Source organism: Acinetobacter sp. 1125_18A (assembly GCF_052824985.1).
In genome coordinates, this window is the sequence record NZ_VTDG01000007.1 from 1 (window position 1) to 57,671 (window position 57,671).

The window sequence follows — 57,671 nt, forward strand, 5'->3', positions numbered from 1 at the left end:
GACTGTATTTAAACTATTGGCCTTTACAATGGCTTGTGCTTTGTGAATTGTGGCACTTAAACCTATAGGCTGACTAAAAGTATAATTTCCTGCATCCGCACCTGTTAAGTTATAGCCTGTTACGATCACAGACCTGATCCCGGCATTCTTATCTGTAAATGTTCCTATACCACTACCAGTCAATGAAACAAAATCTCCAGCAAATGGATTGACTGAAGCAGTGCCATTTAAGGTCGCATTGAACAAGCCATCATAAGTTTTATCTGCAACACTTATTCCATTAATGGTTAAAACTGCAGGCGTTATACTGGCTTTAAGATTTGTCGGCTGTAGCAAGTTGTAATTTAAAGCATCTGTTCCTGTCAGCGTATAACCCGACGCAATCACATTTTTATTATTACCCACATTTTTATCAGCAAAAAATCCAGATCCAGTACCGGAAAGCGTCACAGAGTCACCTGACAACGCTGTCACTCCTGCAGTACCCGATAATGTTGCTACTTTTGATGTATCATAGACTTTATCAGCAACGCTCAAGCCATTAATATTTAAGTCTCTTTTTGCTATTGTTAGTGAACCTGAACCACCATTTTCTTTATAAATTACATCATCACCAAACTGAGTTGTATTAGCCGCGATTGGAACACCACTAATCAGGATTGAGCCATCATTTAAACTATAAATCCCTGCATTTTTACTGGTTGTTTTATAATTCAGCCCTGAAGCCAGCGTTCCAGAAGCTATCGATCCATCATAAATTTTGTCAGAAAAATTAGCGACAATTTCTGTGACCAAGGGCTTTAGGAAATGACGTAGTAATGGCGCAGATCGTCCTTCATAAATACGCCAAACTTTTCCTGTACCACCTGCATCATCAATATCCCAACCTGCAAAAGTAGAAATTTGCTGAAGTTCTGTTGTGGTTTTTCCTACACCACCAGCACTGCTTGTTCTTCCAGAAGTACTGGTGTTCCAGAAACTATTTGTGGTTGTACCATTACCACCACCAACAAGACCACCAACATACTGCCCACCAGTTACACTTCCAGAAGAATAATTTTTGTCAACACTACCGCCATTGAACCCAACCAACCCTCCAACATACTGACTTCCAATAACAGTACCTGTTGCATAAGAGTTGTTAATTTGTCCTGATATTCCACCAACTAAACCACCAATATAATTATTTCCTGTCACCGCGCCTGTTGCAAAAGAAGAACTTACAACACCATCACTATAACCAACCAGACCGCCAATATAATTATTATTCGAATATTTTCCTTTTACAGTTACATTTGCATAAGAGTTTAAGATATTTCCTGAATTATAGTTCCAGCCCACCAATCCGCCATATTGCTCTGTATTACCTGTGACTAAGCCTGCATTGACATAAACATTATTAATCGTGCCAAGATTAATCCCCACGATCCCGCCTGTTTTTCCATAACCTGAATAACTTATATTATTCAATCCAACATTTTGTATAAGTGTATCCTGATGCGTAATCGCAAACAGTCCAATCCCCTGATACATAGACTCAATACTTAATCCACTAATCGCATGACCTAATCCATCAAACCGTCCACGAAAAGCCTGCTGTGAGAGATCCGTTGGACTCAAATTTGCATTATAAAAGCCAATTGGGTCGAATCCGGTATAACCATTCCACTGCCATGTACTGCTGGCATCTATGTCTGCACCCAACACATAATTACCACTCAGGTTCCCGTTGATCCCTTGTAAATCTTGACTTGTAGTCGAACCCTGTGCGCCCAAAGCCGTAATGACTTGATAGTTAATAGTAGCAGCCGTTCCTTTTTGGGTACTAAAATTCTGCCCAGCCTTTAAGTTTATTTTTGCACCATTGTTAATATAATAATTTGCGCTGGTATTGGCCGTGTTTTGTCCATATATCAAATTAAGTTTGCCACTATTATTGGTCGCTGTGATGTTGGCATTAATGTTGATGTCATTTTGTGCATTTAAAGTCAGGCTGTTCGCACTCCCCCAAGTCACATCAGCATTAACATTGATATCACCCTTCTGGTTACCCGTAGTGCTGGTTAGTAATATGACATTACTGGTTGCAAGAATGCTTGCTAAAGTGGTTGCGCCTATGCCGCTACTGCTTGCTGATGCATTACCCGAATTAATACTGAAATCGGTAGGGTCGATCAACCAGTTTCCGATTTTCCCGCCCTCAGAATGAGAGGACACCACCGTACTATTCTCAATCTTTACTTGAGCTGCGGAGGTTTCAATAAACCCACCATCTTGACCATTTTTCCCTTCAGCTTTAAGCAGACCACTGACATTTGTTTCACCATTTTGCATATCACCTAACAAAATGATTTCACCTTTGGCATTTTGGCTTAAGCGATTGGCTTCAATAATCCCGCTATGATTGACCACGGCTTTACTTAAACTGTCTTTGGCTTTTGCAGTTAAATATACAGCCCCATTATCGGCAAGAATTGCACCGCCATTGTCCACCAAGCCTTTTAATACCCCTTGATCAACTTGGTACTGGGTGAGTGAACCATCCTGTAAAGCAAGAGTGACTTGACTGGCAGCAGTGAGATGGGTAACTCCGTTTGGTGTCACAATAGAGCCTGTATTTTTAACATTGGGCGCAATCAGCGCAACAGTTCCACCTGATAAAGTTTGAATAGTACCGTTATTTTCTATCGTTGCTGTGCTATTGGCATTGGCTTTTAAAGTATATTTGCCATTTTGAATATCCGCATCGTTCAAACTTAAAGTTGAAGCAACCAAACCACCAACATTCACTTGAGCCGTCTTAGAAAAAACCACACCATTTGGATTGAGTAAAAACACCTGCCCATTGGCATTTAAACGCCCCATAATCTGCGATGCATTGCTATCCAAAACCCGATTAATGGCTATAGATGACTGGTTTTGTTGATTAAAATTAACCGTCGCATCTTTACCAATATTAAAAGTATTCCAGTTGGTCGAAAGATTTTGACTATTCTGATGAATATTTAAAACGTTGCCATTTTGGGAAATATTGGCTGAACCTTGAGTGATATTGGCGCCTGTAGGCAGTTCCGTATTAGAAATTGCGGCATAAATCGATAATGGCAATAAAGCTAGCCCCCAAAAAGCCAATCGGATTAAATTTATCCCAGATACTTTTTGAACAGTGCCCGTCAGCGCGTTTTTATGATCCACAGTACTTTGTGAAGTGCTATGATTTTTTGCCAATTCTGAAACAGCTTGCCAGCACCTAAGTTGTGAATTCCAAATAACTTTATAAATTTTGTTCATGACAATCCCCAAATCTAGTTTTTGATCAAATATCAATCATTAGATCAAATGGGGAAATATAGAGATATACCTGAAATTGGGTATTTTATATGTATAAGTTCACGTTTTAGATAAAAATATAAACGCTGAATAAAATTATTCAGCGTTTATTTGAAAGCCTTATGCATCAATTTTAAGCTAAACCAGCGCTATAAAATCTGGTTTCCATAAAAGCACCCGTAGGTGCTTATCTGGTTATTTTCAATCAAAAGGTCAGTAATTGTGGATCAAACAAGTCTTTGATCAGATCAGATTGCAATACAGGTATATCTTGCGCTGATAGATTTTCGGCTTTATTGAAAGCGACCAATTCAGTATTTTTAGCATCATCGACAACGGTTGTAGTACTTTGATCAATTGTTTGAGCAAGCACATCATCAATCTGATTTGCAGTTAAATCATTGACTGAAGTCTTTGCTAACAATTCATCGACTGAAATGGCCGTGCTCTCTTGAGAATTGGTATTGTCTACCTTGATGTTGTCAACGTTGGTATTCTCAAGCACATCTTGCAGTACAGTGGTTATGCTTGTACTGAGAATAGCTAAGCTGCCAGCTATAGGCGTATGATCTAAATATGAAACATTTGAATTGAGCAGCGAAAATTGATTTTCTATTGGTGTCGATTGCCCTAATACTTGAGCGCTACTTTCTGGCTCAGAATTTAAAACACCTGACCCAATCGCATCAGCACTTTTAACTGAATCAATATTCGAATTAGCTAAATCAGCATGAAAAGCCAAGGCTTCATCAAAAACTGCCATTTTTGCGGCGATTTCGACTACAGTAAATGTTCGAGCATCACTCACTAAACTGGTATTCCCTGCTTTATCCGTTTGTACAGTAGTAATACTGTGACTCCCCAGAGTTAAATCATAAGTAAAACTAAATGACCATTTACTATCTGCACCGACTGTGACCTTTCCAATTGCCTGATTATTATCATAAATAATCAAAGTCGCCCCAGCTTCTCCTGTTCCTGAAATCACAGGGCGCTTGTCATCTGTCGTCCCATTTGCAGCAACAGAACCTACAGTTGTCCCCACATCATCAACCACATCTGTGATTTTTGGACTTGCAGGCGCGGTTACATCTTTGGTACCTGTTACAGAGCTAAGCACTGACTGATTTCCAGCTGCATCTGTTGCATATACACTGCCAACTTTTGCTTCAGTCAATGCTGTTGAAAGCGTGACAGAATAATTTCCGTTTGCATCCGTTGTTGCTGTGCCTAATAATTTATTTGCACTGTCATAGACTAAAATTTTAGAGTTTGCTTCAGCGGTACCCGTGATCACAGTACCTTCAGCATTTAAATTGGCCACGGGTTTATCTGGTGCTAAAACATCTTGTCCTGCTTTAATTTCTACAGCACTCGACTTATTTCCTGCAGCATCTTCAATAATAATTTTGCCAGTCTTGCTTGTATCTAAAGCAGGAGAAATAGTGATATTGAATTTACCATTGGCGTCTACAGTACCCGTTGCAATCACCGCACCTGTTGAGCCTTGAATAATCACTTTAGCATTTGCTTCTGCTGTTCCGTGTATTGAGGTCCCCTCTTTAGACACCTCAAACTTGGGTTGATCAGGTGCGATAGTATCTTTACCCACTTCAATATTATGTTTTTCTGATTTATTTCCAGATGCATCAATTGCTTCGACTGTACCGATCTGGCCTGCGGTTAAAGCAGGAGAAATGGCAACAGAAAATTGTCCCTGCGCATTGGCTTTTGCAGTACCAATCAGTTGACCTGCTGAGTCATACACATTAATTGTGGCATTCGCTTCTGCTTTACCAGTAACAATATTTCCTTGCTCATTTAACTGCCCTTGAGGCTCATTGGGTGCAATAGTATCTTTCGTTCCAACAACCGAGGTATAGGTTGAAGCATTTCCAGCTTTGTCTTTTGCATTGATATAATAAGTATTGTTGTTTAGCAAAGCCTCTGGCAATGTCAAAGAATAATTTCCATCTTTATCGACCACTGCTGTGGCAATCACTTTCTGGTTTTTATCAATCACATAAATAGTCGCACCCGCTTCAGCGGTACCCTTAATTTCAGTCCCCTCTGCATTCAATGTTGCAGTCGGTGTTTTGGGTGCAATAATGTCAGTAACACCCTTTGATTGATTACCTCCACCATCATCAATCAATGCCAAACCTAAACCAATTGCAGAAACAAGACCGACACCTGCTTTCACTGCACTTGAAGAAAATAGATTTGAAAATGAAAACTCAGGGGTTGAATCTTCATAGGCAGAGACTTGTTGAACAGCCGCAGTATTGGCGCCTTCATAGAGTAAAGTATCGAGTTTTTGCAAACCGCTATAGTCTGTAAATTTTCCATTGGCATCAAAGTGAGCAAGTGAGAAACTTCCATCTGCTTTGGGGAACGTTAAAGAATGCGTTGTGGTTGAATTGGCTTGAAAAAAACCCTCTAAAACAATTTGCTCACCATTATTTAAACTAATAATCAGCTTATCGCCTAGTCGCTCTAGTGTTTTCACATCTTGTTGTGTGAGACCAATTTGAATAATAGCGGGTTGATCTAAACTGACCGTTTTTGCTTGAGAATCCTGTAGTAATATTTTGTCTTGTTTTGCAGCGACGACTATTCTTGTCATTTATACCTTCTATTGATTTAAAGTGTATTTTTTTAAAATTATACAGAAGGTATTTATATATACAAATGACTTAAACTGATTTCTGAATTATTTATAAAAATATAAAATTCAGATACTTAAAAATAAGTAAGATAGCGCACAAAATCTTATTTAAACAATAAATATCCAGCATTCTTGTTGTTCACATATAACTTCACTCTTTAACAAAGCGCTTGAGCAAATTGTGGGGCATCATCCAAAATTTCAAACCAAGCAGCTTTGTTATCAGTAAACGCATGTGAAACAATCTTGCCTTGAACAGGCTCATTTACAATGCCTACACGTAATCTCACGACCTCAGGTAGGTCTAAACGCGCACTAAATAATGGGGATGCACATCTTTTACAGAACGTTCGCTTTTTATTTTCAGTGGCATAATATTCTTGAAACAATGCCTGTCCTTGAACAATCTCTAAATCTTTAGTCTGAATAGGAGCAATCGCCACAAATGCTGAACCTTGGGCTTTTTGACATTGCTGACAATGACAGACAAATATTTGAGGGATTTCACTACGAATTCTCAGTTGAATACCACCACAAAGACATGAAGCTGTATACATTTTTATTCCTCTATATTGTGAGTAAACTCATTTTATCAATCAATTGTAACGCTTATAACTTATAAATAATCAAATGGATAACGTGAAAAAAGTTCAGGATGGATGCGATTCACGGTATCTTGAAATTGCTCCAACTCTACCTTAGATAATGGATTTTTATCCAAGTGTTGTTCCAGCGCTTGCAGAAGTAAAGCAAATTGTAAAAATTGAAAAAAGTTGATTTGCATCGACTGAAACTGATCGCGTTTTAAATTCTCATCTAAGTCCATACCTAAATCATGATCATAGAATAAAATATCAAAACTATTCCGATCTAAAAACCATTCATCACCTTGACCTGTACGACCAATTTTCCATAGTTGTTGGGATAAATTTTCCACATGCTCTGCGAAATACTGGTTTTCCTTTATCGTAGTTTCATAGCCAAATAAATCAATATCAGGGGTAATTTCAGTATCGCTACACTGTCCTAAAAATTCGAGATAATAAGGAACTTGAAGAAAAGGCACAATACTTTGAATGGGTTGAGTTCGCAGATTGAATAGATTAAGTATCTGTTTAAAATTGGTATGCAGTTCAAACATTATACGATCTCAAAGGTTGTTTTTTTTGTTCTAAGGTTTTTGTTCTAGGTTTTTTGTTCCAAGTCATGTGCTCGATAGGACTTTAACGACTCAATTTCAGTATAAATGCTCGCTTGCAATTGATCACGAAATACAATCATATCGTCCATGTTTTCTATCTGGTCAATAGATAACCGTGGCATAAATTTAAAATAAAAAGGGATTCGCTTTGGAATAATATGCTTCGGAATCGAAGGAATAACTTCACCTTGTCTAAGCAATGAACCTATTTTGGGATTTGATAATATTTTATTAAACCACTTTTGTTTAAGCAGCACGTTTACATCAAAAGCTAAATCAAAAACTTCATCACCACCTAAAGCCACAAAAGGAGCAATTTCATAACCAAATTCCTGAGCCAACTTTAAGAAACCAAAGCGTTGCTTCCAGATCAGTTGATAGGCTTCACCTTTACGTTTAATGACTTCTCGACCGCCGCCTGGAAAAACCAGAATCGAATAACCTTGTCGCATCGCTTCTTTGGCATATTCTTGTACACCATCAACCCCACCGACACGTTTAACCACTTCTTTCCAAATCGGAATATGAAAATGCATATGATCAGCTAAACTGACCACTGCGATTTTATGTTCTGTAAATAAATAATCAATCAGAATCGGAGAATCTAAAACACCATAGATGGTGTGATTACCGACATACATGGCTGGTTTATTCGGCACTAAATTTTCAGTACCTAAAAATGTTGGACGAAAGTAAAAGCGCTGTAAGCTGCTTATTAATCGAATCAATTTAGCGTTGTGTCGTATTTTCAAGGTTTTTTCAGTCATGCTGTATCTCTACAAATACTTTTCAACATTATTTGATCTTGGCCTTAAGCGTATGACTCCTCCTTTTTCTGGGAAGAGCTTTACACAAATAAAATAACTTAAATCCTCGACAATCTCCCCCCTTTTTTTCAAAGTAGCTGAACTGCGCTTTTCGCGGCACAAGGAGGGAGATTTTATAAAATTATGATTTAAGCAACATGCTTTTGCACAAGGATTGAACCCACAGAATAACCTGCACCAAATGAACACAGCACACCATATTCGCCATCATTCACCTGATCCGCACTACGATGTAATGCAATGATCACACCTGCTGAAGACGTATTGGCAAACTCATCTAAAATGATTGGTACCAAATCAGGATCCGCTTCTGCAACTTCTTTGCCGACAATGAGTTTTAAAATTAATTCATTCATATTGGCATTGGCTTGATGCAACCAAAAACGTTTTACGTTTTCAGGTTGAATACTGTTCTTTTCCAATTGCGTAGAAATAATTTTCGCAACCAATGGACACACTTCTTTAAATACTTTGCGGCCATCTTGACGGAATTGCTTATCATCACGAGAAGTTAATTCTGAACCATTTAAGAAACCAAAATTATTTCGGATGTTATTGGAGAATTGGGTAAACAAATGGGTATCTACGATTTCAAACCCTGTTTTGCTGTCCGTTTCTTCAATAATTGAAGCTGTTGCAACATCACCAAAAATAAAGTGACAGTCACGTGAACGATAGTCAGTATGACCCGAGGTAATTTCTACATTAACCAATAGCACACGACGTGCACCCGTTTTTACAGCATCGTAGGCTTGTTTTAAACCAAATGTAGCAGCTGAACACGCCACATTCATGTCATAGGCATAGCCCTGAATACCCAATGCCGTTTGAATTTCAATTGCAACAGCAGGATAAGCACGTTGTAAGTTTGAACAAGCCAAAATCACCACATCAATGTCTTCTGCAGTTACGCCTGCATTTTCCATCGCTTGTTTTGCTGCAATTACGCCCCACTCTGCTTGGATTGAAAGCTCTTCATCTGAACGTTCTTCTAAACGGGGACGTAAGCGATTAATGTCTAGGACACCTGATTTTTCAATGACATAACGACGCTTTACGCCTGATGCTTTTTCAATAAATTCTGCGCTTGAACCACGACGGGCAACAACTTCACCCGCTTCAATTTTTTCAGCATTTTCACTGTTAAATTGTTCCACATAAGCATTTAAACAATCCACCAATTCTTCATTGGTAATCACTTCTTCAGGATGGTACAGACCTGTACCTGTAATACGGATGCCCATGTAAAACTCCTTTTTTAAATTCACAAATATTTCAAATTATTTCTATTCTAACCGATTCCAAGCTTTTCCCATACTTTTTGTATTCTGGTTGACGAAATCGGCATCTTGGTTTTCATTGGTTGAGAAAATAATGAAATACGTAGTTCCTCAACCATGAAGTAGACTTCTTTAACACGAACATCCGACTTAAACTTAAACAGTTTATCCATCCAAGGATCTACTTCTTTAATTGCAGCATCATCACGATTTAGGTTATTCGGCAATCGATCTAAACGCAATAACAATGCTTTTAAATAACGTGGATATTCCTGCCAAATATCGGAAGATTTTGAATAAACAAAATTGGATAAGTTCATTAAATCCAGTTGATCTTCAATATCATTCATATTTTTAGCAAATACATCTTGATCCAACATCAGCAATTGCTGACGTATTTCCTGCCATTGAATATAAATTTCACTGATCAGCTTTAATGCTTCCTGACCATGACTTAAAAATGACTTTTTCACATCAGCCATGACTATCGCAAATTCTTCAGCATTAATGGGTAAATCTTGAATTGCCATTTGTAATGTTGCGTACACCAACATTTGCTCAAGTTGTGCTTTATCGCCCAAAGGTGAATATGCCAATGCCAGTGGCTTGGAAATTTGCTTTTTCAATTGACGGATCAAATCCCCCAATTGCATATGAATCAAACGAATTACGCCTTCACGATGCTGCTTAATCGCTTCACTTTGATCATTAAAAGTCTGAATCACAATACCAGAGTCATCTTTCAACTCTAACTTAGCAAAGTCTTTGCTTGGGACCAGTGCCTGATATTGTTTAACCACAACCCCGGTTACTTTCTGAGAAGCCTCAAATACAAAGCTTTCAGGGAAAGTAGTAAACTCACCTTTTAACTGTTTGACAGGACTGTGTGTTTCAGTACGACAACGTGCTTTAAGTTCGGCAAGATCACGACCTTTTTCAATCACGCGGCCTTTTTCATCAATTACTTTGATAAATGGAATTAAGTACTGATCAATACGTTCAAAAGAAAAATCTTTACTGGTAATTTGTTCACCACGTAATTGAAATGCCAAAAACTCAAAAATATGCTGATGCAAATGTTGCGCATCGACTGCTTTGATCAATTTATTGGCTGTATCTGGGATCGGCACCAAATTACGACGTTTATCTTTTGGTAAGGCTTTTAATAACGCTTCGATTAAATCCAAACGCCAGCACGGAATCCCCCAAGACCAAATATTTTCATCAACTTGCGCTAAGGCTTGTACCGGAATTTTTACTGTTGCGCCATCTTCATCATGACTTGGATCAAAACGATAGCTGGCAGCTAAACGTAATTGTCCATTATGTAAATAATCTGGAAATTGCTGTGTGGTTGGACGGTCATTCATCCATAAATCATCATCATCAACAAACAGATAACGAGGATTCTGCGGTTCTACTGTTACTCGCCAATCTTCAAAACTACGACGACTGGCAATTTCCGTAGGCACTTTTGCGGCATAAAACTGATAAATGGTTTCTTCATCGACAACCAAATCACGACGACGCAGTTTGTCTTCCACACGCTCAACTTCTTCAAGCTTTAATAGGTTGTGTTTTAAGAATGGTGGCGTTGTTCCCAAGTTTCCTGTGGTTAGTGCATCTCTTAAGAAAATTTCATGCGCAGCCAACTGATCCACTTTTTCATAATTGGTGGCGCGTTTCGGTTCAATGATCAGCCCAAATAATGAAATCTGATCATAAGCATTGACCACACCCGGTTTTTTCGCCCAATGTGGCTCAAAATAATGATGTTTTAATAAGTTAGGCGCAGCTAAAAGAATCCACTCAGGCTCAATTTTTGCCAGTGTGCGTAAATACACCTGTGAGGTTTCGACCATTTCAAATGCCATTACCCATGGGGTATTGGTTTTATGTAAGGTCGATGCAGGAAAAATTCGGGCTTTTTGCTGACGAACTGCCATAAAAATATTACGTTCGCCAGTTTTATTGGCAATAAAAGACAATAATCCTGTCAATAAAGCACGGTGTAAGTTTTCATAACTGGCTGTCTTTTCATTGAATGAAAGTTTTAAGCCCTGTGCTAAATCCAGTAATTGTTCATGAGTTTTCTTCCACTCACGTAAACGTAACCAGCTAAGAAAATGCTGTTTGGCAAAATTACGTCTTTTGCTTTCACTTAAAGTTTCACGATTTTCAGTCAGTGTATTCCACAGTTTAATATAAAATAGAAAATCTGAATCTGCTTCTTTAAATAATGCATGTTTTTGATCCGCCTGCATTTGCTTATCAGCAGGACGCTCGCGTGGGTCTTGTACTGCAAGCGCTGCAACAATAATCAAAACTTCATTCAGCACCCCAAAATGAGCACCACCGAGAATCATCCGTGCAAGGCGTGGGTCTATTGGCATTTTTGCCATTTGTAGACCGATTTTGGTTAAACTGTTGTTTTGAAGTTCGGCTTTTTTAGTAGCAGGTTGAGCAAGTTTTTTTGCTTTAGCACCATCTACTACTCCCTGTTGGGAAACCTCACTTTCACTTTGTGCAACCGCTTGAGGAAGATTATTTGAATTTTGCACTTCATGGATAGCACCTAATTCAATCAGCAACTTACGCCCATCATTGACCAAACGATGGTCTGGCGGCTCAATAAAATCAAAATCTTCTACAGCACCTAAACCCAGACTTTGCATCTGTAAAATAACTGATGCTAAATTGGTCCGTTTAATTTCGGGTTCAGTAAAATCTGGACGACTTTGAAAATCATCTTCACTGTATAAGCGAATGCAAACACCTGGTGCAATACGACCACATCGCCCTTTACGCTGATTTGCAGCAGCTTGAGAAATCGCTTCAATCGGTAAACGCTGTACCCGTGAACGATAGTTATAGCGAGAAATACGCGCAAAACCACTGTCGATCACATAACGAATATTCGGTACAGTCAACGCTGTTTCAGCGACGTTGGTTGCGATGATAATACGTCGCCCACCACCAGAGGGATTAAAGATTTTCTGCTGTTCGGCTAAAGCTAAACGTGCATATAAAGGTAAAATTTGCGTATGTTTAGGACCAAATTTTTGCAAGGTCTCTTGTAGTTCTCGAATTTCTTGTTCAGTGCTTGAAAAAATAAGAATATCCGCATGTTCAGGATGCCCCTTAGATTCAGCATCCTTAAAACATTCTTCTACAGCTTGTACCACTGCACGTGGTAAATTTTCTTCAAAATCATCAAAGTCATCATCATCACTGCCGCCGATCGTCATCTCAGAAATCGGACGATAACGCAGTTCTACTGGAAAGCTACGTCCTTCCACTTCAAAAATCGGTGCGCCATTAAAATATTCGCTAAAGCGATTCACATCTAATGTCGCTGAAGTAATAATGATTTTTAAATCAGGGCGCTTTTTTACCAGTTGCTTCAGGTAGCCCATGATGAAATCAATGTTTAATGAACGCTCATGCGCTTCATCAATAATAATCGTGTCATATTTATTTAAATAACGATCATTAGAAAGTTCAGCAAGAAGGATACCGTCCGTCATTAAGCGAACGATTGAATCATTTGATCCTTGTTCATTAAAACGCACTTTAAAACTGATGCTTTCACCCAGCTTTTCACCAACTTCTTCAGCAATACGTTGCGATACACTTCGTGCTGCCAGACGTCGAGGCTGAGTATGACCAATCATCCCAGTTAAGCCACGACCTGCAAGCATTGCGATCTGTGGCAATTGTGTGGTTTTACCAGAACCCGTTTCCCCTGCAACAATAATAATCTGATGCTTTCGAATCGCTTCAATCAGTTTATCTGCATACTGGGTAACCGGTAGATCCTGATTGAGTTTGATTGTCGGTAGACTGGCTAATCTTTTTTTGACTTGATGGTTTGATTTCTCAAACAGTTCTTGGAATTTTTCAGGATGAGCATCTTTTCCTTTTTTCAGTCGATTTAAACGATGGCGATCTCGTACCATAACCCATTGATCGACATTTAACTGATTTGGCACAGATGCATTATCCTAATACTTAAAATTGAACGGAATATTTTACGCTGTAAAGCACAGGAGAGATAGTCCAATCAAAGTGAATTCATGTTTACGTTATATATGTATTATAAAAATAATATTTTAAAGCTGCTAAAGCTCACTCAACTAAGCAACTGTCTGTGGCTGCAAATATTCATATAGACCTAAATCTATTGCTGTATGATCTACATCAACCAGGTAGCTTGAAGTGATTCTTAAGTACAAAACAGCAGCCACCCATATCATTTCCACGCTATACAACATTGAAATGTGATGTAGTTAAAATTCAATTTATCTTATATGAACAAATTCTATACATTGAAATAAATTTTATATCTTTTTTAGAAATCGCCCTTGAAATATAGCCCCAGAAGCATCATGTTTGTAACAGATTAAAAAAGGATGCTTTGTCATTCAAACATCATCTTTATTTGCTTTAGTTGATGAAATACTGACAAAACAACGATTTTTGGTGAAATGTATCTGGAGCACGCTAATTTAATTTTCCGATCTTAGCGATAAAAAAATACTATTTCCCCAATAATCTAAAATTCATTATTCTAGTTAAATATTAGATAAACACCTCAATCATGGAGATAATGATGAGCTTAATTAATACTGAAGTTAAACCTTTTAAAGCACAAGCTTTCCAAAACGGCCAATTCATCGAAGTTACAGAAGCCGATCTTAAAGGTAAATGGTCTGTAGTTTTCTTCTATCCAGCTGACTTCACTTTTGTTTGCCCAACAGAACTTGGTGACCTTGCTGACAACTATGCTGAATTCAAAAAATTAGGCGTTGAAATCTACTCTGTTTCTACAGATACACACTTCACGCACAAAGCTTGGCACGATTCTTCTGAAGAAATCAAAAAAATTGAATATGTAATGGTTGGCGACCCAACTTGGGTTCTTGCTAAAAACTTCGAAGTTTTAATCGAATCTGCTGGTCTTGCCGACCGTGGTACTTTCGTTATCGATCCTGAAGGTAAAATCCAAATCATCGAAATCAATGCTGGTGGTATTGGTCGTGATGCTTCTGAACTTCTTCGTAAAGTTAAAGCAGCTCAATATGTTCACGGTCATCCTGGCGAAGTTTGCCCAGCTAAATGGAAAGAAGGCGATGCAACTCTTGCTCCTTCAATCGACTTAGTGGGTAAAATCTAATTCTTAAATTAGATTAAACACATAAAAAAAACCACGCTTTTTAGCGTGGTTTTTTTATGGATTAGATCTTATGTATAGGTTTTTTGTGTTTGTAGATTTTTATTTAATGCGACCAAATTGCAATTTCATATCCATCTAAATCTTTAAAATGAAAACGACGTCCACCTGGAAAACTAAAAATCTCTTGTACGATGGTTGCACCCGCCTCTTTCACACACGTTAAGCTTTGTTCTAATTGGGCACTATACAAAACAATTAATGCACCACCAGAACTTTGCACATCATCAGACTGAGCAAAGCCCCCTTTTATCTCCCCAGAATCAAACTCACAATATTCAGGGCTAAAGTCGGTGAAAGTCCAGCCTAAGTTTTGATAAAACCTTTTACTTTGTTCGACATCTTTCACCATAAATTCAATATAGTTAATGGAAATTTTTTGACGAGCCGCTGACTGATCCATCGATGTTTCTCCTTAAATTTATAAAATATTGTTCTATAGAAAATAAAATATGAGTCAATTGATAATACATTTAAACCACTAAATATAGGATAACAAAAAATTATTTTTGCGTTGTTCTGCTCAAATGATCAACTTGCTTGAGTAGCTCAGGAATACGGTATTTCCCGTACATGGACTGTACATTATGTTTCGCTTGCACTAATTCTATTCTGATGGCAGAGACGTATAATGGCTTAACACTTTGTCCACGTAAAATTTCAAATTCCTTTGGCGTTCCTCTAAATTCATTTTTAGCCACCCCAATCACAGGTGTTTTATCAGCTAAGGCAGCATATAAGTGCTGTCCTAAACCTGCTGTTTGTTCAGTGCCTAAATAGACATAGCCATCAATCACAATCATATCGATGGGTTCTTTCACCAAATCCAATAACGTTAAAATACACGGCAATTCACGTTTATAAAATTGACCTGATTCATAGTCAGCAATTGGTTTGATGGTGATAAGGTAATGATTCAATACAACTGAACTCCCCCAAGACTCAAATACTACACCAGCAACTTGTGCAGAGTTATCTTTATAAGCAACGTCTATTGCAAGAATCATGATCTATCTCTTAATCACTAAAATAAAATACCAATTTTCTCATTTACTGATGATTTTTTAAGTGTTTATCTTGCCCAGAATCTGTAATGTCAAAATATGAATATCTTTAGCAAAATATAAACAGCTTTATTTACAAAACCACTATACATTTCTTCAAGTGAATAGACTAATTTCAAAAGATACAGAATATATTTTTCTGTAAAACAATCAAAAGTTTAAGGGGTTGCTTATGGGATCAATGATTACCGTGACTTCTTGGAAGTACAATGCTTCTTCACGGTATTTAAAAATTTTTTATAACAATGGTTCTGGTGAACTTTATCATCCTGTCCCAGAATTTATATACAATAATTTACTACGATGTAGTGATAAAACAGCATTCGTGCATAAATATCTAGAATACGATTTACATTTTAAGCGACTTTCAATTTTATAGTTTTTAGAACTGTGTCTTTAGAGCAAAGTCAGGGAGATTTCTCCCTGATGTAAAACTCGGTTAGTTTTTAAATGTCACCACAAACAGACCAGACCCAATCGACAAGGTTGTGGTCATAAACCTTTCATCTCGTTTAACTTCCGTGATAAAGCTCTTTACTTCAGCAGCATGTGATATCACATTATCAACAATCAGTACCCCACCATGCTCTACAAGCATCTTCTGTAAATATACCCAGTAATTTAAATAAGCATTGCGTTCAGCGTCCAGTAGAATAAAGTCATATTGCTCCTGACACTGTTCTAAGTATTTTTGCGCATCCCCTACCCAAAAATCAATCACGTCATCAACTTGTAACTCTTGAGCATGAAGTTGCGCTTGCTGAGTTCTTTTTTCATCGATCTCTAGCGTTGTCACCTTGGCACCTGTCACTTTGGCTGCATCCGCAAGCCATAATGTAGAGTAACCTGTTGATGTCCCGATCTCTAAAATTTTCTTAGACTGCTGAATTCGCACTTGCATGGCTAAAAACAATGCTGATTCAGGTTCGATATTTCGATAGCGTTTAATACGATCACACTGTGTAGCATCAAACTTAATAAAGGATTGATATAGTTCATTCAATCGTTGCAAAAATGGGTTACTTAAACTCATGTTTAGATCTTCCTTTTCACTATCATTGTTATTATTTCAATCATTTACGTCATTGCTATGACAATACATAGCTTTTGACAAGTTACATCGTTACGGTTTATTACGTGACTTTATCAGGTGGTAAAATCTATCAAGTAAAACTCAAACCTCATGTAAAAATTCAAATCTCGCTTGGACTTGACCATCTTCTAATGTGACCTGCTCACAAAACATTTCATAAGGTCGAACCCAGATTGAATAATCATCATATAAACATTGGTAAACCACAACTTTTTCACGGGTTTCACTATGCGTTGCGACATGAAAGACTTGGTATAAATTACCTTTATAATGTTTATAAATTCCAGCTTTTAACATCTACACTCAACACTCTAAATACGATATCTATGTTATACAGGATAGCCAAAGAAAAAACTCGTCCGTAGACGAGTTTTTTATGCTTTTCAATTTTTTAAATTAAGAAAAGTCTAAGCCTTTTTCAAATGCTTTTAACTCGTGGCGAGCCATTGCTAAGTTTGATTTAGAACGATCTAAAACAAGATAAAGGAACAAGTTTTCATTTGAATCAAGTGGACGAATCAAATGATACTGTTTACCTAATGTAATTAAAATATCTTCAATTACATCATCTAATTTCAGTGCTTTTGCTACTTTACGCTTAGCACGAACAACTTCAGTATTACCTGCTGCTGCTAATTCTAAGTCTAAACCTGCACCTGCAGTCGCTAAAGATAAACCACTTTCGCTATCTACTAATGCAGCACAAACGAAACCATCGATATCAGTTAATTGATCTAGTGTAATACGAGCCATGAGCATCCCCGTTTCTTTCAACATTGTTGTTCGCTTTAGTAATTCAATTTTTATTTTGCTTTACTAAAACACTTTACTATTTAGCTAAAAATATTCATTCCTAACTAACATGGATAAATTAGTATTCTTTTTTTGAATACCCATTTAATTTTATTTGATAATCAATTTTAATTAATTATTTCCCACACTCATTTTAATAGCATAAAAAATATTAACTATTCAATAGAAATTTAAAAAATAAATGACTAATTTGACTATTTAAAACTTTCAAAAAAATCCAACAAATACCAGAGAGAAAAAATCCAGTACAGATCTCTTTTTTCAAAAAAAATGCAACTTATGTTACATTTTCTACAATGGCTTATCTATATATTTCTCATAAGTAATTCTGAGGTAGATTTGAGCTCATAGAGCATCTGTCCCAATAAAATATCTTTGTTGGTCATCGCCACTAAAACCAGTGGATGCTTTGGATGAGGAATGGCTGTCAAAAGTGCTTTTCCGTTCTCAGCATCAAGGGTAATTGTTTGACATCCAACGAGATTGATTTCTGAAACAAATGCAGTCACTAGGGCCAAAATCGAACTACTCACTGCGGCAATCTTTCCAGAATTGCTAATATTTTTCTTGTTGACTAAAGCAATTTCAAACCCATCAGAAGTACACAACATGATGAACTCGACACCACTGACAGAGTTCAAAAGCTGCCTGATTTGTTTTTCAGCATATGCTACAAAATCATCAGGTACTTTTCGAGATGTGTTTAGGTCAAGCATATTCAAGAAAGCCCCATAAATTAATTTGTAAATTCAGCATTTTCAAAAGCCGAAAACACAGGTTTTTCAGACTTTCTCCAGTAACAGAATTATTTGATATACTTCACATTTTACATTCAATTCTATCTGTTTTTATTGGCTTGTAAACATGTTTTTTCACTTTTAATTTAATTTTTTGAGCACTAATATTGTGCCACAAAGCTTCAAATTGTCAGATTTTTTTCAACAAGGTCACTTTCAAATAACTAATATCATAAATTGAGTGGATCTTAAACCTTATCTTGATTTAATTTTAACAATACAGTATTAAAAAACTTACTTTTTATCATTGGTTATTTTATTGATACTGGAAGTTCAAATATAAAGTGAGTCTATTGATATTATATGAAGCTTTTATTAAAACCAGATTTGTGCACTATTATTTGATATAAGATAAATTGATCTTATAAAAACTTTACATTTTATTTTTTGATTTGGTTATTTTTTGTGTTTATATTTATTTCATCCAACTGCTGGATGCCAAAAATTAATTTAAAAAAGGTACAAGACAATGAATAAACTTCTACTCTCTCTTGGTCTGATTGCAACGATTGCACTTGTTGGTTGTAATAAAGATAAAGCGCCAGAAACAGGGGCGACTGCAGGTGAACATGCTGCAAATGCGGTTGAACAAGCAAAACATGATGCAGAACATGCAGCGCAAAATGCAGCTGATGCAACTGCTAAAGCTGCGGATAATGCAGCAAATGCAACTGCGACTGCTGTAGATCATGCCGCTGATGCAACAGCACATGCTGCCGATGCAACAGTTGATGCTGCTAAAGATGCCACTGCAACTGCAGCTGGTGCTGTTGAAAAAGGTGCTGCGGACGTTAAAGAAAAAGCGAGCCAATAGTTTTAATCTGAAAAAAGCTCCTAAATATAGGAGCTTTTTTATATTTGTCATATATTTAGATTATCAATGAATCAGCTTTCAGTTACTTGGAGTTTTGTTTATGCCACATTCTCATCACCTAGAACAGCATTTTATACAACGTACAGGCTGGTTAAGGGCAGCAGTCTTAGGTGCAAATGATGGCATTATTTCTGTGACTAGTTTAGTGATGGGAATGGCAGCAAGTGGTGCGTCTAGTCACACGCTATTGATTACCTGTATTGCGGGATTGATTTCAGGTGCAACCTCTATGGCCGCTGGTGAATATATCTCCGTTAAATCCCAATCAGATATCGAAGCAGCGGATTTAAAAGTCGAAGCTCGTGAATTAGAAAAAAACCCACACTTAGAGCTTAAAGAACTGACTCACATTTATATTCAACGCGGTTTAGATCCCGAATTGGCGCATCAAGTAGCTGTTCAACTCACAGAAAAAGATGCCTTAGAAGCGCATGCACGTGATGAAATTGGGATCAATGAAGCAACTGCAGCAAGACCATTACAGGCTGCTGGTTCTTCAGCGTTATCGTTTTCAATAGGTGCCTTATTTCCAACATTGTCGATTCTGTTTAGCCCTGAAGCATATTTAGAAAAAATTGTTTTAGTCGTTGGTATCTTATCGCTGGTCATACTCGGTGCTTTATCCAGCTATTTTGCGGGTACATCAATACTCAAGGGTAGTTTCCGTGTGGCAGTATGGGGAATTCTTGCAATGGCGTTCTCAAGCTGGATTGGTTCACTGTTTCAAGTCACTCCAATGTAATCTCCACCTGTCTAAAATAACTCACACCTTAAAGATGTATTTAAATTATATTTTTATAATAAATACCGAACATAATTTGCTTATTCCAATTGGCTTGGGCAAAGTAACTTAAAACTCAAGGAGCTTAAGTATGTCTTTATTAGAACAATTAGGGATAAAACATCCCATCTTACTTGCACCAATGGCAGGCGTTTCTACCCCACTATTGGCAGCAGAAGTATCAAATCAAGGGGCTTTAGGCGCTTTAGGGCTCGGTGCAAATACCCTAGATTCTGCACTTCAACAAATTCAAGAAATCCAGGCGTTAACACCACATCCTTTTCAATTAAATTTTTTCTGTCATGAATCAACAGCATTAAACACTGAATCTAATACGCTGTGGAGTCAACATTTAGCAGCTGAATTTAAAAAATTTGGCGCAAATCCACCCACACAATTAAAATGCATTTACCCAAGCTTTAAAGATAATGATGATTTTTTAAACCTCTGTTTAGACACTCAACCCAAAGCGGTAAGTTTTCATTTTGGTATCCCGCATCAATATCAAATTCAAAAATTAAAACAGGCCGGTATCATCACTCTGGTTTCTGCAACCAATCTAACTGAAGCGCTGGCTATTGAAGAAGCTGGGATTGATATTATTGTAGCTCAAGGTATCGAAGCAGGTGGGCATCGCGGTATTTTTAACGCTCAAATTGATGGTGCAATTAAAACCTCAGATCTAGTCACGCTTATCAAAAAACATAGCTCACTGCCTGTCGTTGCAGCAGGCGGTATTATGAATGGGCAACAAGCCAAAGCCATGTTAAATCTTGGTGCTGATGCCGTACAATTGGGAACGGCTTTTGTGCAATGTAAAACATCAAACGCCAATCCAGCATATCGCAAGGCCTTATTTGATCATCCACTCACTCAAATTACCTCAAGCATTTCAGGTCGCCCAGCACGCGGCATCATCAATCATTGGCAAGCGAGGATTGATCAGCCCGACCGCCCGCATGTAGCCGCCTACCCTTATGCCTATGATTTGGCAAAACAGCTAAATGCTTTCGCGGTGCAACATGGTGATACTGGCTTTGGTGCATTCTGGGCTGGAAGTAATGTTGGACAGATTCGTGAATTAGAGGCTCAGGATCTGGTTAATCAATTGGTTGTGGAAATGAACCATTCTTAATGCTCAACTCAGCTGTCAATAGAAGCTGAACTGCAGCAGCTTCTATTTATACTTATTATGCTTGGCTTTGTTCAACTAACATATACACTAAATCTAATTCAGGGCATGCATAACCCAATCCTGTCATTGCAGCGGTAATTTGCCCACGATGATGAGTGCCATGGTTAAAAACATGCATAAGTGTGGCAGCATAAGGCAAAGTCAGTTCTTGTCCAGAAACGCGTTTATAGGTTAAATCTGCATTTAAGGTTTTTTCATCTAACTGCTCTAGAAACTCAATCCAATTCTTAGACTTCTCTTGTAATTCATCTAGTAATAGTGTTTTTCCGGTTTGGATCATTGTATTTAATGCAATTGCAGGTGATACCCCCTGCTTAAAGCGTGAATACCAGAGATAATGCTCACCCAACAATAGATGATTCAAGGTGCCAACAATGCTTTTAAAGTAAAGACCAACATCCTTGTTAAAATCATCATCGGATACAACTTTTAAACTTTCACAAAGACGCTGGGTTGCCCAGATATTGTATTGTGCCAGTATTCTGAAAGAATCTTTATTCATGACTTAAATAAACCATCATTGTGGGTATATAAAATATAATCAGCTTGATAAAAATGCCGCTTTGACTAGAATAGCGACAAAATCAATAAAGCTAGCTTGATGCTCATGTTAAATCAAATTTTTTGCCAATCGGTGAATCATTTTCCACTTATTTGATTAAGTTTTAAATTTTTAACAACTTATTCAAAATACAAGTGAGATTTATCATGTCTGCATATCATCAAATACGTGCGCTATATGACCGCGACACGATTACAGTTTATCAAGCCTATAACCAACAAATTGCACAGTTGGCGGTACAACAACAAAAGTTTGTTTCGCCCTTTTCCTTTCACAGAATGACATGGATAAAACCTTCATTTTTATGGCTAATGGAAAGAAGTCATTGGGCAACAAAATCCAACCAAAATCATATTTTGGCAATCCGTATTCAACGTGATTTTTGGGAATATTTACTCCAGCAAAGCATCCATACAGACCCGACACTCTCTGCGCATAAAAATGGCGAACACTGGTTTGAGTCTTTTGAAAATGCCAAGGTCCATATTCAATGGGATCCTGAACGGAATTTAAAGGGAACTAAGCTTGAACAGCTTAGTATTCAAATTGGGATTAGTCGTTTTTTAATTCAAGCATTTAACAACACGGCGATTCACTCAATCCAAGATATTACCCCTCTTGTAAATAAGATGGCGCAATTTCGACGTTTAGGAAAGTATAAACACGCTGAAAAACTCTTGCCTAAACAACGTATTTATCCTTTGAACAACGCATTAAAAAAACATTTGGTGATTGGTTGATTCAGTATGGGAGTTCGCTTCCATACTCATTACACCTTATTGATTACACATCCAATAAATTTAGCGATTCAACCTGTACATCACTCATCGTATTGCCTTGTTCAAGCAAGTGATTAAAGTAAGCCTCAACAACTTTTGCTTGTGCTACAGTGCTTTCCACTTTGTACATATTTTGACGGAATTCATTACTTGAATGTAAGCCTTTGGTGTACCAAGCAATATGCTTACGTGCAATTCGGCAACCTGAGTATTCACCATAGAACTGATAAAGTTCAGACAAATGTCCCAGTAAAACTTGTTTTACTTCTTGAATATCTGGTGCTGCTAAATACTCACCTGTTTTTAAATAATGAGCAATTTCACGAAAAATCCACGGACGCCCTTGGGCTGCACGTCCAATCATGACGGCATCAGCACCAGTATAGTCCAATACATATTTGGCTTTCTCTGGACTGTCGATATCACCATTGGCAATCACAGGAATAGTGAGCATCTGTTTGACTTCTTTAATCAAACTATAACGTGCCGTATTTAAATACATATCCTCACGAGTTCGACCATGTAAAGCTAAGGCTGCAATTCCTGCTTCTTCTGCTCGTTTCGCCACACGGATAATATTCTCATGACCATTTAAGAAGCCTAACCGCGTTTTTAACGTCACAGGCACATCAACTGCTTTTACCACTGCATCTAAAATTCGGGCAACCAAATCTTCATCTTTCAGCAATGCCGAACCTGCTAATTTATTACAGACTTTTTTTGCTGGGCATCCCATATTGATATCGACAATTTGCGCACCATTTGCAACTTGATAACGTGCTGCCTCAGCCAATTGATCTGGTTCAGAGCCTGCAATTTGTGCTGAAATCGGCGCTAACTCACCATCAAAATTTGCCCGATATAGACTCTTTTTGGTCATACGTAGGGTCTGATCAGAGGTCATCATTTCACTTACCGCATGCCCAGCACCAAAGTATTTGCACAGTGTCCTAAACGGACGATCTGTGACTCCAGCCATAGGTGCAACGATTAAATTATTTGACAGTTGATAAGGACCAATATACATATATATTCATACATTTTTAGACCTTCATAGTATACTGCATCTGCCATAGTGGCTCATCATTTTCTGAGTATGTTTTCTTCGACATGAAAAAATTAGTTCGACATCACGCATTTCTTAAATCTTTCAGCGTGTTAGCTCTTTCTTTAAGCCTAGTTGCTTGTGGTAAAGGTTCATGGTTTGCCAATGAAGATGATGAACAATTAAAACAAGAGCAAATCAAAAAACTGATTCCAAATCGTGTCAGTCAACGTGACTCGTGGGCAAAAGACATCTACGATATTTCCAATGAATTAAAAATCCCAACCAACAAAGAAAATATCTGCACCATCATTGCGGTGGTTGATCAGGAATCTAACTTTGTTGCCAACCCCGTTGTGCCAGGTTTGGGTGATAAAGCGGTAAAAGAAGTCACCACACGTTTAAATGAAAAATTTGAAGATAAACTTGGAACCACAATTGGTGGCACTGTTGCTTCATATTTTGAGAATGTTTTAAAAAATCAGCCCTCGCCTGATGATAACTATTTAAAACAAATGAGTCGTGTCCGCACTGAAAAAGATTTAGACGTACTTTATCGTGAAATCTTTGATTATATGGCAAAGCATTATCATGTGAGTGCGCTGACGGGTGCGGCAAAATTTGTTGGTCAAGATATTGCTGAAAAAATGAACCCAATCACAACATTAGGTTCAATGCAGGTTCATATCAATTATGCCAAAGAGCATAAACGCACCAGTATGAACATCAATGAATTACGTGATGATCTATATACTGAATTTGGTGGTTTATACTATGGAATCCATCGTTTAATGATGTATCCAGCAGATTATGATAAACCGATTTATCGTTTTGCTGACTATAACTCTGGGATGTATTCGAGCAGAAATGCCGCTTTTCAAAAAATGATTGATAAGCTCACTGAAGCTGATCTGGCACTCGATGGTGATTTACTCTCGTATGACAAAAATGGCGACCCACGTCCAGCGATAACTGATACAGAAAAAGCTCTCACTGCTTTATTTTCAAAAAATAATATTTTAGTTACGCCTAGACAGTTACGTAGTGATTTAAAAGACGAGAAACAGCAAGACTTTGAAAAAACTCAAACTTATATCGCTGTATCTAAACTTTATAAGAATAAAACAGGTAAAGATCCAATGTATGCCATAATGCCAGAAGTTGTCATTTCTGGGCCTAAATTGAGTCGTGATTATAATACTAACTGGTACGCAAGCCGCGTAAACGGACGATATGAAACATGTATGCACCGAGCAAAACGTTTAAAAATTTAGCATTATTTGATTTTGACGGAACCTTGTGTAAAAAAGACAGTTTCACAGGGTTTATTTTCTATGCTTTATCAAAAAGACATATCGTAAAGCAAGGCATCAAAATTTTACCGTGGATTCAGGCCTATTATTTAAACATCTATCCTGCCAACTCCATGCGTATCAAATTATTTAATGCAATGTTTAAACAAGCCGATGCCAATGAAATTCAAGATATTGCAAACGAATATGCTCAACGTCTAGTTCGACAACTGGATCAAAATCTTTATCAGCAGTTATTAAAACATCAAAATAATGGCGATGATGTTGTTTTGGTTTCGGCATCTGTAGATATTTACCTCAAAATCATTTGCCAAATCTTAGATATCGACTTGATCTGTACCGGTACTGAAGTCATAGATGGCAAATTTACTGGCAACTATTCCACGCCTGATTGTAGTTGTGAACAAAAACGACTACGCATCTTAGAAAAATATGATTTAGACCAATATGACAAAATATTCGCCTATGGGAACAGTGAAGAAGATTTAGATATGCTTCATTTGGCTGACTATCAATATATGGTCGGTAAGGATCAGGTTTTACCCTATTTAGAAGATGAAAAAAAATTTGCTTAAAAGATTTAATCAATGACTTGCTAAATATATATGATCTAAATAAATTGGGTAAAATTTCTTGATAATTATTTTATAATCAAAGTATTACCATAAAATTTAAAATAAACTTAAACTTAATTTTCCTTCCTTTTATCCTTGTGAATTTTTTATTTCAAACGTACTTTTAAAGTCTACGTTAAAAAAATTATTACTTCATTGGAATATTGTGATATAAAACTCACTTTAGACAAATAAAGATAAAACAATCAAACTACATACATTAAATTAAGACTTAAAAACAAACTAACGAAAAGGAATTTTACTTTGACAATTAATGGACTTCATATAATTTTGACCACGCTCTCTATTTTAACAACATCATCAGTAATGGCTGGTCCAGCAAGCTGTGAAGATAATTTTGTTGTCAATCGCCAAAATGGCATGGTCGATTATCAAGCAACCGTTTTGCTCTCTTCGTCAAACGAGCACGATATTTCACAGCAGATCAAACAAGCAATTGAACAGTCAGGTTTCCGTATCGATAGTGAGGAAACAACTCGTTCAGGGACTGAGATTACCTTCTTACCAAACAAACAGGCTAGAGATGCTTGGCTTGCAATGACAGCTGTCGTGACCAAGACAGAGAATCAACACATGGTTGGATTACGCAGCTTAGGAGATAGCAGCTTAAAACAACAAAGTACGCCACAGATGCGTACAGCGATGTGTGGATTTCTCGCCAGTTTACCGAGTGCTAAGTCTTCAAATATGGTTGCCGCACAAACCTCATCTGGTCGTGGCGCACCTCCTGCCACTAAAAATATTGGTCGAGAAATACGACCTAAATCTGAGTTGGATGTGCGTGTAGCACAACTGGCTCTTGAACCAGGGGCAGCAACAATTATGGGTAAAGCATGTACTACAAATAGATCACATGGACAAACTTTCCGTGATTATTTACGTAACGAAGCAGTGTTTTTGTATCCAGTGACACCTTATCTTGAGGAAATTCTCAGTCTGTACGAAAAATCTCGTCCTGAAGATACAGTAATTATTTCTCCACTGATTACTCAGATGCGTATTGAAGGGCGCACCAATAGCGATGGTGAGTTTCGTTTTTCGCAACTCAAACCAGGCAAGTATCTAATCGTTGCTGAACATGCTTCTGCTGGTGCAGGCCGTTATATGAATTATGATGGTGCCAATACTTCACAGAATGGTAATACCATTACCACTACTCATTTCTATTCAGAACGTGAATTTTTTCGGAACTGGAACGATATCCTTAAAGATCGTGTCACAATTTCAAAACCAGATCAGATTGTCAAAATCAGTTTAACCCCACCCTTTCGTGCTCAGGGGCTAATTGGTGGTTTAATTAATCGTGGAAAGCAAAAAGGCACTGGCGTTATGGGCTTGTCTTGTTCGGAGTGGCAATTTAAATGAAGATGCATATCCCAATATTGTTGTTACTGAGTTGGATGATAGCAACACCTTCCCTCTATGCTTCTGATCTTGCCCCAATGCTCGGATCTTGGCAATGTACTGCTCAAGCTGAAATTGCACTGCCTATTAACGTAGGTAAGCCACTTAAAATGGTTGAGACCTATACCGTGATGACAACTGCAGATGGAATCAGTGAAGGAGATGATTCAACTATTTTTTACTTTCCCTCAGGGGAAAAGTTGATGCCCATCGAGGTGATTAGCCATTCTAAAGCGCAATATCGTTTACAAGGTGATACCTTAAAACTTCTTGTTTTAACTTGGGAGTTACGTGAAGGACGTATTGCCCCTAAAGAACGGGCAGATTTTATTACCAGTATGCTAGGCAAAAATGCACCAGCTGCAGCTCGCTCACAATTTGGAGCAAAAATAGATCGTATGGCTGAAGATTTTGCTGAAACTATTGCGAAAAGTTTTCAGGCAAGAATCGGTAAAGAAAGTTCCATGCTATTTCGGCTGACAACCACGGGTGCTGGAAAAATAGAAAAAACCTTTGGTTCAGGTGCAAATGCAGTCACACATCAATGTGTTCGTGTATCCAACTAATCATAAACTATCGATTTAATGAAAATTTAAATGCTGGATCGATTATATATGGAGTCTACAAAAACTAACCAATCGAGTAGAAATAATTTTGACCATTATTATGCTTAAGATTTTTGCTCTAACTTTAGATTTGGTTTAACTGTTGTTTTAGGAAAAATATTAAAGCATCAAAATATACATGCAAAATGTGGCTCAGGTTAGGTTAAGAAGGTGGTGAAATGATCCGAGTTTATCTAATGACTTAATGTACTCTAATTACAAAACTTTAGAATTAGAAAGTCTTTTATACAATAGCAATATTTTTATAGGATAAAAATGAAATCTTTATTTAAATTGGTGTTACTTGTTACTTCACTGATTGTAACAACTAATATCTGGGCATATGATTGCCCTGGTAATGGTCAAAATGACGGAACTGGTAGCTGTGTTTATTTTGATGGTTCGTATCCCAATCACCCAGCAGGTTCAATTTCAATGAGAGGAAGTCAATGGGATCTTTCTTCAAAAAGTAGTTCAAATGATTATTCTTATTATCCAGCAGAATTATCAAACTGGGGTGTAGTCGCCTATGGCCCTAATAATCGTTGGGCTTCGGGTCAGAATTATTTAAGTGCTGCAGATGCAGAGCGAGCAGCTGTACAAATCTGTGGGCACAAAGATTGTTGGGCTTATTCATTCCAAGGAGGTTTTGGTGCGATAGCCAAGCAAACCAATGGACGAGAATTATTTGCAGAATGGTCAAGTCAAAGCCTTCAAAAGGCGGAAGCCGCTGTTATGCAATCTTGTGAGAAGGTCTTTGGTAAAGGAAAGTGCCAAGTAGTTGTTTCAAGTGCAGCTCAACATTAAAAAATATAAGAATAATATTAGGGTCTGTTGACATTTAAGGTTCATAATTTAATCTACAAAGGGAGCCATAAAAATATACAAGCTAATGCAACCGAACTTTAATAGTTTCGTTTTAACTTGTCATATTGAGTGGCTATACTCTAAATTGCTTTGATTCAGAAAACATATTTTTAATTAACAACCTATTTTAATTTTATTCAAAATCTTGAGGACAATCATTAATTTTTTAAATCCGATCTATACAACGAAAAAGCACCATTAATCACACCCAAATAAAAACCCCGCCAAAGCGAGGTTATATTTCTTAGAAATCTTAAAACCAATCAATAAATCGACATGTGATTACGATGAATCATTTCTAAAGAACGTGCTTCACCTAACACCTGATACACCTTATCCGAAGCTAAACCTTTGACAGTTTCAGCAGAATGCGAACTAAAGTTCACCCGTCCAACCGCAACTCGATGTCCATACTGATCAACACATTCTACAACATCACCGCGATCAAAATGCCCTTCCACAGCTTTTACCCCTACAGGCAATAAACTACGATGGTTTTCTTTAATGGCTTTGACAGCACCATCATCTAAAACCAAACGCCCTGCAGTTTGAAGGTGTGCAGCTAACCACTGTTGATGTGCTGTAACACGATCATCATCGGTAATGAATAAAGTACCCAATAATTCACCCGCCATTAAACGAGCCAATACATTGTCACTTTCACCACTGGCAATCAACGTTGGACAACCTGACTTGGCAGCCAGACGAGCAGCACGAACTTTGGTCAACATACCACCACGACCAAACTTACCACCACCACCTGCCATATCAAACAAGGTTTCATCCATTGCACGAACAGTATGGAACAATTTTGCATTTGGATTAGAACGCGGGTCTGAATCAAACATCCCTTGCTGATCAGTCAAAATGATCAGTAAGTCTGCATGAACTTGCCCTGCAACCATTGCTGCAAGCGTATCATTATCACCAAAGCGAATTTCATCAGTAGACACTGTGTCATTTTCATTGATTACAGGAATCACTTTCCAATCAATTAAATTCTGCAATGCATCACATGAGTTAAGGTAACGACGGCGATCCGCAAGATCATCATGAGTTAACAAGACTTGCGCCGTTTGGATAGAATGCTTTTCCAACACGCTTGACCACGTATGAATTAGCCCCATCTGACCAATGGCAGCACAAGCTTGTAGACTGGGTAAATCGGTGGGTCGATTCTCTAGCTTCATACGAACCATCCCTTCAGCCACAGCACCTGAAGACACAAGAATAATCTCGTGCCCTGCATTGTGTAGATCTGCAATTTGTTTCGCCCAATGCGAAATTGCATCCAAATCTAAACCTTGCCCATTTGCTGTGAGTAAAGATGATCCGATTTTAACAACGATACGTTTTAAAGCCTTGAGCTGACGTTGCCCATCTACCACTTCTATCATCTTGTCCTCGGTCTTTCTTTTCTAAATGGGTATCTTTAAAGACTATAGATACCCTTAGAAATTAGCGTACGTAGTACACTTCCATTTCGCCATCATCCTCGCCATCGTCATCCTCATCATCTTCTTCCTCTGCCAAAATACCAGCAAGACGTTGTTGACGACGCATTTCACGATAAGCTTCTTTTGCAGCAATCGTTTGCTCACGTGTTTCAGCTTCAAGCTGATCACGGAATGCTTTCATTTTCGCTGCATACTCTGGATCTTCGTCTTCCAACTCACGTTGTTGCTCGATTTGATCCATGAGGTAATACACAACAGGTTTGGTACCTTCTTCAAGCAAGCCTGAAGTTTTAAATACAGGACCATCCCATTGTAATTCTTCAAGAATATGATTACACCATTCTTCTTGAGTATCATCAGTTAATTGATCAAGTTTGTTTAAAACAAGAACAATCGGTAATTGAGCCAATGTTGGTGAGAATTTTTTCAATTCTTCCACAATCGCTTTGGCATTGTAGGCAGGATCTGAACCATCAATCGGTTGTACATCGACAATATGCAAAAGAATACGTGTACGTGCCAAATGCTTAAGGAAACGAATCCCTAAACCAGCACCTTCCGCTGCACCTTCAATCAATCCAGGAATATCGGCCATAACGAATGAACGATGACGATCCGCATCAACCACACCTAAGTTCGGTACCATTGTTGTAAATGGATAATCTGCAACTTTTGGTTTAGCTGCTGATACTGCACGGATAAAGGTAGATTTACCTGCATTCGGCATCCCCAATAAACCTACATCCGCTAGAACTTTTAACTCTAAACGAATTTCACGGTATTCACCTTTGATACCATGTGTACATTTACGCGGAGAACGGTTGGTCGATGATTTAAAATGAGTATTCCCCAAACCACCATCGCCGCCATGTGCAACTAAAACCTTTTGGCCATCTTCAACCAAATCACCAATAATATCGCCAGACTCTGTATCTACAATGGTTGTTCCTACTGGAACTTTCAGAATAACTGATTCACCACCACGACCAGCACAGTTTGCGCCAGCACCGTTTTTACCACGTTCAGCGCGAAATTTACGGGTATAACGATAATCTACTAAGGTACTGGTATCGTCGTCAGCTTGAATATATACGCTGCCGCCACGACCACCATCACCACCATCTGGGCCACCAAATGGTACAAATTTTTCACGGCGAAAACTGGCTACGCCATTGCCACCGTCGCCAGCCTCTACGGTAATGACTGCTTCATCAACAAAGCGCATGCTGCCAATCCTCTAAAATCTTTAAAACCCCATATTCTGCCATATTTTCAAAAATTTCTCGAATAGTATTATTGAGCTAAGCATGAATTTTCTTAAACATTTATTGTGAGAGGCTTGATAATGCATATTTTTATTCGATTTCGATTGTTTTTTATTCACATATTTTTCTATAATCAGTTCGTTGAAAATCAATAATTCAAAATTAAATCACGCTTATTTTAATGAATCTCACAATTTCTATTTATTCGCATGCGTTTTTTTGATTTTCGATCGTCCAGATTAATTTTAAGGAACACTCATATTGTCTATTGTCCAACTCAGTGCTGCGCTTGGACCCGCAGAATGTGAACTCGCTGTAAAATATACGCTTGAAGAAATACACAAAGAAGCAAAAACAAAAAAGATCCATCTCCAAACAATTGAAAGCAATGCGACTCAACATGGTTATTCATCTGTACTTCTAAGTGTCGATGAGGATGCCCGAACATGGCTCAAAACTTGGCTTGGTACAATTCAATGGACTTTTCAAAGCCCAATTCGTCCACAACATAAACGTAAAAACTGGTTTGTAGGCATCGCACTATTTGATACACCGTTGCAACTCCCCCCAGATGACACCATCACTTTTCAGGCCTGCCGTGCTTCAGGTGCTGGTGGCCAGCATGTCAACACAACCGACTCTGCTGTCCATGCAACGCATGTTGCATCTGGAATAAGTGTAAAGGTCATGTCTGAACGGAGCCAACATGCCAATAAACGTGTGGCAAAAGAATTGATTGCACTCAAATTACAACAACAGATGGAGAGCCAGCAAGCCCGTCAGAAACACGCTCAACATTTACAACACGCGTTGATCGAGCGAGGCAATGCTATACGCAGTTTTAAGAAGTAGAAATATTTTAAAAAGAGAATTACATGAAACAAGCTATATCTAAATATTGACATTAAAAAAGGAAGCCTGAGCTTCCTTGATTTACAACACAATAAAATTAAGACTTTTGCAAATCCAATTGAGGTTGATTTGATTCTTCAAGCATTTTACGATCCACTTCAGCCGGATTATTTAAAGCATCATTGAGCTTCTCAACATCCAGCTTACCAACCCACTTCGCAACCACAATTGTTGCCAAAGAGTTACCGACCAAGTTAGTCAATGCACGTGCTTCTGACATGAAACGGTCAATACCTAAAATCAAAGCCAAACCAGCGACTGGGATATTGCCTACAGCAGCCAAAGTTGCTGCCATGACAATAAAGCCTGAACCAGTTACACCTGCTGCGCCTTTTGATGAAATCAACAAGACTGCAAGCAAGGTAATTTCATGCCAAATATCCAGTTGAGTATTGGTTGCTTGTGCAATAAAGATCGCCGCCATAGTCAAATAAATAGAGGTACCATCAAGGTTAAATGAATAACCTGTTGGAATTACCAAACCAACCACAGACTTTTCACAGCCAGCAATTTCAAGCTTTTTCAGCATACGTGGTAATACAGATTCTGAAGAAGATGTACCCAATACAATCAACAATTCTTCACGGATCATACGAATCATTTTTAAAATGCTAAATCCGCAGAAACGACTGATCGAACCTAAAATAATAAAGATAAACAACAAACACGTGATATAGAAACAAAGAATTAACTGTGCAAGTTGCGCTAAGCTACCAATCCCATACTTACCAATGGTAAATGCCATCGCACCAAAGGCACCGATTGGCGCAAGTTTCATAATCATATTCACAATGTTAAAGAACACATGCGAAATTTGATCAATCAATCTTAATACTGGTTTTCCAGCATCGCCCAGTTTATGTAATGCAAAACCAAACAATAAGGCAAATAAAAGAACTTGTAGAATTTCACCTTCTGCAAATGCACCCACAACCGTATTTGGAATGATATGCAAAAAGAAATCAACGGTAGACTGTGATGCACCTGATTCCACATACTTACTGATACCTGTGGTATCTAAAGTCGCAGGATCAACATTCATACCAACGCCCGGTTTGGCGATATTGATAACAACCAAACCAATAATCAGGGCAATGGTAGACACGACTTCAAAATATAAAAGTGCAATACCACCAGTCTTACCCACTGATTTCATGCTTTCCATGCCCGCAATCCCGCTGACCACGGTACAGAAAATCACAGGGGCAATAATCATTTTAATGAGCTTAATAAAAGCATCACCTAAAGGTTTGAGTTGTTCGCCTAAACCAGGAACACTTTTCTCTACACCATTGATCAATTGAGTACCACTTGGAAAGTAGTGCCCTACAATCACACCCAAAATAATGGCAACAATCACTTGAAAATAGAGTGACTTATACAGCGGTTTCTTAGCCATGATAATTACTTCTTTCTATATTTCTGTTTGAAGAAATATCCAATGTTAATGCTACCATTTGCTGACACAGCCCAAAATCCCGATAAAAACTTCTGGGAAGTCGGTTTTTAGCAAATAAAAATCCCTTCAGAAAACGACAGTTTTCCAAAACAATGACAACGAATGACGATGTTTAAGATTTATTCTCGCTGGCACCTTGGCCAAAAGAATAAATACAGAACAGGAGATAAAAAATAAAACGCTCTTCAAGGCTATTTTAATTAATTTTTGATGATCAATCTCTATGCAAATGTTAATTTCGCCTAACATCTGTGCAATTTATGCTTAGACCTTAGTCTAATATCGTCTATATCTATACGATTCAGATCCATTTATGGCATAGTGTATTCCACTGTCTCCTCTCCCTTGATCCATTTGACATGAATACAAAACGCAATCTTTATAAAGACTTTGAACATCCTTTTGCGCAGTTTGTGCGAATTGTCGGTAAAGGGAAAAATGGTGCACGATCATTAACTTATGATGAAGCTTATCAAGCTTTTTCAATGATTTTGAAAAATGAAGTCTTAGACGTGCAACTTGGCGCATTTTTAATGTTGCTTCGGGTCAAAGAAGAGTCTGTAGATGAACTGACAGGTTTTGTCCAAGCGACCAAAGACCAATTGAATTTTCAGCCACTTGCTGTGGATTTAGATTGGTCATCTTATGCAGGTAAACGCAAACATTATCCGTGGTTTTTATTGGCAGCATTAACACTTTCAAAGCATGGCTATAAGATCGTGATGCATGGTGCATCAGGTCATACCATGAACCGTGTGTATACTGAACAAGTCTTAGAATACTTAGGTTTTCCAATTTGCCAAAATGAAGCACAAGTCAAACAGCAACTAGACACCCAAAATTTTGCCTATTTGCCTTTAAATGTAATTTCTCCGATCTTGGCAGATTTGATCAATCTTAGGAATGTGATGGGTTTACGCTCCCCGATTCACACACTGGCTCGTTTGATTAATCCATTCAATGCCAAAGCAACCTTACAGGCAATTTTCCACCCCGCTTATCGTAGTTCACACCAACAAGCTGCCTTTCAATTAGGTTATAAAAATAGTGCTGTGATTAAAGGTGAAGGTGGCGAGTTTGAGCGTAATCCTGATGCAAAAACCCTCATCTGTGGTATTCAAGATGGTGAACTTTATGAACATGAATTGCCTAAATTAACCGATAACCGCAGCCCAACAGAAGAACAGCTTGATCTCTCTATTTTTAAAGCGGTTTGGGAAGGCCAACAAGCACATGAATATGGAGAAATTGCCATCACTGAAACAATGGGCATTGCTTTATATACCATGGGTATTGTAAATAACTATCCAGAAGCCATGAGTAAAGCAAAGTATCTTTGGAACACACGTTTCTAATTTCATCTTCAAACACAAGCGTGAACGTTATTGATCACGCTTTTGGATAAAATAAAAATCAGCCCAATAGGGATAGCTCTTCCCTGAAGAATGAATATTGATAAGTTGCAACTGATCACCCATTTTGACATCAATATTATTGGGTTGATAAGGACCAGATAAATAAGCATCTTTTTGCTTTCCAATCAGACTGGAGCAATACAAATGATGGGTTTTTATCATTTTTGATGCATCGGCTGTATAAGCATTACGGATCTTGATACCAATTAACAACATGGGATAACCATCATTTTTAATTGATGTATATTGTGTGACTGGCGTTTGGAAATTTTGACTTGCGGTTACGGTAACATCTAATAAACATTGAATACTTCTTGCACCACTTGTTCGCTCAGCGAATGCACTGGTCGAAATTGCAGTGATACAGAATAAACTGAGTCGAGCAAGCTTTATTGTTTTTAGTCGCGTTATTGTTTTGAGCAGCTTGAGCATTTTAACCTCTTTATCGTTTTTAAGATTTTTATCATTCTGAATATCTTTATCACCTTATTACGCACTTCTCGTTTGAACGTATTTATCGTTTTAACATAGTTATCGTTTTAATATCATCATGATTGAAACAGTTTAAATATTATTGTTTTTTAAATTGAGTGTTTGAATCACAAAGTGAAACTACTCTGTGATTCAAGGGATCTTTTGCTCAGTTAGATAAAACGAATCGGTTTAAATTCTGGCTCAGGCACATGCGAATCACATTCCTCTCCTTCTTCTTTATGCCCTTTATCGATATAACCTGTACGTTCTTTTTCAGGTATATTCTGATGTTCCCAAGCAATCACTGCTTGCATACAGGTTTGACGTTGCTCAGCAGTCAACGCCACACCATTTGGCCATTTACCAATTTCTACCGCAGTTTTTAAACGCTCAACAATGTCAGCATCTAAAATAGAAAGCATCTGTTCAATATTCATGGTCAATCCCGCTGAAAAGAATCAAAATCTTGATTCCAGCCAAGTTTAGTACGACAAGCCATATAGAAGTCATAACCTGGTGGATGTAAAAGTATTAGTTTGAAGGGATGTTTACGAATATGCAAACTATCACCGACATTTAATGAAACGCTATGCTGACCATCGGCACTGACCATCGGCAACACACGGTTTTCACGGATCAATATCTTAATTTCACTTTGCCCACCCACCACAATCGGTCTTGATGACAACGTATGTGGGTGCATTGGAACCAAAGCAATCGCATCCATACTTGGATGTAAAATCGGTCCCCCACCAGATAAGGCATATGCCGTTGAACCTGTCGGGGTCGATACAATTAAACCATCACTGTGCTGGCGATAAACATATTGCCCATCAATGTTCAGCTCAAAATCAATCATATGTACAGATTTACCAGAATGAAGTACCACATCATTCAAAGCAATTGCATCATAAATTATTTCATTTTTACTGCGAATTTCAATTTCCAATAAGAAGCGACGATCAAGCTGAAACTCACCTTTTAAAACTTGATCTAACTTAAACAGCACTTCAGTCGGTTTAATATCTGTTAAAAAACCTAAGCGACCTCGGTTCACCCCAAGTACAGGAATATTGTATTTTACCAATGCACGTGCAGCATGTAATAAAGAACCATCACCACCCACGACAATAACCAAATCAACCACTTCACCGAGCAGATTCTTACTGACAGTTTGTGTATTGGTATAAGGTACAAGTTGTGCTGTAGCTGTATCAAAAACTGGATGCAGACCCAAACTTAATAAATGATCGTGTATAAGACAAAGCGTATCAACCACAGATGATTTATCTGGTCTTCCAATTAAACCGATATTACGAAAGGTCTTTGGTGAAATTTGCACAGATGCGGTAGCTCCACTGAAATTCTGAGATATAATAGCACTCTCAGTATATGTTTATAAAATCATTCATATACGAAAAATAACGAGAATGTTTAAAAAGCCTTTAAATTTGTGTATTTCACAGATTTATTATTGCAAAATTAAGAAAAGCTTCGCATGATTAGCGAAAATAAATTTGGGTATTATTATCTGTATATGAAGACCGAACGTGGTATAGGCTTAATTGCACTGATTTTTTGTGTATTAATTATTGCAGTATTTCTCGCATTTAGCGTCTACTTAATTCGCCTCGACAATGTTATTCGAGATAAGTTTGAAGGCAATCGCTGGGATATTCCTGCGAAAGTATTCGCTCGCCCATTAGAAATTTATGCAACTGCGCCAATTGCCCAAATAGAGTTTGAACAAGAGCTCAAATTACTCGGTTATAAAAACAGTGATAGCTATACCAAATCGGGAACCTATATTACCCAACCGAATACAATTTACGTGCATACACGTGGCTTTGACTTTGGTGACAGTGTAGATCCAGAACAAGTCCTACAGGTGACCTTTGCTGGTGATACAGTTACAGATGTAAAAGCCACCAAACCGACTAATACTGGAATCGCACGTCTAGAGCCAATGTTAATTGGTGGTATCTACCCGCAACACAATGAAGACCGTGTCCTCATCAAATTAAATAAAGTTCCTAAACCTTTGATTGAAGCATTAATCGCCACAGAGGATAGAAACTTTTATCGCCATCATGGTATTTCATTCCGTGGTACAGCACGTGCTTTACTTAGTAATGTGACTGGTGGTAAACGTCAAGGTGGTTCAACACTGACTCAACAGTTGGTTAAGAACTTTTTCTTAACCCCTGAAAAGACCTTAAAACGTAAAGTAAATGAAGCCCTGATGTCGCTGTTATTAGAGCTTCATTACAGCAAAGATGAAATTTTAGAAGCCTATTTGAATGAAGTGAATTTAGGTCAAAGTGGTAACTATTCTGTCAATGGTTATGGCTTGGCTTCACAATTCTATTTCGGTTTACCACTCAGTGAATTAAATATTTCACAACAAGCATTTTTGGTTGGTTTAGTTCAAGGCCCTACCCTATTTAACCCTTGGAAAAATCCTGAAGGCGCAAAAAAACGTCGCGATATTGTGCTGAACAATATGTTGGTGATGGGATACTTAGACCAAGCGCAATATGAAAAAGAAATTGCACGTCCGCTCAATGTGGTGCGTAAACCAACATTAGGTACAGCAAGCTTCCCAGACTTCTTAGATATTGTACGTCGTCAACTTAAAACCGAATACCAAGAATCAGATTTAACCAATCAAGGTTTAAGAATTTTTACAACACTTGATCCAATTGCACAAACTAGAGTGCAAAAGAGCTTTAGAGAAACGGTGAGCCGTTTAGCCAATGCGAACCCAGCAAGATTAAAAGACCTACAAGGCGCTGTTTTAGTTACCCGCCCTGAAAATGGCGAATTGATTGCTGCTGTTGGTTCAACCCAAGACTTTACTGGCTTTAACCGTACTGTAGATGCTAAACGTCAAGTGGGTTCTTTGCTAAAACCTGTGATTTATTTAAGTGCGTTGGAATCAGGTCGTTATAACTGGGCATCACAAATTGAAGATGCGCCAATTAGTTTACCTGTCAGTGGTAATCAAACGTGGACACCAAAGAACTATAGTGGAACAGGTCATGGCTATGTTCCAATGTCTCAAGCCTTAGCAAACTCATATAACTTGTCTGCTGTACGTTTAGGGAACGAATTCGGGATCTCTACATTTAGCAATAACTTGTCTAAATTTGGCGTAACTTCAAAGATTCCAAACTACCCGTCTATTTTCCTTGGTGCGGTTGATATGTCGCCAATGGAAGTGATGAGTATTTATGGTAACTTTGCAACAGGTGGATTTAAATATCCAACCAAAGCCATTCGTACTGTTGTAGATTCTAATGGTCGTTTATTGGAGCGTTTTGGTTTAAATGTACAACAGACTATAGACCCTTCTGCTGCCTTCTTATTGAACTTTGGCTTACAACAAGTCATGTCTGCAGGTACAGGTAAAGCGGCTTACAACACATTACCAACTGATCTCAAACTTGCGGGCAAATCTGGTACAACCAACGATACCCGTGATTCTTGGTTTGCTGGATATTCAGGCAATAATTTAGCAGTGGTGTGGTTAGGCTTAGACAACAATAAAATCACTGGGCTTACAGGTTCATCTGGTGCATTACCTGTTTGGATCAATGTCATGAAGCAATTACGCCAAAAACCAGTGAATTTACGTCAAACAGATGATATTTCATGGCAATGGATTGACTCTCGAACTGGGGAGCTTTCAGCACAAGGCTGTGAAGGCGCGCTATATATTCCATTATTACGTCACACAGTCCCTAATCGTGCGACAGAGTGCGGCATGCCATATTATCAAGTTGATCCTCAATCCACGCCTGATACGCAACAAAACACTTCACAGCCGCATTCAAGTGATAGTATAGAAAACTATATTCGCGAAAGTGAAGACAGTTTAGATCAGGACTCAAGAGGTCATGTGATCTCAAGTGGTAGTTATAACAACTAATCTAAACATGTTGGATATACGGGTAAATTGGCTTTTAAATAGGAATTTGTGATGAAACGAAATGTAAGCACAATCGCTTATATTCTAAGTTTAAGCGGAATATTAACTTTGGCTGGGTGTCAAACAACACCCCAACAAAATTCTAAACCGAGCAAATCTGTTGAAAAGCCAAAATCTGAACAGCCAGACCATCGGGTTGCTACACCAGATGGAGTAAAAATTACCCCTTATGAACGCCCTGAAATTAAACGTGAAAAAGTTCCTGTCGTGATTGCACCGCAATCCAGGCCTCAAACGCAAAAATTTGAGGATGGGGAAAATATCCCAGCATTTAAACAGCTCATCCAACAAACTCAAACTGCGTATCAAAAGGGCCAGTGGGATGAAGCTGAACGTTATGCAATCCATGCACAACGTATAGCACCACAATCAGCACAAGTGTTCTCTTATTTGGCTCAAATTGCCAATCAGAAGAAACAATATGCGAATGCTGAATCTTTAGCGCGACGTGGTTTAAGTTATGCGCAAAGTCCATCCCAAAAGAAAACCTTTTGGAATGTTATTTTGCAGGCTGCTCAGCAATTAAAAAATCAACAGACCATCGCAGAAGCGCAAAAACAGTTACAACGCTTATAACTGTTTAAGCCAATATCTCTGCTCGATTAAAAATTTCGAATCCCAGCAATCCCGTATGCATAATGCTGTTGTGCAATCACTAAATCAGCTTGGCTTAATCCCCCCAATGCAAAGACCGGTAAATCACAGGTCTTGGCATATTCAGCAAATTTTTCCCATCCAAGTGCATTGGCTTCAGGATGGGTCTGGGTTGCAAATACTGGACTTAAAATCACAGCATCAAAACCCAATGTCTGTGCTCGCTGTAAAGATACCAGATCATGACATGCTGCTATACAACGTAGACCGATTGGTAACTGCTCGATGTGTAAATCCATCAATTGATGCTGTTTATAATGTACAGCAGCTATACTTTTTTGAAGATGTTCAGGCAACTGTTGCCATAGCTCTATATTGATGATCAAGCGAGATAAGGCATTTGCAGCTAACTGCGAAATTTGTGTTACAGCAACCTGATCTGCAGTCGTTCTAAAATAAAAAAATTGCGCGTTGTCATCTAGACTTTTTTCTATGCTCAATACTGAAAGATTGTCGGAGATTTTAATTTGATGCGCCCAGTACAAGCGTTGAATAATCGCTTGATTGGCTTTAGGGAAATTCAGCGCGAATAGTTGATCACGCCCATACCATGTCCAAGGTTTCTGAATATCATGTAAATATTGTTCAGGAACCGTGGCATGAAAAAGATGAAGAAACACTTCAACATCATCATAAACATGATGAATTACATCAAAAGCATGCCATTGCTGGATGCCAATTCCCACTTCCTCAAAGATCTCTCGACGACATGCTTCAACAGGCATTTCCCCTGCTTCAATTTTGCCGCCAGGAAATTCATATTTATTGCCCTGATGCTGATCCGCATTGCGCCAACCGACCAACACTTTCCCACGATAAAGTAATAAAGCGATAGCCACATGAATACTGGGTTTAGACATAAAAATCGACACCTGAATTTTTAATGAATTGTAAGCAATTATAGAAATTTTATAAATGATAAAAATTATCGTTGACAGACCTATTCGATAATGATTATCATTTAAATCACTTAGACAGCACCCCACACGGAGTAACAATAATGAACGCACCTTTTAGCCTATTCACACGTAACACTGAAGCTCACCAATCTCTTCCGATGTTACATTCAAATAACTTATTTGCATTAGGGCGTGAAATTCGCATCATGCATGCTGGAGAAGAATATCGCTTACGTTTAACACGTAACAATCGTCTAATTTTGACCAAATAACTATAAAAACATTAAGTTAAAACAAAAAACGTGGGAACAAGCAGTATGAATCAGCGCATACTGCTTTTTAATTTTGTCAGCTGATTTTTAATGCTTATCTATAGATTTTTATACAACAACCTATCTCTGTAACTCTGTAAAACGATCTAATGAAATGCTAAACACGCAATAAAAATAACCGATTCAATCGTACAGCTTTAACGTAAATAAACACAAACGCTCAAACCGCCATATTCGGAAGCAGCAAACTGAATCTGTCCATGATGCAGATCGATCACCTTTTTACAAATTGATAAACCTAAGCCTGAACCTTGTGTTTTGGTCCCCAACGCTCGGTAAAAACGCTCACCTAAACGATCTAAGATATCTTGAGGAATACCCTCACCATCGTTTTGAATTTCAAAGCTATTGCTATTGTTTAAAGGTCCAATCTGAATATAAATATTGCCCTGTACTGGCGTATAACGAATCGCATTATCGACAAGATTGCGAATACAAATAAAAAGTAATTCTTCATTTACATAGACCTGAACATCTTCGCTTTGAATATGAATCTGAAGCTGCTTTTCGTCTATAAAAGGATCTAAACTATTTAGCACATGCTGAGTCATTTGCTCTAGACTTATCCAAGTCTTCGGTAATTCACTGGCATCCGCTGGATCTAATCGGGCCAAAAGCAAAAGATTTTCAAGAACCAGTGTTCCTCGATTCACATCATTTTGAATACTATTGAGTTGCTGATAAATCTCAGGGACCTCGGCATATTTGCGTTGTAATAACTGCAAACGCATTTGTATCGCAGAAAGTGGCGAACGTAATTCATGTGATGCATCTGCGGTAAAGCGTTGTTCAGCAATTAAAGCTTGATCCAGTCGCGCAAGCATTTGATTGAGCTGATTGACCATCGGCTCAAGTTCTTTAAATGCAGGCTGTTGCTGAATTAAGCTGAGATCATTGGCATTTTTCTCTGCAATTTCTGTCGAAAGCAGTTGAATAGATTTAAATTGTTTTTTAACTGAGAAATGTAAAATCAACCATTGCACCAACCAGAGACTCAATAAAACCAATAAATAGCTGATAAAACTTTGCAATAAGTCTTTAAAACGGACACTTAAGGGCTGTATAACATAGACGCTTAACTGAGAATCCTGATCAATCGCTCGGTAGCGACGTAACAACTTATTATCTGACCAAATAAATGCATATCCATTGTCTTCACCCTTCGCCAGAAGATTGTCATGCCCCTGTTGCAAATCAAATTCAGGTGATTGGGTCAGCATCACCTGACCATTCATCAATCGATATTGAATATCAAATTCATCACTTAACTCATCCAATTGAAAACCAGACGTCGCACTTAAATCTGAGATCAGAAGCATATCTGCAACTTCATCCATGATTTCATCTTGTACGTTCATGTTGTGATAAATCGAAAGACTGACCAGAAGTATCAGCGCAAAAATACCTGCCACAATTGAACTGAGCATTGAGGTCTTAATCAGCTTGGTTTGTAGTGATATTGCCTGGGTCATATTCATCCTATTGAAATCATTCAAAGTACTCGGTGAAATACTCAATCTTGCTCTTTATTCATACGATAGCCCAAGCCACGGATTGTTTTGATCAAATGTCCACCGATCTTCTTACGCAATTGATAGATATAAACTTCAATCGCATTACTTTCAATTTCATCCCCCCAAGCATAAAGAGATTCTTCCAATTGCTCACGTGTCACAATATGTTCAGGCTTTTGCATCAATTTATATAAAATTTGAAATTCTTTTGCGGTGAGATGAACAACTTGCTGATCCTGAAATACCGTTTTCGCTTGAGTATCTAATACTAAATTTTCATATTTTATTTCATGTAAATTTGTGACTTGGGTTTGTCTGAGTTGTGCCCGTACTCGGGCAGATAATTCTTCTAAACTAAAAGGCTTTACCAAATAATCATTTGCGCCGAGATCCAAACCTTGCACACGATCTTGAATACTATCTCTTGCGGTAAGAAAAATCACAGGAATTTCTGGAAATTGACGTTTTAACAGTTTAAGAATTTCATCGCCAGTGGCTTTGGGCAGACCACGATCTAGCAAGATGCAGTCATATTGATGCTGTTCTATGGCTAAAATTGCATGATCACCACGTTCGACCCAATCTATATTGTAGCCATCCATTTCCAACCAAGATTTAATACTTTCAGCTTGTGAACTATCATCTTCAGCGAGCAAAATTCGCATAGACCATCTCTCTTTTAGGCAGATAAAGCCTTGATCAAAATAAAATCTGCAGTTTGTTGCTATTCATACTTGTTGAACATAGGTAAAGACCACATGCATACACATGTAGTCTTAGAGAATATAACGAGAATCTGCGGTGATTTATTGTTAACAAATAAAATAATTAAAAATTCACGGTATCTACATCAATTTCTACACGTTTTGTCGGTTTATAATCGATATCGACCTCACCAAACAATGTCACTGTAGCATTTGCCGCGATCGGTTTACCTTGCCATAATTCATCATCAATATCGACAGTAATGCTACCTGTGCTATCACGGAATTGATATTTTTCATCACCGATTGCTTTGACCACGTTGCCACGAAGCTGCACTTTGGTATCGTCTTTCAGTGTTAACGCTTGTTTTACTGTGGTTAAACTTGGTGTAAGCGCTGATTGATTTACTGCTGTGTTTGCAGTGGCAAAACTTGTTAAACCAATCAAGCTTGTGGTTAAAATTGTTTTCGCAATGATGTTCATTGTTGTTTCCTCATATCGGTTCATCGTTTCGATAGAAGCATTAAAACAAACCAACATGAGGTGAATCTTAGGATTTCTTCATTTTCTATTTTAAATCAAAATTAATTTAAAGGCACAACTCTAAGGACTTCTTCCAGCGTTGTTACGCCTTCCAATACTTTACGTGCACCAGCAATTCTTAATGGTTCAATACCCTCTTTTTTTGCCTGCATTTTTAAATCATCTAAAGTCACGCCCGCACTAATTCGCTGCTTTGCTTCAAGGCTAATCGGCATAAACTCGTAAATCCCGACACGACCTTTATAACCTGTTTGACGGCATTCCTCACATCCAACTGCTTTATATACAAAACTAGGCATTTTGGTCTGATAGCCAAATGTCAAATGCTTCCACTCTTGTTCATTGATAAAGGTTTCTTGCTTACAATGTGGACAAAGCTTACGCACTAAACGCTGAGCCAATACTCCCAAAATCGTTGCAGCGGTTAAAAAAGGCTGCACGCCTAAATCATGCAAACGTGTCAGACTTGATGGTGCATCATTGGTATGCAAAGTTGAAAGCACTAAATGACCTGTTAATGCTGCCTGAATCGCCATGTTAGCAGTATCTTGGTCACGAATTTCCCCAACCATAATAATATCTGGATCTTGACGCATCAAAGCACGGATACCATCAGCAAAACCGAGCTCAATCCCTTGATTGACCTGCATCTGGTTAAAGCTTGGCTCCAACATTTCAATCGGATCTTCAATGGTACAGACATTCACTTGTTCGGTTGCCAATTGTTTTAACGACGAATAAAGCGTGGTGGTTTTACCTGAACCTGTGGGGCCAGTCACCAAAATAATGCCATGACTATGTTGAGTTAAAGCATGCCACTGTGCCAATAAATGTTCATCAAAACCCAATTGCTGAAAACTTCGTACCAAAACTTCTGGGTCGAAAATACGCATCACTAACTTTTCACCAAAAGCAGTCGGCAATGTTGAAAGACGTAGTTCGGTTTCTTGCCCTTTCGGTGTCCGTGTTTTTAAACGCCCATCCTGCGGTTTACGTTTTTCTGCAACATTCATACGACCTAAAATTTTAATCCGTGAAATAACTGCGGTTAAGGTATTGGCTGGCATATTATAAATCGTATGCAGTACCCCATCGATACGAAAACGAATTTTGCCTTTTTCCTTACGCGGTTCTAAGTGAATATCACTCGCCCCTTGCTCAAAAGCAAACTGTAAAACCCAATCGACCAGTTTCACAATATGCTGATCATTGGCATCTGGATTCTGGGTATCACCCAATTGTAAAAGTGCTTCTACACCCTTATTTTCTTTATCATAGGCACTGGATTTTTGTGAATTACTGACCGCTTTACTGACTTGATAGTACTCAGTTAAATAACGTTGTAATAACTCAGGATTTAATACTACTTTTTCAATTTTTTTGGGGCTTAAACTACGCTCTAAATTATGTACCCAATCCGTCATAAAAGGCTGTGCTGTACCAATCAGAATTTTATCGGCACTGACCTCAACTGCTAAAATTTTATTTCTTATTGCAAACTCTTGCGACATGACATTGGTCAGTGAAGTCACATCGGCCTTTAAAGGATCAATCGTAAATGAATTAAGTTCGGCTTTTTCAGCTAACCATTCTGTCAGCGTGGTCAATGTCAGTCTTTTAACTGGATTTTTAGCATCGACGAGCTTAAAGCTGGCTATCCATTGCAAAGGATGCCACTTCAACTGATCGCGTTGTCGATGCGTGGTTTGTACCAATAGTTTTTCACGTTCTGTAATACGGCCATCTTTTAATAATTGTTCTAAACACCAAGCTGTATCGATTTCAAAATTAAATTGCATTGTTATATCCCCGAAACTCAATCTACTATAACAAAATTAATTGTTGTATTTCTTGGATTTTCTAAATTCAACAATGTATTTAACGCATGGCTAAAAAATAAACTTTTGTTTTTCTAAAACTTTGCGATACATTGAAATCATTCTATTAATTCATGGTCTTATTTGGAGAGCACTATGAATTTTATATCGCTCTATCCATTTTCATTTGGCTCATATACCGATTTCCTCACCATCATTGCGGCTGCATTGGGTTGTGGTCTACTTATCGGTCTTGAACGTGAACGAAGTCAGCAACGTGAAAATCAAAATAGTTTTGCGGGTTTAAGGTCATTTGCCATTTGCGCTTTACTTGGCGCTGTTTGCTTTTTGTTTGGTCCCTATTTTGGCATTGCGGGTGCATTCATTACAGGTGGTATCGTCATTTATTCTTTAAAGAATCAAACTGATGATCCTGGTGTAACCACTGAAATTGCATTTATCCTCACTTATTTTATCGGTGGAATGTGCGTTTGGAATATTTCTTTTGCCGCAGGTTTATCGGTCATCCTCACCGTCTTGTTGATGACTAAACATTCTATGCATGGCATTGCCGGGAAATGGATTACAGAATCTGAATTTAAAGATGGAATTTTCTTACTGGCATTGTTATTAATTGCATTGCCACTGACACCAAACAAAGCTTTATGGGGTGCTGTGCTTAACCCCTATGTTATTTTAAAATTACTCACCTTAATTTTGGCGGTGCAAGCACTTGCACATATTGCCAAACGATTATTGTCATCAAAAAATGCCATGCTGTTGTCTTCGCTTGCTTCTGGTTTTGTTTCCAGTACCGCAACCATTGCCAGCTTAGGATTAGAAGTCCGAAATGGACGTGCAGATGCCAAAGCCAATGCAGGGGCAGCATTAATGTCTTGCGTGGCAACCCTACTACAACTCATGATTATTGTGATTGGTGTCAGTATTACATGGTTCAAACTCATTGTACTGCCCAGCCTAATCGCTATCGCGATCCTGACCATTTTTGCCTTATGGTTTATGCGTCATACACAACCGATTGAAAATAATCAGCTTGTAGATAGTCGTATGTTTAGTCTAAAAGAAGCAGCCATTATTGCAGTGTCTTTGACCTTGATTCAGGCGGGTGTATATGGGTTAAATCTTTTATTGGGCGATGCGGGTTTAATTGCAGGTACGCTTTTGGCCTCATTATTTGAAATTCATGGTGCTTTGGCCACGATTGTCATTCAGGGAGAACCGAGTAATCACATCTTATCTCTCGCCTTTGTTTTAGGTTTAGCAGCACATGCCATTGCGAAATCGATAAATGCATTTTTAAGTGGTGGCAGCCGCTATGCCTTGATCTTTGCTCCAATTCAAATTTTGCATATGACAATGTTTATCATCGTTTTTGTTTGGGTTCTTCAATATTAAAAGCACTTTTTTTTTGCGAGGATGAAATTGAGATCAACAAAATCATTTTAAGCTTTCGATCAATATATAATTATAAAAATTAACAGAATTTTAACTTTTCATCAAAAAAACATTGAAAAATTAAAATGTTTAAATATGATGACAGCGAGAATTTTATACTCATAAATTTTAATATTTTATAATTTGGAATAATTCATGAAAATTAAATTACTGTCTTTTACCATCATTTCTTCATTATTTTTAACCGCATGTGGAGGTGATTCAGATGCTGGGGATTATACAACAAACAACGAATCTGAATGGTTTGGATATGAAACTGGCGGTTCAACTCAAGACATTAACCTCTTTACTAAAGTAAAGTTTAGCTTTAACAATAAGCAGATGTACATCAATGGTGAATATAACGTTGATGGTTCAACACAGTTCCTTTCATCTGATCTTTTAAGTGATTATTTAGCAACAGATGGGCTCTATGACGCGCCTAAAAGTAAAACTGATTTGGGCTATCAATATGCAACATTGAAATCGAAAACAGCGACAGTTTGGACATTTACACCCTATTCATCACGTAACTATAACCAATTGGAATTAACTGAAAAATTTGAAACAGTCAACTTAACAGGCAAAGCAATTAGTCCATATATCAATGGATTTGAGCATTATGCTGGCTCAAATATTGCGCTTAGCTCAATAGTTGGCGCTTATTCTTCATATTATGTGCAAAAACTTAAAGGCAAAACATTCCCATCTGGATCAACGTGTTTAAGATCAATTTCCTCTTCAACAAATACAAACTTCGCTGATCTTTATTCAGACAATCGTCTGAATAATTACAACCCATCAAAATATTTTAAAGATGGTTATATTTCAACGACACTAGGAAAATTCAACTTAGATTTATCCCGAGACATGCAATTGAATACATCGGTTGATGCCGTAGCTAAAATCGGCTCTGACTATTACCCTGCAAACTATTACACTGCGGGTGAATATGACATACTTGCAAGCCAAATTAAGCAATATGAACGAGATTATCAAGATGCTGTTGCTGAGTTTGGTAAAAACAGTATAAATGCTCAGTTAGCAGAAGCTTATCTAAATGGCTTAAAGTCAGAATGTACGCTGTTCAACAAAACAGCAAGTGCTGCAATTGATGCTGTAAAATAAAAGATATTCTTTTATATAGCACTGACTAAATCTTATTTTTAGTCAGTGCTTAAAATAATTTACTTGTTTCATTTTGTAGCTAGAAAAACAACAAAGTTAAAAATCACAGCCTATTTTACAAAATCTACAACCGTCTATTTCACAACAGCCTAACGATATTTGCCAAATACTTTCCAGAGATTGTTATCCGCTAAAGGATCAGCATAGCTATCATTACGTGGCTTGCGCGGCTTATCACGGGCATCGACCAATTCAAAATCTTTTTCAGTGCTCAGCACTAAACCATTCACATAAAATCGTGTTCTCGTATATTCACTTTGTCCAAACTGAAAAATATAGGTTCTTAAATCAATGAATTCACGATGCGCAACCAAGGCTGCGGTATCATCACTGTTTAACCACTGCGACATATTTTTAATTTGGCTGGGTTCAAATTGCCCACATTTTTCAACCAGTGAAGCAATCCCACGAAAAGTTTTTGATTCTTTGGCACGGGTTTTATTAATTCGAATCCGATCTACATGAAAAAAGAACAAAGGTAAATTTAAATGGCTGGGTAATTGAGCCACATCTAAAGCCTCATCCTGCATAAAAGGTTGATACAAGATTTGTGCCCTTTCTAGCAACCCAAGCCACTGTTTATAGTAAGCCTCTACTGCGGATTGGGTTCCATAATAAATTGGCAAACCTTCAACATTGCTCAAGTCTACAGGCGGCCAAATATTTTGGCGTAATAATGCAATATCACTTTTCAAGCTTTGTATGGCAATCGCATCTTGCATTATCTACTCCTTGAGTATTTATTAAGCTTAGGCTATTTGAGTATGCTATAGTTATATCAATGAAACAAGTCTATGAAAAGGAATGATAATGTCCGAAAATAATGATTTTTTTGAAGAAACTGAAGAAGTTGAATCTGACGAATACTTTTATGAGCGTGCTGATGAATTTATTGCTCTCGCCAATCAATTTGCAGATCAAAATCAACAAGTTTCACACCTAACAGCACATCCTGGAAAGATCAGTGCTTCATTTATGTATGCCAATGCCCGTTATAGTATTTGGCATGCAGCTTGTGCCTACAATCAAGCACCAGATTTTAAAGCGGATCGCCAAGTCATCTTAGACTATTATGTGGAACAATTTAAACTCATGCTTGAAGATCATCTCGATGAATATCAAGAAAATTTTGACAGCTATTTTGCAAATTCAGATACAGAAGAAGTAAAGCGTTTCGTTTAACTCTTGGATTGCCTATAATAGCCCACCAATGAAATACGCTATGTGGAAAAGTCATGTCTCAAAAAATCGATGCTACTGATGTCACCGAAGAAGAAGCTTTAAATGCTGTTTTTTTTGAGCGTGCGGATGAGTTTATCAAACAAGCCAATGAGTTTTGCCGCCCAGCGAAAGGACAGCAACCTAAGCCAGAAGAACTTCGTGGACAAGTCAGCTCAGCAATGCTCTTCGCTACTGCACGTTTTAATACCTGGGTTGCTGCAAACACCTTTAAAGATGGTGATGAAATGCGTGACGCCAAAGAACAAGTCATGTCTTATATATTGCAACAATTCCAAATGATGCTTGAAGACAATTATGATGAGTATTGTGAGCAGTTTGAAAATTATCTCCGTTTCCGTAAAAACGAAGATTTTCATACCCACAAACATGATCAAGATGGCCATGATCATCAACACTGATTGAGATAAATCATCTTAGATTGATCTAAGCATTGATAAAATAGCCTCTTCAATGAGGTTATTTTTTTATAACAATCTTTCGGCAGTCATCCCTAAAACAATAAAATCAACTGATTCTCCCAATGACCTTATCCCATAAATTTACCAAGTGACAATATTCACCTTTTATAAAATTCATGTATTGTATTTTGATAATAAATAACAATTTGGACGTTATATGCAAGATTTGAATTTTCCAATCATTGACCCACATATTCACCAGTGGGATCCCTACAACACCCCTCATGCAGCAGCATTTGCGGTAAAGCTTTTGGGCAAGCGCCCATTCCTACTCGATAAAATGGTGCGTTTAGTCAAAACCAAAGATTTGATTGAAACGGTTGGACTGACGGAACACATTACCCGCCCCTATTTACCACAAGACTATAAACATGATCTTGGCTCATATACGGTCGAACAAGTGGTGCATATTGAAGCCAGTTGGGCAAAAAATAAAGGCAAAGGTGTCGTAGGTGAAACAGAATTTATTGAATCCTTACCCTTTAATGAAAACACCGTAAAGCTCGGTGGCATCGTGGCTACCGCAGACCCTTGTGATCCTAATTTCAAGAAGATTTTAAAGTTACACCAAAAAGCATCTAAACGTTTGCGCGGTATACGCCGCATGGCTGCCTTTCATGAAGATAAAGGCGTGCATAATTGGACAGATATCCCGCACCTGTATACCGAGAAAAAGTTCTTAAAAGGCTTTGAACAACTCGCGCAACATAATCTGAGTTTTGATGCTTGGGTGTATTCTCATCAAATTCCCGATGTAATTGAGCTGGCAAAAAAGTTCCCAGAAACCTCGATTGTTTTAGACCACTTTGGTACACCAGCAGGTCTGTTTGGTAAAATTGGACAAAATACAGGCTTGTCTAAAACAGCGCGTGAAAATATTTTTTATCAGTGGCAAGACGCTATTGCTGAATTATCCGCTTATCCAAATGTATATACCAAAATGTCTGGTCTATTTATGCCAGTGCTTGGTCATCAATTTTATAAGAAAAAACAACTGGCTTCTAAACAACAAATCATTGATCTTGTTGCACCACTGATTCTGCATGCTTTAGAAAGTTTTGGCACCTATCGGGTGATGTTTGCTTCCAATTTCCCAATGGATCGAGTCAATACCAGTCTGGTGAATATCATTGATGCGTTTAGTGATATTGTGATGCAATATGATGAAAATGAACTGGAAAATATCTTCCACCATAATGCCAAACAATTCTATCGTTTGTAATTTTACAAGATAAAAGAGGTGTTTACTTAAACACCTCTTCAAACTTATTTACTGATTTTACTTATACACATAATTTTTTAACTATAGAAGTTTAATTACATTGAGCAAGAAAGGCTTGAATTGCATGTCGTGCAATTTCAGCATCTTCAAATGATTTCACTCCTGAAATACCCACTGCACCAACCAACTGACCTTGATACAAAATAGGCTCACCACCTTCCAACATCCCTGAGCCGCTCTGCATGGTTAAAAATCCCATTTGACCATTTTTGATAAGGGTCTCATATGATCCTGACGGTCTACGACTTAATGCAGAGCATCTGGCTTTGTCCAAACAGAATTTCGACGTCAATGCAGAAGCGCCGTCCATACGCTTCATTGCCAATAAATTGCCCGTTTCATCAACGATAGCAATACTGACATTAAAAGCATGATCAATTGCATATTGATGTGCTTTATTCAATAAAAACTCTGCATCAGATAAGGTTAAATAGTGTTTGGTTTGCATATTTTCTTCCTGAATTATAATGTCTAAAATCACAAAAAAGCCTGTAGTCCTTTAGACTACAGGCTTTTATTCTAAATCAAACTTGATTCAAAAAGACTGTCCATTCTGCTCATTTATTCAAGCAATCGAAGCGGCCTTAAATCCCCTTAAGCTTGCATTTCAGCAAAGACTTGTTTAGCCATATCAATGGTAAACTGAATATCTTCATCACTGTGTGCAGCTGAAATAAAGCCTGCCTCAAATGCAGATGGAGCAAGGTTTACACCACGATTTAACATCCCGTGGAAGAATTTACGGAATGCTTCAATGTCGCATTTTAAAATATGGTCAAAACTACTAATTTCGGTTTGATCAGTAAAGTAAAGGCCGAACAAACCACCAGCTTGTTGAGTAAAGAATGGGATTCCAGCTTCATCCGCAGCCGCTTGTAGACCCTGTAATAATTGATCTAATTTTGCAGACAAATCAGTGTAGAAGTTCGGTTGGCGAAGGGTTTCAAACATTTTGATCCCTGCTCGCATAGCCAATGGATTACCCGACAAAGTTCCTGCTTGGTAAACCCCACCTAAAGGCGCGATACATTCCATGATTTCACGTTTTCCACCAAATGCACCGACTGGTAATCCAGCACCAATGATTTTACCCAAAGTCGTTAAATCAGGTTTTACATTATAATATGCTTGCGCACCACCGAGTGCTACACGGAAACCTGTCATCACTTCATCAATAATAAATACTGATTTGTATTGATCACATTGCTCACGAATCGTTTCTAAGAAACCTTTGATTGGTTTAACCAGATTCATATTTCCAGCAACAGGTTCAACAATTACCCCTGCAATCTCTTGACCATATTTCGCAAAACAAGCTTTAACAGCTTCAATATCATTATATGGCAAGGTCACCGTATGCTTGGCAAAATCAGCAGGTACACCCTTTGATGTTGGCTCACCCATGGTCAACATGCCTGAACCCGCTTTAACCAATAAAGAATCTGAATGTCCGTGATAGCAACCTTCAAATTTCACAATCATGTCACGACCTGTATAACCACGCGCCAAACGAATAGCCGTCATGGTTGCTTCAGTACCTGAGTTGGTCATACGAACCAATTCAATTGATGGCATGATTTCACAGATCAAATCAGCCAGTGTGGTTTCATGTACTGTCGGTGCACCAAAGCTTAAACCATCAACTGCTGCTTCTTGTACAGCTTGGATAATATCGGGGTGTGCATGACCTAAAATCATCGGCCCCCAAGAACCCACATAGTCCACATAGCGCTTGCCATCGACATCGTATAAATAAGCACCTTTGGCTTTTTCGATAAATACTGGCGTACCACCCACCCCATTAAACGCTCGTACTGGAGAATTCACTCCACCTGGAATATGTTTACTGGCTTGTTTAAACAATTGCTCTTGTTTTGGAGATAGGCTCATAAATCGACTCAATCCTGTAGAATACTAAAATTTCAAAATGATATAAAAAATCACGATACAAATTAAGATTTTGCAGTTTCTGCAAATAACTGTGCCCAAGCTGCGATACGGGCAGGAATATTTTCAACTGATAAAGCTAATATATCACTAATCACAGCGTAAAGGTCAGCACCAGCCTCAATCACAGCTTGAGAATTTTCAACTGTTAAACCGCCAATAGCACAAATAGGTAAATCAAACTTTTCAGATGCCTGCTGTAATGTTGCTAGGCCAATATTACCTGCTTCAGGTTTGGTCGATGTTGCATAAATTGCGCCAAAGGCCACATAGCTTGCCCCTTCAGCGATTGCTTTTTCAGCCAACTCAATTGAGTTTAAGCAAGTCCGCCCAATGATGACACCTTGTGGTAAACGTTGCACTGCATCTGAAATTTCACCATCAGATTGCCCAAGATGAACACCTAAACTAAATTGTTCAGCTAAATCTAAATCATCATTAATCAAAAATGGTGTCTGATACTTTTCACACAGTTGCTTGATCTGCTTCACTTCATTGGCTTGGTCAGATTGAGCTACTTTTTTACGGCGATACTGAAGAATAGCGACTTGCTTAGTGCTTAAAGCAGCTTCGAGTTTTTCTAATAATAATTGGATTGGATCGTCGTTGGTAATCAGGTAAAGACCGCGCATTCAGTATTCTCAAACAATCAAATAAATGGATTATAAGCAAGTTTTCTCAGCGAAGACGTGACAAAAACAAAAAAGCTTAGAAATCTCTAAGCTTTTTTGTTTAATTTATTACCATACTGACAAGATTAGCTCTCAATTTTATCTAGACTACGGTCTTTTAAACTTAAATTGCCACGTACAATATCGGAAAGCATACGCCAGTCAGAAATAAAACTATAAAGTGGTTGCTTAAAACTTGCTGGCTTATTTTTCTCAAATACAAAATGCCCCACCCAAGCACACGCATAGCCTGAAAGCAGTCCATAGACCACGTATTTTGCTTTACGTTGACGAATTGCTTTGCTAAAGAAATAAATACCGACACTACTTCCAGCCGCATGCAAACGGCGACTCATCATGCTACGGTGTTCAGTTAAATAAAAACGATAAAATTCTGAATAGTTTTTAATTGGTAATTCAAACTTCGGGTTTTGCTCTAATTCCGATTTAGGCTCAACATACGCGTTCATGATCAATCATCCTGTTTTATTTTTAATCAGCTTAGTTTATTTTATGCTGCAATAACAGCCAAATTCAATATCAAGTCTGTTGACAATTCATCTATATTTGCGACTTCAAGTATTGCCTAGACCATACAAGTCACGAAATAGGAAATTTTGTCATTCTAAATATTTAATTAGTAACGATATAGCGGTAAAAAATACTCAAATGGCATGCTATACAAGTCTTCTCATGACACATTTTAAGTTACAATGCCAGATTAAACATTCAAGAATGTTTAACTCTCTAATAACCATGATTAACACTTAGGACCCTCACATGCTTGAAGTTGAATTAAAGTTTCAAATTCCGGAAGCCCGCCGCAATGCACTCCTCAAAGCATTAGATCCTAAAAAATCCCAAATTATTCAATTACAAGCAAAATACTACGACACACCTGATCGTCAGATGTCCCAACACGGCGCTGCACTACGTCAACGATTAGAAGGAACGCGTTGGGTACAAACATTAAAAGCCGCCACCAAAAGCCATTTACAACGCTTTGAAGACAATATTGATTTAGGTGAACTTGCTGAAGCCCCACATTTAGATCTTGATATTTACCAGAATAAACCCGAAGCACTTGCTGTTTTAAAAAATGCATTGGGGGATAAATTTGACGAACTTCAATTACAATTTGAAACTGACATCCAACGTACCATCCGTGTGATTCAGTTTGAAGATGCTGAAATTGAAATCAGCCTCGATATTGGTGAAGTTAGAACTGAAACCTCCAAACAAGAAATTCATGAAGTAGAATTTGAGTTAAAAAGTGGCTCAATTCAATCACTTTTAGCCTTTAGTTTTGAATGGGTTAAAAAGTATCACTTATGGCTCGATGTACGTAGTAAAGCTGAGTTTGGACACTTATTGACTGTGGATCAAAAAGTCAGTCCAGCACAGCTCAGCAAAGAAACCATTTTAAATAAAAAAGACACTGCAGATAAAAATTTACGGGTGCTTATTGCCAGTCAATTACAGCATTTATTGCCCAATATTGCTGCGATTTCTGCACAGGTTGCCCAGCCTGAACATATTATTCAAGCACAGACTGCCCTACACCATTTACATTTAAGTCTTTCTCTGTTTAAAGATTGGACAGATACCAAAACGGATAAATGGTCACATCAACTTTCAGCGTTTGAGAGTCACTTTAAAAACTTACAGCATTTTGAACATATGCAACGCACATTAGGTGCTTTACTGCAAAATCCGAAAACGGCGCAAAGTTTAGATCGGGATATTTTGTATGCCAATGAAAAACTCATCAATTTGGTCAAATCAACTCAAAATGTGCAGCACTATTTAGAATTACTCATGTTCAGTTTAGGACAGTCTGCGAAAGCGCCAACCCATGACTTAAAATGGTTTGCGCAAAATACATTGCAAAATCAGTATCGACAGTTACAAGAAAGTTTAAATGAAGCCGATCTATCTGACCTTGAAAGTCTAGAAGCGCTGGCTCAGCATTTAAATGAATTAAAATTTAGCTTTCCGATCCTAACCAATATCTATGATGTTAAAAACTTGCAGAAATATGCGAAATCTTTAAATGATGCTCAACAAGCATGTGAGCAATATCAAGTGCTTGCTTCATCATCATCTTACCTACAACAAACTGACTTAGAAGCCAGTGATTGGTTTGCCTTAGGCTGGCTTACCGCAAAACAAGAAGCTTATGCAGAAAAATTGCTTGAAGCGACGGAACAGTTCTTGGTCAGCCGTAAGTTTTTAAAATAAATCAGCAACAACAAGAGATGGTTTTATTGAATAAAATCATCTCTTTAAATACTGCATAAAATTGAATATTTGTAGTCGCTTGAGTATTCACGTTGCGAATTTGTAATCATTCATTAAAAACTCAAAAAAAACAATTTATCGGATTAAAATCGAGAGAATAAGTAATAAGAATGGAACGATAAGCATGTTTGAAATTGAATTGAAATTCCAAATACCTGAAGAAAAGCAAGAAATGCTTATTAAAGCGTTTCAAAGAAAAGATACCAATATTCAGCACTTACAAGCCAAATACTATGATACGGCACAATTTATTTTGTCTGAACATTCCATTTCACTTCGTCAACGCCTTGAAGATGATCAAGAAAAGCAGCAATGGGTACAAACCCTCAAACTTCCAACAGAACAAAGGCTTAAACGTGCTGAATTTGAGGAAAATATCGAAAGCGCGGAAACAGAATTAGATCTAAAAAATTATCTCAGCAATAAGCATATTGCTAAAAATATTAAACACTTATTAGAGCAACATAAAGACGGATTAGAAGTTCAGTTTCAAACAGACATCGAAAGAAAGCTCAGCTTATTTAAATTTCAAAATAGTGAAATTGAAGTCAGTTATGATCATGGTCATATCATCGCCCATCAACAGCGTCTCGCATTACGTGAATTAGAATTTGAACTGAAACAAGGCACTGTTCAAGATCTCATTTCTTTTATCTTACCTCGGATGAAACGCTATAACTTATGGCTTGATACCCGTAGCAAAGCACAGCAAGGTTTTCAGCTTGCACAAAACGTTCCAGACAATCCCGTACAGTTGCAAACGCCACTTGTTCTTGATTCAAAGGATCACCCTGAGAATGCATTAAAAAAGATCATGAATAATTGCTTATCGCATCTACTCCCCAACACTACAGCAATTGCATCTGGAAACTTTAATTCCAAACATATTCATCAGGCACGTGTGGCAATTCGTCGCTTAAGAAGTGCTTTAAAAACCTTTTCAAATTGGTCTTTGCATATCGATCCCACTTGGCAAACACAGTTAACCGAACTATTTAGACAACTCGGTTCGGCTCGTGATTTAGATATGATTCGAGAGGAGTTATTACCTCAGCTTGAGGCTGCTGGTGCACCTAAGTTTAAACTTCCAGAACCACAAGATGTTGATTCGCAAAAATTAACCAAACTGTTTAGATCTTTTAATTTTAATTATTTGGTCCTATCCCTAATTCAATTTATTGCCCAAGAATCAAGTGAAAAATCTCAAATAGCTGTACATAAAGCAGCATTTAAAAAAGTTAGACAATTACATCGCAAAATTCAAACTGACGCAGAAAACTATTTAAATTTAGACATCGAAGCACGGCACCGTACTCGTAAAAAC

At 37.9% G+C, this 57,671-nt stretch carries 54 protein-coding genes (1 of these 54 running past the window's edge); 23 read left to right on the forward strand and 31 right to left on the reverse strand.

Going from position 1 to position 57,671, the window contains the following annotated elements; genetic code table 11:
* The 7 genes from FY049_RS13245 to FY049_RS13275 all read right to left on the reverse strand — a co-directional run.
* Positions 1-3,291, reverse strand: a 3,291-nt coding sequence (locus FY049_RS13245; protein ID WP_446083823.1) for a two-partner secretion domain-containing protein, incomplete at its 3' end; no start/stop codon positions are given.
* 244 nt (positions 3,292-3,535) lie between these two features.
* Complete coding sequence (blp2, locus tag FY049_RS13250) at positions 3,536-5,956, reverse strand: Ig-like repeat protein Blp2 (protein ID WP_446083824.1); 2,421 nt, start codon at positions 5,954-5,956, stop codon at positions 3,536-3,538.
* Positions 5,957-6,156: 200 nt separating this feature from the next.
* Positions 6,157-6,555 carry a GFA family protein gene (locus FY049_RS13255; RefSeq protein ID WP_446083825.1) on the reverse strand — a complete coding sequence of 133 codons (399 nt, stop codon included), beginning with the start codon at positions 6,553-6,555 and terminating at the stop codon, positions 6,157-6,159.
* A gap of 59 nt (positions 6,556-6,614) precedes the next feature.
* Positions 6,615-7,139: a hypothetical protein gene (locus FY049_RS13260; RefSeq protein WP_056515952.1), complete on the reverse strand. Its 525-nt coding sequence runs from the start codon at positions 7,137-7,139 to the stop codon at positions 6,615-6,617.
* A 44-nt stretch (positions 7,140-7,183) separates the two neighbouring features.
* Positions 7,184-7,966 (reverse strand): lysophospholipid acyltransferase family protein, encoded by a 783-nt coding sequence (locus FY049_RS13265; protein WP_056515955.1) that lies wholly within the window; start codon positions 7,964-7,966, stop codon positions 7,184-7,186.
* A 188-nt stretch (positions 7,967-8,154) separates the two neighbouring features.
* Positions 8,155-9,270 carry a beta-ketoacyl-ACP synthase III gene (locus FY049_RS13270; protein ID WP_004721819.1) on the reverse strand — a complete coding sequence of 372 codons (1,116 nt, stop codon included), beginning with the start codon at positions 9,268-9,270 and terminating at the stop codon, positions 8,155-8,157.
* Between the two features lie 47 nt (positions 9,271-9,317).
* Positions 9,318-13,298: a DUF3418 domain-containing protein gene (locus FY049_RS13275; protein ID WP_446083826.1), complete on the reverse strand. Its 3,981-nt coding sequence runs from the start codon at positions 13,296-13,298 to the stop codon at positions 9,318-9,320.
* A 620-nt stretch (positions 13,299-13,918) separates the two neighbouring features.
* Here FY049_RS13275 and ahpC point away from each other — a divergent pair.
* A complete protein-coding gene (gene ahpC, locus FY049_RS13280) occupies positions 13,919-14,482 on the forward strand; it encodes an alkyl hydroperoxide reductase subunit C (protein WP_004721823.1) in 564 nt (187 codons plus the stop codon).
* A gap of 103 nt (positions 14,483-14,585) precedes the next feature.
* On the opposite strand, the gene FY049_RS13285 is transcribed toward ahpC, so the two are convergent.
* Together FY049_RS13285 and FY049_RS13290 are read right to left on the reverse strand one after the other, a co-directional pair.
* Positions 14,586-14,942, reverse strand: coding sequence for a VOC family protein (locus FY049_RS13285; protein ID WP_262781680.1), 357 nt, complete (start codon positions 14,940-14,942; stop codon positions 14,586-14,588).
* 100 nt (positions 14,943-15,042) lie between these two features.
* Positions 15,043-15,546, reverse strand: a complete 504-nt coding sequence (locus FY049_RS13290; RefSeq protein WP_446083827.1) for an endonuclease V — start codon at positions 15,544-15,546, stop codon at positions 15,043-15,045.
* A 229-nt stretch (positions 15,547-15,775) separates the two neighbouring features.
* Here FY049_RS13290 and FY049_RS13295 point away from each other — a divergent pair, with 229 nt between their 5' ends.
* Positions 15,776-15,982 (forward strand): KTSC domain-containing protein, encoded by a 207-nt coding sequence (locus tag FY049_RS13295; RefSeq protein WP_004721830.1) that lies wholly within the window; start codon positions 15,776-15,778, stop codon positions 15,980-15,982.
* Between the two features lie 60 nt (positions 15,983-16,042).
* Here FY049_RS13295 and FY049_RS13300 read toward each other — a convergent pair whose 3' ends face one another.
* The 4 genes from FY049_RS13300 to FY049_RS13315 all read right to left on the reverse strand — a co-directional run bounded on the left by FY049_RS13300 (position 16,043) and on the right by FY049_RS13315 (position 18,225).
* Positions 16,043-16,636 (reverse strand): O-methyltransferase, encoded by a 594-nt coding sequence (locus FY049_RS13300; RefSeq protein WP_333667249.1) that lies wholly within the window; start codon positions 16,634-16,636, stop codon positions 16,043-16,045.
* Positions 16,637-16,777: 141 nt separating this feature from the next.
* Complete coding sequence (locus FY049_RS13305; RefSeq protein WP_004721833.1) at positions 16,778-16,993, reverse strand: DUF1653 domain-containing protein; 216 nt, start codon at positions 16,991-16,993, stop codon at positions 16,778-16,780.
* Positions 16,994-17,092: 99 nt separating this feature from the next.
* Entirely contained in the window at positions 17,093-17,449 is a 357-nt protein-coding gene (locus FY049_RS13310; RefSeq protein ID WP_004721834.1) for a hypothetical protein, read from the reverse strand.
* Between the two features lie 365 nt (positions 17,450-17,814).
* A complete protein-coding gene (locus tag FY049_RS13315; RefSeq protein ID WP_004721835.1) occupies positions 17,815-18,225 on the reverse strand; it encodes a roadblock/LC7 domain-containing protein in 411 nt (136 codons plus the stop codon).
* Between the two features lie 550 nt (positions 18,226-18,775).
* Between FY049_RS13315 and FY049_RS13320 the strand changes: the two genes are divergently transcribed.
* From FY049_RS13320 to FY049_RS13330, 3 genes are all read left to right on the forward strand, one after another.
* Complete coding sequence (locus tag FY049_RS13320) at positions 18,776-19,120, forward strand: hypothetical protein (RefSeq protein WP_004721836.1); 345 nt, start codon at positions 18,776-18,778, stop codon at positions 19,118-19,120.
* Positions 19,121-19,220: 100 nt separating this feature from the next.
* Positions 19,221-19,922, forward strand: a complete 702-nt coding sequence (locus FY049_RS13325; RefSeq protein WP_333667256.1) for a VIT1/CCC1 transporter family protein — start codon at positions 19,221-19,223, stop codon at positions 19,920-19,922.
* A gap of 130 nt (positions 19,923-20,052) precedes the next feature.
* Positions 20,053-21,096: an NAD(P)H-dependent flavin oxidoreductase gene (locus tag FY049_RS13330; protein ID WP_333667258.1), complete on the forward strand. Its 1,044-nt coding sequence runs from the start codon at positions 20,053-20,055 to the stop codon at positions 21,094-21,096.
* 55 nt (positions 21,097-21,151) lie between these two features.
* On the opposite strand, the gene FY049_RS13335 is transcribed toward FY049_RS13330, so the two are convergent.
* Positions 21,152-21,658: a DinB family protein gene (locus FY049_RS13335; protein ID WP_004721842.1), complete on the reverse strand. Its 507-nt coding sequence runs from the start codon at positions 21,656-21,658 to the stop codon at positions 21,152-21,154.
* 206 nt (positions 21,659-21,864) lie between these two features.
* On the opposite strand from FY049_RS13335, the gene FY049_RS13340 reads away from it, so the two are divergent.
* A complete protein-coding gene (locus FY049_RS13340; protein ID WP_333668535.1) occupies positions 21,865-22,458 on the forward strand; it encodes a DUF4291 domain-containing protein in 594 nt (197 codons plus the stop codon).
* Between the two features lie 43 nt (positions 22,459-22,501).
* Here FY049_RS13340 and dusB read toward each other — a convergent pair whose 3' ends face one another.
* On the reverse strand, positions 22,502-23,524 hold the full coding sequence (gene dusB, locus FY049_RS13345) for a tRNA dihydrouridine synthase DusB (RefSeq protein WP_333668538.1): 1,023 nt from the start codon (positions 23,522-23,524) through the stop codon (positions 22,502-22,504).
* 83 nt (positions 23,525-23,607) lie between these two features.
* Between dusB and FY049_RS13350 the strand changes: the two genes are divergently transcribed.
* From FY049_RS13350 to FY049_RS13370, 5 genes are all read left to right on the forward strand, one after another.
* Positions 23,608-24,816 (forward strand): DUF1615 domain-containing protein, encoded by a 1,209-nt coding sequence (locus FY049_RS13350; RefSeq protein ID WP_056515980.1) that lies wholly within the window; start codon positions 23,608-23,610, stop codon positions 24,814-24,816.
* A complete protein-coding gene (locus FY049_RS13355) occupies positions 24,783-25,430 on the forward strand; it encodes an HAD-IB family hydrolase (protein ID WP_166783452.1) in 648 nt (215 codons plus the stop codon). The genes FY049_RS13350 and FY049_RS13355 overlap by 34 nt, the downstream gene beginning before the upstream one ends.
* 330 nt (positions 25,431-25,760) lie before the next feature.
* Positions 25,761-26,855 (forward strand): carboxypeptidase-like regulatory domain-containing protein, encoded by a 1,095-nt coding sequence (locus FY049_RS13360; protein ID WP_228722115.1) that lies wholly within the window; start codon positions 25,761-25,763, stop codon positions 26,853-26,855.
* Positions 26,852-27,460, forward strand: a complete 609-nt coding sequence (locus FY049_RS13365) for a hypothetical protein (RefSeq protein WP_333668544.1) — start codon at positions 26,852-26,854, stop codon at positions 27,458-27,460. The genes FY049_RS13360 and FY049_RS13365 overlap by 4 nt, the downstream gene beginning before the upstream one ends.
* A 315-nt stretch (positions 27,461-27,775) precedes the next feature.
* Entirely contained in the window at positions 27,776-28,306 is a 531-nt protein-coding gene (locus FY049_RS13370) for a DUF4189 domain-containing protein (protein WP_446083828.1), read from the forward strand.
* A gap of 323 nt (positions 28,307-28,629) precedes the next feature.
* Here the strand turns inward: FY049_RS13370 and proB are convergent, their stop codons facing one another.
* The gene (gene proB, locus FY049_RS13375; protein WP_446083829.1) at positions 28,630-29,763 is read right to left on the reverse strand and encodes a glutamate 5-kinase; all 1,134 of its coding nucleotides are present in this window, start codon (positions 29,761-29,763) and stop codon (positions 28,630-28,632) included.
* A 61-nt stretch (positions 29,764-29,824) separates the two neighbouring features.
* Positions 29,825-31,048: an Obg family GTPase CgtA gene (gene cgtA, locus FY049_RS13380; protein WP_004820174.1), complete on the reverse strand. Its 1,224-nt coding sequence runs from the start codon at positions 31,046-31,048 to the stop codon at positions 29,825-29,827.
* Between the two features lie 301 nt (positions 31,049-31,349).
* Between cgtA and prfH the strand changes: the two genes are divergently transcribed.
* Positions 31,350-31,940, forward strand: a complete 591-nt coding sequence (gene prfH / locus FY049_RS13385; protein ID WP_446083830.1) for a peptide chain release factor H — start codon at positions 31,350-31,352, stop codon at positions 31,938-31,940.
* A 97-nt stretch (positions 31,941-32,037) separates the two neighbouring features.
* Here prfH and FY049_RS13390 read toward each other — a convergent pair whose 3' ends face one another.
* Entirely contained in the window at positions 32,038-33,399 is a 1,362-nt protein-coding gene (locus FY049_RS13390) for a dicarboxylate/amino acid:cation symporter (RefSeq protein WP_004721869.1), read from the reverse strand.
* A 419-nt stretch (positions 33,400-33,818) separates the two neighbouring features.
* Between FY049_RS13390 and FY049_RS13395 the strand changes: the two genes are divergently transcribed.
* On the forward strand, positions 33,819-34,814 hold the full coding sequence (locus FY049_RS13395; RefSeq protein ID WP_419280661.1) for a glycosyl transferase family protein: 996 nt from the start codon (positions 33,819-33,821) through the stop codon (positions 34,812-34,814).
* A 27-nt stretch (positions 34,815-34,841) separates the two neighbouring features.
* On the opposite strand, the gene FY049_RS13400 is transcribed toward FY049_RS13395, so the two are convergent.
* The 3 genes from FY049_RS13400 to FY049_RS13410 all read right to left on the reverse strand — a co-directional run bounded on the left by FY049_RS13400 (position 34,842) and on the right by FY049_RS13410 (position 36,690).
* The gene (locus FY049_RS13400) at positions 34,842-35,306 is read right to left on the reverse strand and encodes a hypothetical protein (protein ID WP_446083831.1); all 465 of its coding nucleotides are present in this window, start codon (positions 35,304-35,306) and stop codon (positions 34,842-34,844) included.
* Between the two features lie 212 nt (positions 35,307-35,518).
* Positions 35,519-35,785, reverse strand: coding sequence for a YeaC family protein (locus FY049_RS13405; RefSeq protein ID WP_004721875.1), 267 nt, complete (start codon positions 35,783-35,785; stop codon positions 35,519-35,521).
* A gap of 2 nt (positions 35,786-35,787) precedes the next feature.
* Positions 35,788-36,690, reverse strand: coding sequence for an NAD(+) kinase (locus tag FY049_RS13410; protein WP_004721877.1), 903 nt, complete (start codon positions 36,688-36,690; stop codon positions 35,788-35,790).
* Positions 36,691-36,885: 195 nt separating this feature from the next.
* On the opposite strand from FY049_RS13410, the gene mrcB reads away from it, so the two are divergent.
* Positions 36,886-39,279: a penicillin-binding protein 1B gene (gene mrcB / locus FY049_RS13415; RefSeq protein WP_446083832.1), complete on the forward strand. Its 2,394-nt coding sequence runs from the start codon at positions 36,886-36,888 to the stop codon at positions 39,277-39,279.
* 51 nt (positions 39,280-39,330) lie between these two features.
* Positions 39,331-39,915 (forward strand): tetratricopeptide repeat protein, encoded by a 585-nt coding sequence (locus FY049_RS13420; protein ID WP_446083833.1) that lies wholly within the window; start codon positions 39,331-39,333, stop codon positions 39,913-39,915.
* Between the two features lie 26 nt (positions 39,916-39,941).
* Here the strand turns inward: FY049_RS13420 and FY049_RS13425 are convergent, their stop codons facing one another.
* Positions 39,942-40,853 carry an NUDIX domain-containing protein gene (locus tag FY049_RS13425; RefSeq protein WP_446083834.1) on the reverse strand — a complete coding sequence of 304 codons (912 nt, stop codon included), beginning with the start codon at positions 40,851-40,853 and terminating at the stop codon, positions 39,942-39,944.
* 140 nt (positions 40,854-40,993) lie between these two features.
* On the opposite strand from FY049_RS13425, the gene hemP reads away from it, so the two are divergent.
* Positions 40,994-41,164, forward strand: a complete 171-nt coding sequence (hemP, locus tag FY049_RS13430) for a hemin uptake protein HemP (RefSeq protein ID WP_004721884.1) — start codon at positions 40,994-40,996, stop codon at positions 41,162-41,164.
* A gap of 197 nt (positions 41,165-41,361) precedes the next feature.
* On the opposite strand, the gene FY049_RS13435 is transcribed toward hemP, so the two are convergent.
* The 4 genes from FY049_RS13435 to FY049_RS13450 all read right to left on the reverse strand — a co-directional run bounded on the left by FY049_RS13435 (position 41,362) and on the right by FY049_RS13450 (position 45,785).
* A complete protein-coding gene (locus FY049_RS13435) occupies positions 41,362-42,696 on the reverse strand; it encodes a sensor histidine kinase (RefSeq protein ID WP_446083835.1) in 1,335 nt (444 codons plus the stop codon).
* A gap of 41 nt (positions 42,697-42,737) precedes the next feature.
* Complete coding sequence (locus FY049_RS13440; protein ID WP_004721888.1) at positions 42,738-43,403, reverse strand: response regulator transcription factor; 666 nt, start codon at positions 43,401-43,403, stop codon at positions 42,738-42,740.
* Between the two features lie 163 nt (positions 43,404-43,566).
* The gene (locus tag FY049_RS13445; RefSeq protein ID WP_446083836.1) at positions 43,567-43,926 is read right to left on the reverse strand and encodes a NirD/YgiW/YdeI family stress tolerance protein; all 360 of its coding nucleotides are present in this window, start codon (positions 43,924-43,926) and stop codon (positions 43,567-43,569) included.
* A 101-nt stretch (positions 43,927-44,027) separates the two neighbouring features.
* Positions 44,028-45,785 carry a GspE/PulE family protein gene (locus FY049_RS13450; RefSeq protein WP_004820151.1) on the reverse strand — a complete coding sequence of 586 codons (1,758 nt, stop codon included), beginning with the start codon at positions 45,783-45,785 and terminating at the stop codon, positions 44,028-44,030.
* A 174-nt stretch (positions 45,786-45,959) separates the two neighbouring features.
* Between FY049_RS13450 and FY049_RS13455 the strand changes: the two genes are divergently transcribed.
* Complete coding sequence (locus FY049_RS13455) at positions 45,960-47,219, forward strand: MgtC/SapB family protein (RefSeq protein ID WP_151957023.1); 1,260 nt, start codon at positions 45,960-45,962, stop codon at positions 47,217-47,219.
* 195 nt (positions 47,220-47,414) lie between these two features.
* On the forward strand, positions 47,415-48,386 hold the full coding sequence (locus FY049_RS13460; protein WP_446083837.1) for a hypothetical protein: 972 nt from the start codon (positions 47,415-47,417) through the stop codon (positions 48,384-48,386).
* Positions 48,387-48,535: 149 nt separating this feature from the next.
* Here the strand turns inward: FY049_RS13460 and FY049_RS13465 are convergent, their stop codons facing one another.
* Positions 48,536-49,168, reverse strand: a complete 633-nt coding sequence (locus tag FY049_RS13465; RefSeq protein ID WP_446083838.1) for a hypothetical protein — start codon at positions 49,166-49,168, stop codon at positions 48,536-48,538.
* Between the two features lie 88 nt (positions 49,169-49,256).
* Between FY049_RS13465 and FY049_RS13470 the strand changes: the two genes are divergently transcribed.
* The 3 genes from FY049_RS13470 to FY049_RS13480 all read left to right on the forward strand — a co-directional run bounded on the left by FY049_RS13470 (position 49,257) and on the right by FY049_RS13480 (position 51,368).
* Positions 49,257-49,628: a DUF3144 domain-containing protein gene (locus FY049_RS13470; RefSeq protein ID WP_056516013.1), complete on the forward strand. Its 372-nt coding sequence runs from the start codon at positions 49,257-49,259 to the stop codon at positions 49,626-49,628.
* Positions 49,629-49,681: 53 nt separating this feature from the next.
* The gene (locus FY049_RS13475; protein WP_004721896.1) at positions 49,682-50,086 is read left to right on the forward strand and encodes a DUF3144 domain-containing protein; all 405 of its coding nucleotides are present in this window, start codon (positions 49,682-49,684) and stop codon (positions 50,084-50,086) included.
* A 217-nt stretch (positions 50,087-50,303) separates the two neighbouring features.
* Positions 50,304-51,368 (forward strand): amidohydrolase family protein, encoded by a 1,065-nt coding sequence (locus tag FY049_RS13480; RefSeq protein WP_446083839.1) that lies wholly within the window; start codon positions 50,304-50,306, stop codon positions 51,366-51,368.
* A gap of 91 nt (positions 51,369-51,459) precedes the next feature.
* Here FY049_RS13480 and FY049_RS13485 read toward each other — a convergent pair whose 3' ends face one another.
* The 4 genes from FY049_RS13485 to FY049_RS13500 all read right to left on the reverse strand — a co-directional run bounded on the left by FY049_RS13485 (position 51,460) and on the right by FY049_RS13500 (position 54,516).
* Positions 51,460-51,876, reverse strand: coding sequence for a GlcG/HbpS family heme-binding protein (locus FY049_RS13485; RefSeq protein WP_239046076.1), 417 nt, complete (start codon positions 51,874-51,876; stop codon positions 51,460-51,462).
* A gap of 146 nt (positions 51,877-52,022) precedes the next feature.
* The gene (hemL, locus tag FY049_RS13490; RefSeq protein ID WP_004721899.1) at positions 52,023-53,318 is read right to left on the reverse strand and encodes a glutamate-1-semialdehyde 2,1-aminomutase; all 1,296 of its coding nucleotides are present in this window, start codon (positions 53,316-53,318) and stop codon (positions 52,023-52,025) included.
* 62 nt (positions 53,319-53,380) lie between these two features.
* Positions 53,381-54,007 (reverse strand): thiamine phosphate synthase, encoded by a 627-nt coding sequence (gene thiE, locus FY049_RS13495; protein ID WP_446083840.1) that lies wholly within the window; start codon positions 54,005-54,007, stop codon positions 53,381-53,383.
* Between the two features lie 125 nt (positions 54,008-54,132).
* On the reverse strand, positions 54,133-54,516 hold the full coding sequence (locus FY049_RS13500) for a DUF962 domain-containing protein (RefSeq protein ID WP_004721901.1): 384 nt from the start codon (positions 54,514-54,516) through the stop codon (positions 54,133-54,135).
* Positions 54,517-54,826: 310 nt separating this feature from the next.
* On the opposite strand from FY049_RS13500, the gene FY049_RS13505 reads away from it, so the two are divergent.
* Together FY049_RS13505 and FY049_RS13510 are read left to right on the forward strand one after the other, a co-directional pair.
* A complete protein-coding gene (locus FY049_RS13505; RefSeq protein ID WP_303576470.1) occupies positions 54,827-56,287 on the forward strand; it encodes a CYTH domain-containing protein in 1,461 nt (486 codons plus the stop codon).
* A 184-nt stretch (positions 56,288-56,471) separates the two neighbouring features.
* Positions 56,472-57,671, forward strand: the 5' portion of a protein-coding gene (locus tag FY049_RS13510; protein ID WP_446083841.1) for a CYTH and CHAD domain-containing protein. The gene runs 270 nt beyond the window's last position; only the first 1,200 of its 1,470 coding nucleotides appear in the window; its start codon is at positions 56,472-56,474; its stop codon lies off the right edge, out of view.

Coding starts and splice junctions, on each gene's coding strand:
- blp2 (WP_446083824.1), bottom strand. CDS start 5,956: ATGACAAGAATAGTCGTCGCTGCAAAACAAGACAAAATATTACTACAG.
- FY049_RS13255 (WP_446083825.1), bottom strand. CDS start 6,555: ATGTATACAGCTTCATGTCTTTGTGGTGGTATTCAACTGAGAATTCGT.
- FY049_RS13260 (WP_056515952.1), bottom strand. CDS start 7,139: ATGTTTGAACTGCATACCAATTTTAAACAGATACTTAATCTATTCAAT.
- FY049_RS13265 (WP_056515955.1), bottom strand. CDS start 7,966: ATGACTGAAAAAACCTTGAAAATACGACACAACGCTAAATTGATTCGA.
- FY049_RS13270 (WP_004721819.1), bottom strand. CDS start 9,270: ATGGGCATCCGTATTACAGGTACAGGTCTGTACCATCCTGAAGAAGTG.
- ahpC (WP_004721823.1), top strand. CDS start 13,919: ATGAGCTTAATTAATACTGAAGTTAAACCTTTTAAAGCACAAGCTTTC.
- FY049_RS13285 (WP_262781680.1), bottom strand. CDS start 14,942: ATGGATCAGTCAGCGGCTCGTCAAAAAATTTCCATTAACTATATTGAA.
- FY049_RS13290 (WP_446083827.1), bottom strand. CDS start 15,546: ATGATTCTTGCAATAGACGTTGCTTATAAAGATAACTCTGCACAAGTT.
- FY049_RS13295 (WP_004721830.1), top strand. CDS start 15,776: ATGGGATCAATGATTACCGTGACTTCTTGGAAGTACAATGCTTCTTCA.
- FY049_RS13300 (WP_333667249.1), bottom strand. CDS start 16,636: ATGAGTTTAAGTAACCCATTTTTGCAACGATTGAATGAACTATATCAA.
- FY049_RS13305 (WP_004721833.1), bottom strand. CDS start 16,993: ATGTTAAAAGCTGGAATTTATAAACATTATAAAGGTAATTTATACCAA.
- FY049_RS13310 (WP_004721834.1), bottom strand. CDS start 17,449: ATGGCTCGTATTACACTAGATCAATTAACTGATATCGATGGTTTCGTT.
- FY049_RS13315 (WP_004721835.1), bottom strand. CDS start 18,225: ATGCTTGACCTAAACACATCTCGAAAAGTACCTGATGATTTTGTAGCA.
- FY049_RS13320 (WP_004721836.1), top strand. CDS start 18,776: ATGAATAAACTTCTACTCTCTCTTGGTCTGATTGCAACGATTGCACTT.
- FY049_RS13325 (WP_333667256.1), top strand. CDS start 19,221: ATGCCACATTCTCATCACCTAGAACAGCATTTTATACAACGTACAGGC.
- FY049_RS13330 (WP_333667258.1), top strand. CDS start 20,053: ATGTCTTTATTAGAACAATTAGGGATAAAACATCCCATCTTACTTGCA.
- FY049_RS13335 (WP_004721842.1), bottom strand. CDS start 21,658: ATGAATAAAGATTCTTTCAGAATACTGGCACAATACAATATCTGGGCA.
- FY049_RS13340 (WP_333668535.1), top strand. CDS start 21,865: ATGTCTGCATATCATCAAATACGTGCGCTATATGACCGCGACACGATT.
- dusB (WP_333668538.1), bottom strand. CDS start 23,524: ATGTATATTGGTCCTTATCAACTGTCAAATAATTTAATCGTTGCACCT.
- FY049_RS13350 (WP_056515980.1), top strand. CDS start 23,608: ATGAAAAAATTAGTTCGACATCACGCATTTCTTAAATCTTTCAGCGTG.
- FY049_RS13355 (WP_166783452.1), top strand. CDS start 24,783: ATGTATGCACCGAGCAAAACGTTTAAAAATTTAGCATTATTTGATTTT.
- FY049_RS13365 (WP_333668544.1), top strand. CDS start 26,852: ATGAAGATGCATATCCCAATATTGTTGTTACTGAGTTGGATGATAGCA.
- FY049_RS13370 (WP_446083828.1), top strand. CDS start 27,776: ATGAAATCTTTATTTAAATTGGTGTTACTTGTTACTTCACTGATTGTA.
- proB (WP_446083829.1), bottom strand. CDS start 29,763: ATGATAGAAGTGGTAGATGGGCAACGTCAGCTCAAGGCTTTAAAACGT.
- cgtA (WP_004820174.1), bottom strand. CDS start 31,048: ATGCGCTTTGTTGATGAAGCAGTCATTACCGTAGAGGCTGGCGACGGT.
- FY049_RS13390 (WP_004721869.1), bottom strand. CDS start 33,399: ATGGCTAAGAAACCGCTGTATAAGTCACTCTATTTTCAAGTGATTGTT.
- FY049_RS13395 (WP_419280661.1), top strand. CDS start 33,819: ATGAATACAAAACGCAATCTTTATAAAGACTTTGAACATCCTTTTGCG.
- FY049_RS13400 (WP_446083831.1), bottom strand. CDS start 35,306: ATGCTCAAGCTGCTCAAAACAATAACGCGACTAAAAACAATAAAGCTT.
- FY049_RS13405 (WP_004721875.1), bottom strand. CDS start 35,785: ATGAATATTGAACAGATGCTTTCTATTTTAGATGCTGACATTGTTGAG.
- mrcB (WP_446083832.1), top strand. CDS start 36,886: ATGAAGACCGAACGTGGTATAGGCTTAATTGCACTGATTTTTTGTGTA.
- FY049_RS13420 (WP_446083833.1), top strand. CDS start 39,331: ATGAAACGAAATGTAAGCACAATCGCTTATATTCTAAGTTTAAGCGGA.
- FY049_RS13425 (WP_446083834.1), bottom strand. CDS start 40,853: ATGTCTAAACCCAGTATTCATGTGGCTATCGCTTTATTACTTTATCGT.
- hemP (WP_004721884.1), top strand. CDS start 40,994: ATGAACGCACCTTTTAGCCTATTCACACGTAACACTGAAGCTCACCAA.
- FY049_RS13435 (WP_446083835.1), bottom strand. CDS start 42,696: ATGACCCAGGCAATATCACTACAAACCAAGCTGATTAAGACCTCAATG.
- FY049_RS13440 (WP_004721888.1), bottom strand. CDS start 43,403: ATGCGAATTTTGCTCGCTGAAGATGATAGTTCACAAGCTGAAAGTATT.
- FY049_RS13445 (WP_446083836.1), bottom strand. CDS start 43,926: ATGAACATCATTGCGAAAACAATTTTAACCACAAGCTTGATTGGTTTA.
- FY049_RS13450 (WP_004820151.1), bottom strand. CDS start 45,785: ATGCAATTTAATTTTGAAATCGATACAGCTTGGTGTTTAGAACAATTA.
- FY049_RS13455 (WP_151957023.1), top strand. CDS start 45,960: ATGAATTTTATATCGCTCTATCCATTTTCATTTGGCTCATATACCGAT.
- FY049_RS13460 (WP_446083837.1), top strand. CDS start 47,415: ATGAAAATTAAATTACTGTCTTTTACCATCATTTCTTCATTATTTTTA.
- FY049_RS13465 (WP_446083838.1), bottom strand. CDS start 49,168: ATGCAAGATGCGATTGCCATACAAAGCTTGAAAAGTGATATTGCATTA.
- FY049_RS13470 (WP_056516013.1), top strand. CDS start 49,257: ATGTCCGAAAATAATGATTTTTTTGAAGAAACTGAAGAAGTTGAATCT.
- FY049_RS13475 (WP_004721896.1), top strand. CDS start 49,682: ATGTCTCAAAAAATCGATGCTACTGATGTCACCGAAGAAGAAGCTTTA.
- FY049_RS13480 (WP_446083839.1), top strand. CDS start 50,304: ATGCAAGATTTGAATTTTCCAATCATTGACCCACATATTCACCAGTGG.
- FY049_RS13485 (WP_239046076.1), bottom strand. CDS start 51,876: ATGCAAACCAAACACTATTTAACCTTATCTGATGCAGAGTTTTTATTG.
- hemL (WP_004721899.1), bottom strand. CDS start 53,318: ATGAGCCTATCTCCAAAACAAGAGCAATTGTTTAAACAAGCCAGTAAA.
- thiE (WP_446083840.1), bottom strand. CDS start 54,007: ATGCGCGGTCTTTACCTGATTACCAACGACGATCCAATCCAATTATTA.
- FY049_RS13500 (WP_004721901.1), bottom strand. CDS start 54,516: ATGAACGCGTATGTTGAGCCTAAATCGGAATTAGAGCAAAACCCGAAG.
- FY049_RS13505 (WP_303576470.1), top strand. CDS start 54,827: ATGCTTGAAGTTGAATTAAAGTTTCAAATTCCGGAAGCCCGCCGCAAT.